This is a genomic window from Shewanella sp. GutDb-MelDb, from assembly GCF_002836075.1.
Taxonomy (GTDB): Bacteria; Pseudomonadota; Gammaproteobacteria; order Enterobacterales; family Shewanellaceae; genus Shewanella.
Genome location: NZ_PJBM01000229.1, coordinates 1 through 57,671, shown reverse-complemented (window position 1 = coordinate 57,671; position 57,671 = coordinate 1). Strand labels below are relative to the sequence as shown.

Below are 57,671 nucleotides of genomic sequence, written 5' to 3'. Positions count from 1 at the left end.
CATTTCAGGATCAATAACTGCACCCACGACAACAGTGGCATTATCTGAAGCATAAGCTTTTACATGGTTACCCACGGTTTCAAACTCTTCAATGCTCATATCCATACCAGCCGTGATATTAACCAGTACGCCACGTGCACCCGCTAGATCGATATCTTCTAGTAATGGGCTTGCGACTGCAGCTTCAGCAGCTTCTTCTGCACGATCTTCACCACTTGCAACGCCTGTACCCATCATGGCGTTACCCATTTCTGACATGACCGTTTTCACATCGGCGAAATCGACGTTAATCAGACCTGGACGAGTAATTAACTCAGCAATACCTTGAACAGCGCCCAGCAGTACATTGTTAGCCGCTGCAAAAGCATCAAGTAAAGAGGTGCCACGACCCAGTACTTTAAGTAGTTTCTCGTTTGGAATAGTGATCAACGAGTCCACATTCTTAGCTAGTTGCTCAATACCCTGTTCAGCGTAGGTCATACGCTTTTTCCCTTCAAATGGGAAAGGTTTGGTGACAACGGCTACCGTTAAGATCCCCTCTTCACGAGCGACCTCAGCAACCACTGGCGCAGCACCTGTACCCGTACCACCACCCATACCCGCTGCAATAAAGATCATGTCAGATCCCTTAATTGCATTACGAATACTTTCTCTGTCTTCTTCAGCTGCTAAACGACCTATTTCAGGGTTAGCGCCAGCGCCTAGCCCCTTAGTCACATCGCGGCCTAGCTGAATAGTGGTGCCTGCAGATGACTTACGTAATGCTTGCGCATCCGTATTAGTCGCTACAAATTCAACACCTTCAATATTGTGCTTAACCATATGCTCGATAGCATTACCGCCACCGCCACCAACACCGATGACCTTAATCACCGCTTCATCTGTATGACTATCCATGATCTCAAACATGGTGTTTTCTCCGTTTGCCTGCGTTGCTAAATTAAAATTCGCCTTTAAACCAACTTTGGACCCGATTCCAAAGACTGGTTACCCCTTGTCGCTCAGGACGCTCGAACTGACGTTCAATTACTCTGCGCGCTCCATAATGAAGCAACCCGACTCCAGTAGAGTAAATAGGCTGATCCACATATTCATATAATCCTTTTACTGGCAACGGTTGTGCCATTCGAACTGGCATACCAAATGTTGCTTCCGCAATATCAACCGCCCCTTCTATCGAAGCGGTTCCGCCAGTGAGCACGATGCCCGCTGCAACTTGATCTTCAAGTCCACAATCTCTCAATTGCTTTAAAATCAATTCAAATAGTTCTTGGTATCTTGGCTCAACCACTTCAGCAAGTGTATGGCGCGACATACTACGTGATGGCCGTCCACCCACTGAAGGGACTTCGATACTGTCTTCGCGACTGACCATAGAGCTACGCGCACTCGCATGTTGCACTTTGATCTGCTCTGCATGCGATAATGGCGTTCTAAAAATTTTGGCGATGTCGTTAGTCACTTGATTACCCGCTACTGGTACCACTGCGCAATGACGCAATGCTCCATTGGTATAAACCGCTATATCTGTGGTACCACCACCGATATCAACCAAACAAACACCCAAATCTTTTTCGTCGTCAGTCAACACTGAGTCTGCTGAAGCGATGGCAGAAAACACTAAGTCATCGACTTTTAGTCCGCAACGTTCAACGCTCTTAGTAATATTCTTTGCCATATCATTCGCACACGTAACGATATGCACTTTGGCTTCCATACGCATGCCTGACATGCCTATAGGGCTCTTAATTCCATCTTGGACATCAATAGCATATTCTTGCGGTAACACGTGCAATATACGTCTTTCCGTCGGGATCTTTACTGAGCGTGCCGTATGAATAACGTTATCGACATCTTCTTGTGTCACTTCTTCATCGTTAATCGATACCATGCCATTTTCGTTCTGGCATTCGATATGCTTGCCTGAAATGCTCAGGTAAACAGAAGAGACTTGGCAATCTGCCATTAATTCCGCTTGATCAAGTGCTCGTTGCACACTGCGTACAATAGAATCGAGATCGTTTACACCGCCTTTATCCATGCCGCGCGACGGATGGTTGCCTAGGCCGACAATACTGATCTCGCCATCAGGCAATACTTCGCCAATGATCACAGCAACTTTCGAAGTCCCTATGTCCAAAGCAACGATCAGATTTCTATCTAGATTCTTAGTCATTAATTAACGGCTCTCTGTTTGTGCATCATCCCAATCTACGGCCAATCCAGTGTCGTAGCGCAAATCCACCACCCCTACTTTTTTATCTTGCGCTGCAAGCTTGGGGTAGACATGAATAAATCGTTGTATCCTTGCCATACTATCTTCACGGCCAAGCTCAAGCTTGATTCCGTTGTTTAATTCTGCATGCCATGCATGCCTTGCACTTAAGCTCAAACTCTGCAAAACAAATCCATTTATGGTTAACAACTCTCCCAGCTGCTGGTAGGTTGTTAACACTGATTTACCTTGATTCTCTGGTCCGGTAAGCGACGGTAAATTAGGTATTCCCTCCTTCACTGGCGCGTCAAATACATCACCATAGGTATTGAGCCAAGCATCGCCGTTCCATTGAGCAACCGGTGTCTGTTCGACTAAATACACTTTTAACTTTGCTGGCCACTCTCGCCTAACCGATGCTCGATAAACCCATGGCAGATCTTCCAATGCTTGTTGCACTGCATTTATGTCTGCAGAGAAAAAACTTCTTTGCATTAAATCTTGTAGCGCCACTTGAATCTCTTCATCTGCGGTATAACGTCGCTCGCCTTTAATCGCAACAGCTTCTATCGGCAACGCATCAGCATCATTCAATACCGCATTGAGTTTAAAGGCCGCAGCTGAAAGCCCGATTAAAACACACAATAAAAACACTAACCCAAAGCATAAATACCAGTCCGCTTTTAACAGCAAAATCCGAACACGTTGGCCTTTATCGCTCCAAGACATCTTCACGCCCTCTTTTGAAGTCGCGAAGACAGAAAACCGGCCATTATATAGACCTTATTCCGATCGTCAAAATTTACAGCGTAACTCACTGAATATCTTTCTAAGTTACCCATTTTTATCTTCAGCATGTTTTGAGTCAAAGCCCAAATTTGACTGTGCCAAATTTCGCGATAACAAGCCAATGTTACCCGCCCCTTGAGTGAGAAGGAGATCACCGTGTTGAAGTAGTTCCGGCAACACGGTTTGCAGCTGCTCGGCACTGGCAACAAAAACAGGTTCGAGCTGACCACGAACGCGGATAGAGCGACATAATGCCCGACTATCCGCTCCCGGTATAGGCGCTTCGCCAGCGGCATAAACATCAAGCAATAACAAGCAATCAACTTGAGACAGTACTTCAACAAAGTCTTCGTAAAGATCGCGAGTGCGGCTGTAACGGTGCGGCTGATAGATCATCACCAATCTTCGTTCAGGCCATCCCTGTCTAGCCGCTTTAATAGTGGCTGCTACCTCACTAGGATGATGACCATAATCATCAACCAGTTTGATCTCACCTTTACGGGTTTCAAAATCTCCAACTTGCTGGAAACGGCGGCCAATCCCTTGGAACTCAGCCAATGCTTTAATGATTGCTTCGTCTTCAATGTCATCTTCACTTGCTACCGCAATTGCCGCTAATGCATTGAGCACATTGTGCTCACCCGGCAGGTTGACAGACAATTGCAGATCTTCAACGCCATTACGCTTAACGGTAAATTGGCTGCTATAACCAGTTTGCGAGAAGTCAGTGGCTTGTACATCAGCCTCTTCGCTAAAACCATAAGTGACTATTTTTCTGCTAAAGCGTGGCAATAACTCACGTACGATAGGGTCATCGATACAAACAACCGCGACACCATAAAAGGGAAGGTTATGAATGAAGTCGACAAATGTCGTCTTTAACTTCTCAATATCGCCGCCATAGGTATCCATATGGTCGGCTTCAATGTTGGTCACTACGCTGACCATAGGTTGCAGGTGTAAAAAGCTCGCGTCGCTTTCATCAGCTTCAGCGATTAAATAACGACTATGACCTAGACGAGCATTAGTGCCCGCACTATTCAACAAGCCACCGATGACAAAAGTTGGATCGCGATCAGCCTCAGCGTATACACTGGCGATTAAACTGGTGGTAGTGGTTTTACCATGGGTTCCAGCTACCGCAACGCCGTGACGATAACGCATCAACTCAGCAAGCATTTCAGCACGCTGTACTACTGGTATGCGCAATTCTTTGGCAGCAATGAGTTCTGGGTTATCTGCACTAATTGCGGTTGAAACCACCACAACGTCCACATCTTTAACTTGACTGGCATCGTGGCCAATATGAATAACTACACCTAACTGTGTTAGCCGCTGTGTGACCGCATTTTCAGCAATGTCCGAGCCACTTAACTTGTATCCTTCGTTAACAAGCACTTCCGCTATGCCACCCATACCCGCACCACCTATTCCAACAAAATAGATATGCTTGACCCTACGCATTTCAGGGATCATGGTTCTTAGCTGCGAATACTTCTCTGCTTTGTTACTCATCTCAACCCTTTTCCGCTAATTTAATACAGACGTCGGCGACTCTTTTTGTTGCATCGAGTACTGCCACATCTCGGGCGCGCTCGCCCATCTTGCATAACTCTTTTCTATCTGAGGCCAGCATCGACAGCTTGGTGATCAATTTACTGCTATCAACCACTGGCTGAGGTAGCAAAAATGCCGCTCCAGCCTCAACTAATACTTGGGCATTCTTAGTTTGGTGATCGTCCACCGCGTGCGGGTAAGGGACGAGCAAACTGGGTAGCCCAACAGCCGCTAATTCTGAAACTGTCAGTGCACCAGAGCGACAAACGACAACATCAGCCCAACGATATGCTGATTCCATATCGTCAATAAACTCAGCCACTTTAACGCTGCCATCTTGTCCTAAATGCTGATATTCACTTTTCACCGACGCCAAATTATTGCGTCCTACTTGATGCCATACTGTCATAGAGTGGGTTTTACTCACTCCCTCAAGGACACTTGGCATCACATCATTAAATATTTTTGCACCTAGGCTACCGCCAACCACTAAGACTTTAAGTGCATCTTCTTCGCATGCAGTATCCCTATTGCCGCCAAGAGCGATTAGCTCTTTACGGATAGGATTACCCACGGTTTCAGCGGTGACATCGGTAAAGGTGTCAGGAAATGCACATAACACTTCATTTGCCACCTTGGATAACAACTTATTGGTCATTCCAGGAATCGCATTTTGCTCATGCAATACCAAAGGAATGCCAGATAGCTTGGCAGCAACACCACCTGGACCACTGGCAAAGCCGCCCATACCCATCACCACATCAGGCTTAAAGTCCTTTATCACTGAGCGAGCCTGCATAACCGAACGCAACACCTTAAAAGGCGCTGCTAACTTACGCAGTAAGCCGTTACCTCTAACACCTTTAATATCAATAAAATCAATATCAAAACCATGTTGAGGGACTAATCTTGCTTCCATTCTATCTGCCGTGCCTAACCAACGCACCTTCCAGCCTTGCTGGCTGAGATATTTAGCCACCGCGAGCGCCGGAAAGACATGGCCGCCAGTGCCACCTGCCATAATTAAAATGCGCTTATCTGATGCTTGGTCAGTCATTAATTTACTCATTATTTTGGACCTCGCCCTTCTACGGCTTGGGTCACGCTTAATCTTCTTTCGTAGTCAATTCGTATCAACATCATTGCCGCTGCAGTCATGACCCATAAACTACTACCGCCATAACTGATAAACGGCAAAGTTAATCCTTTGGTCGGTAACATACCGATGCTCGCACCGACATTCACCACAGTTTGGAAGCAGATCCAGATGCCTATACCGTAGGCAAGGTAACCATCAAATGCTCGCTCAAGCGCAAGGCACATGTTGCCTAACTTTATTGCTCTCAAAGCCACAAATAGCAGTACCGAAAGCACCACTATAATGCCAACAAATCCTAACTCTTCACCGATAACGGCAAAGATAAAATCGGTATGAGCCTCTGGTAAATACTCAAGTTTCTGAATACTGTTTCCTAGTCCCTGACCAAACCAGTCACCTCGGCCGTAGGCCATTAGTGACTGTGTTAACTGATAGCCGCTGCCAAATGGATCTTGCCAAGGGTCTAAAAAAGAGGTGACTCGGCGCATACGGTAAGGTTCTAATGCCACCAACGCTACGAACGCTAACACGCCGGTTAAAATCAACGCGAAAAAGTCCAGTAAACGTGCCCCCGCTAAAAACAACAACCCTACAGTGCCCACAAACAACACCACCACGGTGCCGAGATCTGGCTGCATCAAAATAAGAAATGCATACACGGCAAATACGGCTATCGGTTTATAAAACCCTTTAGCATTTTCTCTAATTTCTTGGTGACGTCTAACCAAGTAGCCCGCCATATATATTGCAAAAACAAACTTGGCGATCTCAGCAACCTGTATCCGAATAGGACCGATAGATAACCATCGAGTTGCGCCGTTTACCGTGGTGCCAACAAAGAGCACTGCAACTAGCATGATGCCAACAATCAGCAGTAGAAACGGGCTAAAGTTTTGCCAATGCCGCATCTCTACTTGTAGGACAACGCCAGCAATCACCATGCACCCCACTAAATAGGCGCTGTGGCGCCAAACAAAGTGAAATGGATTGCCCGTTAAACTCTGCGCTTCAGGCATCGAAGCCGACATCACCATCACAAACCCAAAGCAAATCAATGATAATATTGCAAACAGTAATGCGCGGTCATACAACTGCATTCCTGGCGCAGTTCTATCAGTAAATAAGCTTGATAGCGACCATTTAAAACGGTGACTAAACAGACTTAACTGCTTTTCATCGCTAGGCATTTAACTTGCCAACTTCAGCACGGAAATCATCACCACGCACCATAAAATTAGGGTACATATCTAAGCTCGCACATGCCGGTGACAGGATCACAATATCACCCGCTGTCGACACTTCATTCGCCAAAGCGACCGCTTCGGCCATCGTATTTACGGCCAATGCGCCCTCTTTTAAAGCCGCAATTTTGCCACCATCTTGCCCAAGGGTAATTAAAGTACTCACTTTTCCCAATGCCGTTGCAAGCGCTGAAAAATCAGCGCCTTTACCATCACCGCCAGCGATAAGAATTAATTCACCTAAATGTTCACTTAAACCGTCAATAGCTGCCACCGTGGCTCCGACATTAGTGGCTTTAGAGTCATTAACGTAGGTGACGCCAGCAATATCAGCAACCACTTCACAACGATGTGTGAGTCCATTAAATTGCTGGGCGACTTCAACAAGGTATTGACGTTCAATACCCGCCGCGGTCGCCAAAGCCATTGCTGCGATGAGATTGGCATGGTTATGACTGCCGACTAAGGCTACATCGCTAATGGCCATTATCTGGCTACTGCCATGCACTATTTGTCCCTCGACGACTCCCCAAGCATCCACTTCAGGAGCATCTAACCCAAAACTGTTTTGATTCATTGGGCTGTTCGGCAAGGTGAGCTGATCTTCTCGGTTAAATAACACACTCTTGCTTTGGTCATACAGATTCAACTTAGCTTGTCGATAAGACTCTAGATCACTATAGCGATCCATATGGTCTGCACTAATGTTCAAACAAGTCGCCGCGATACAATTAAGACTATGGGTTGTTTCAAGCTGAAAACTCGACAGTTCAAGCACGTATAGCTCTTTTGGCTCGAGTAGTAAATCCAATACTGGAATACCGATATTACCGCCCATCGCGTATGACCGTCCGGCTGCTGCTGCCATCTCACCCACTAAGGTGGTAACTGTCGATTTACCATTTGAACCTGTGATAGCAATGACACTAGCAGGGCTATTTGCTAACGCTCTAGCAAATAGCTCAATATCACCAATAACCTCAATACCCATATCAAATGCAGCACGAACCTCTGGCGTTTCAACCGAAATACCAGGGCTTATCACTATCTGGGAAGCCTGAACTAAATAACGGCAATCAAATCCGCCAGCAATCAACTCTACGCTAGGATAGGCAGCAGCCAGCTTGTCAGCCCCAGGAGGATTCATTCGACTGTCCATAACCAAGGGCGTTATCCCCTGCTCACACAAGTAGCGCACAACAGATAACCCTGTTGCACCCAACCCTAAAACGATGTGTGAATACTGCTGTGCCATGTTATATGTCCGTATTATCTAAGCTTCAATGTTGCAAGTCCTAGCAAAACTAGGAATAAGGAGATGATCCAAAAACGCACAATAACTCGTGGTTCGGGCCAACCTTTCAACTCATAATGGTGGTGTATAGGTGCCATGCGGAAAATACGCTGGCCCCTTAATTTGTATGATCCCACTTGCAAAATGACCGACACCGTCTCCATCACGAAAACACCGCCCATGATCACCAGTAGGATCTCTTGACGGACTAATACCGCGATTGCACCTAATGCCGCCCCAAGTGCTAAAGACCCAACATCGCCCATAAACACTTGTGCAGGGTAGGTGTTAAACCACAAGAATCCCAAGCCAGCACCCACGATAGCGGTACAGACAATGACCAATTCACCCGCCCCGGGCAGATAAGGTATATGCAAATAATTAGCGAATTGAACATGGCCAGAAAGATAAGCAATCAGTGCAAATGCAGCGGCAACCATCACTGTTGGCATAATAGCCAAACCGTCGAGTCCGTCAGTTAGATTCACCGCATTACTTGAACCGACAATAGTGAAATACACTAGCACGATAAAGAAGCCGCCAAGTTGAGGCATCACATCTTTAAAGAAAGGCACGACTAACTGGGTTTCACCCGCTAGATCAGCCGAAGCATAGAGGTAAACCGCAATAACAATGGCCGCCAGAGACTGCAGAAGGTACTTCCATCTTGCGATCAAGCCTTTAGTGTCTTTACGAACGACTTTGCGATAATCATCAATAAAACCAATGGTGCCAAAGCTTGCTAAAACAAACAGAACAACCCACACATAGCGACTACCCAAATCACCCCAAAGCAATACACTAATGAAGACACCTGCAAGAATAAGTAAGCCACCCATAGTCGGTGTACCACTCTTACTAAAGTGCGACTCTGGACCATCACTGCGTACGACTTGACCAATTTGCAATAACTGCAACCGCTTAATCATCTTTGGTCCCCACCAAAGACTAAACATTAATGCCGTCATCAAGCCAAGAATGGCTCTAAATGTGACATAAGAAAATACGTTAAACCCACTGTAAAATTGGGTTAAATACTCCGCCAGGTAAACCAGCATTAAACAAACTCCCCGCGACCAAAGGCCATTGTTAAAGCTTCAACTACACGTTCCATTCTCGCACTGCGAGAACCTTTGACTAATATGCTGATATCTCCAGGACGTTCATTAATATAAGTTATTAATTTTGCGACCAATTCCTTGATATCTTTATAGTGTGTAGCACCAAAAGCAACACTTGCACCTTCACTTAGCTCGCCAACACAAAACAGTGCATCAACACCTTTTGTTTTAGCTTCTTTACCTAGATCACGGTGCAAAAGGGCGGCATTGTCGCCTAATTCCCCTAAATCGCCCAGCACTAAACACCGATCCCCTTGAATTTTTTGCAGCCAGTCAATCGCAGCACCGACCGAAGCGGGGTTAGCATTATAACTATCATCAATAACAGTTACGCGGCCTAAGCTGGTTGGCAACATTCTACCTTTTACCGGTTTAAGTAAGCTTAACCCTTGGCAGATATTATTTAATGTCAGTCCCAACGCCAAACAGATACTTGTGGCCGCTAAAGCATTAAGCACTTGATGACGTCCTGCCAGCGGCAAAGCCACTGACTTATGTTGATCTGCATAGGAGATATTGAAGTGGTATCGACCCCCTTTATCAGCTTGTAATGCTGTTGCTTTAACCTTGGCGTCGGCATCAATCGCAAACGTCAGTTGCGCTAAATGCTTAGATGCTTCTAACATCACCGTCGCAAACGCATCATCAGCGTTGATAATCGCCGTGCCATCCGCGGCAACATGATTGAATATTTCTGCTTTGGCCTTAGCAACGCCAGCCAAAGAACCAAACCCCTCAAGATGTGCCGAAGCCACGTTATTAACCATCGCAACATTGGGCTTGACTAAGCTCGAGGTATAATCGATTTCACCAGCATGGTTGGCACCTAACTCAAACACACCAAATTGGTCTCCAACCTGCAAGCGTAATAGCGTCAGCGGCACGCCAATCTCATTATTAAAGTTACCCGCGGTATAAAGCACTTGATGCTGCTGAGACAGAATAGTCGCGACCATCTCTTTTACGCTGGTCTTGCCGTTTGAACCGGTCAACGCAACACAAATAGGCGCTAACCGTTGACGAACATACGCGCCAATCTCGCCCATTGCCCGCTGACTGTTTTCCACAATAATTTGCGACACCGCAATCGGCAATAAACGTTCAACCAATACCGCTTTTGCACCCAGTTCTACTGCTGATGCAACAAAATTATGCCCATCAAAATTATCACCTTTCAGTGCAACAAAAAGGGTTTTGTCACATACAACACGACTGTCGCTCGACACCTGTTCAACCGACAGGTCTTCACCGTGCAGTTTACCGCCGAGGTGCTGGGCTATTTCAGTCAGTGATAGCGTTATCATGCATTACCTTCCGCTATCGCTTGCGTAAAAGCTCGTTCGTCGTAATTCAATTTTTCACCATTAACTTCTTGATAGGTTTCATGTCCTTTACCAGCGATTAACACCATGTCACCCGCTTTAGCCATCGCCACAACCTCTCTGATCGCTGTTTTTCGATTGACTTGTGATTGCGCTTTTTGCGGTTCAGTAAATCCGGAAAATACATTCGCGATAATTTCTTCTGGGTTTTCACTGCGAGCATTGTCACTGGTCACCATCACGTGGTCGGCAAACTGTTCAGCACTGCGAGCCATCATCGGACGCTTACCAGCATCACGATCACCGCCACAACCAAACAGACACCATAGCTGCCCTTTACAATGCACTCTTAATGCCTGTAAAGCGTGCTCAATGGCGTCGGGCGTATGTGCATAATCAACCACTAAGGTAACCTTATTGGTCGTCGTAAAACGCTCCATTCGTCCTGCAACGGGGGTCAGCATGGCGGCGGACTTAACAAGGGCAGCCATATCTTCACCAACAAGATATAGCGCGCCTAATGCAGCCACTAAATTAGACAAGTTAAAGTCGCCCAGTAATGGCGACACCAACGTAGCTTCACCTTCAGGCCAAACGAGGATGCATGACACACCGCCATCATGATATTGACAATGCTTGGCGTAGATATCCGCTTTGGTATCACCTTTGATGCTGAAAGCTAATGTTTTAGACGCTGGTGTTTTAGCGGAAGATGTTTGTGCTAACCATGACGCGCCAGTTGCGTCATCACAATTAATCAGCCCTGCGCGTAAAGAGCTAAAATGAAAAAGTCGCTGCTTGGCCGCTCCATAAGCCTCCATCGTGTGATGATAATCAAGATGATCACGACTCAAATTGGTAAATACTGCAACATCAAACGGTACCGCTTCGACGCGGCCCTGCACTAAGCCGTGACTCGACACCTCCATCGCACACGTATCGGCATGGCTAATTTCAAAATCTTGTAACTGCTTAATAAGAGTAATGGCATCCGCTGTGGTATTGCCACTGTCGACTAGCTTGCCCCACAAGCCATTGCCTAACGTCCCCATTACCGCAGCTTGCTTATGTTGAAGTTGCTGTAACTGAGCAATTAACTGGGTGACTGATGTTTTACCATTTGTCCCCGTCACACCGATAATTCGTGGGCGTTGACTCGACATTGGGTAAGCCTGCGCTGCGAGCGCCGACACTTGTCGATTAAGCTGGAAAAAAGCAATTTCCAGCCCCATCTCGGAGGTAATATTGCCATGTTCTTCGGGAGAATCGGTATGCACCAACACTGCCGCTGCGCCCTTGGCAAAAGCGGCCTTAATATACTGTCGTCCATCGACCTGATAACCAGGTACTGCAACAAATAGATCTCCCACTTTTAGCGCACGGCTATCAAGCGTTAAATCATTAAATACGTCTCTTCCGGAATAGTGAAACCAAGGAGCAAGGAGATCTCGAATTAACATTATTCTGCATTCCTAGATAAAGCTGCCAAACGAACTTTCTCGCGGCTAGAAATTGGTTCTACATTTAACATCTGCAGCGCAGCAGACATTACGGATGCAAAGACAGGAGCTGCGATATCACCGCCATAATAGCGGTCGCCTTTAGGCTCATTAACGATAACTGCAATGGCAAGTCTTGGATTATGTACTGGAGCTACTCCAGCAAAAATAGCCACATAATCCTCACCATAGCCTCCGGCAACGGCTTTACGGGCAGTCCCCGTTTTACCTGCAACGGGATAACCTTCAATATGCGCTTTACGTGCCGTGCCGCCTTTCTCCGTTACGCCTACGAGCATCTCCATCACGCTCTGCGCGACTTCAGCGGATATCACTTGAGTACCTTCAGGTTTTTGCTTGAGTTTTAAGATTGAAACAGGATAAAGCACACCTTTACTGCCGAGAGTCGCGTACATTCTGGCGAGCTGTAAAGGGGTCGCCATTAAGCCATAGCCAAATGATAACGTCGCCCGCCCAAACTCTGACCAACGCCTACGGTCATGGATAAGACCCGCGCTTTCGCCTTCGAGGTTAATCCCCGAGTAGTTACCCAAGCCCATTGTTTGCAGAGAACCTAATAACTCTTGTACTGGCATTGATAAGGCTATTTTGCTCATACCAACATTACTGGAGTGAACAAGGATGCCGCTAAGAGAAAGATCACCATAATTACGCCCATCACGCACTATCTTGCCACCGATGCGTATACGACCTGGACTGGTTTTTATAATGTCGTCCTGTTTGATATAGCCTGCATCAAGTGCTGCAGCCACTACAAAAGGTTTAATGGTTGAACCAGGTTCATAGGCATCCGTTAAGGCGCGGTTGCGCATCCGATAGCTCTGTAAGTTCTCTCGAGAATTGGGGTTATAAGATGGCGTGTTGGCCATCGCTAGCACTTCGCCAGTATTCACATCCAGCACCACAATCGATGCTGAGGTGGCTTGATTAACTTCAGTGGCTTTTTTTATCTCTCGATATGCTAATTGTTGAATTCGCTGATCGATACTTAATACAAGATCATTCGGGCTTTCACCCTCTTGCACCATATCCAAACGCTCAACCACGTGGCCATCGCGAGATTTACGCACTTTCTGTTTACTCGGCGTCCCCGTTAACCAATCATTGTAAGTATTTTCAATACCTTCGATACCAAGATCATCAATATTGGTAATACCCACTAACTGTGCCGATATTTCGCTAGTTGGATAATAGCGACGCGATTCGGGCTTAAGATAGATTCCGGGCAGTTTGAGTTTTTTGATATAGTCAGCAACCGCGGGGGTGACTTGGCGTTTCAAATAGGTAAAGCGTTTACGCGGATTAGCTTGTACACGTTTGAGGATCTTATCTTTTGGCTCGTGCAGCACGTCAGCTAATGCCTGCCAGCGGCGCATATCAACGAAGCCATTTTCATCATGCACCACTTTAGGATCGGCATAAACCGCCTTAACGGGTACGCTGACCGCTAACATTTCACCATTACGATCGGTGATCAAGCCACGCTGTACTTCGCGGCTCGTTGTTCTTAACGTACGCATATCACTTTCATGACGCAGCTTTTCCGGCTCAATGATCTGAATATAAGCCGCTCGCCCAATAAGACTGCTAAATAACAAGCAAACAAACGCCACAACAACGTATAAACGCCATTGAATTAACTTTGGTTTCTGTTTGCGCTTTGCTTGTTTATTCATCGCACTCTTACTACTACCTCTTCTTTAGGTAATGGCCGCCTCATATTGAGCTCTTTGGTCGCCATCCGAGTTACCCTGCTATGTTCTGAGCGAGACTGCTCTTCAAGTAGCAGGTTTCGCCATTCAATATCTAATCGGTCTCGCTCTTGTAACAACAGCTCCCACTGACTAATGTATTGCCGACCTTCGTAACTGGTATACACCACAGCAATAGCATTAAGCATCACCAATAGTGCGACCACCATGACCCATTTGTGGTGCCACAAATCGAGCAGTACAATACGGGGCAGATTAAGCTGCGATTTACTCACCGTAGTCTTTACTGTTCGTCAATATCGTAGGGTAAGCGCTCGCCAATACGCAATACTGAACTGCGCGATCTCGCGTTACGTTCAACCTCTTCCACTGACGGTTTAATGGCTTTGCCTATGCCTTTTAACTTACGAGTTTTATTAATTTCTGCTTCGGTGATAGGTAGCCCATGTGGCACACTTGCCCCTTGACTGTGACGGCGAATAAAACGCTTAACCATGCGATCTTCTAATGAGTGGAAGCTAATCACTGATAGGCGACCTTCAGGTGCAAGTACTTTTAATGCCCCTTCAAGCGCTTGATCAATTTGTTCAAGCTCACTATTGATATAAATTCGAATCGCCTGAAACACACGTGTTGCAGGATGCTTATTACGCTCTTTATTTTTAGAAATACGTGCGATAAGGTCAGCTAACGCTTTGGTGCGTAAAAAGGGTTCTTTCTCTCGATCGGCCGCAATACAACGCGCAATATGTCGAGAATTTTTCTCTTCGCCATAGGTCTTAAATACCCATGCCATATCTTCAATTTCAGCGCGGGCAATCCATTGAGCTGCCGTTTGGCCTTGTGAGTTATCCATGCGCATATCAAGGGGACCATCGCGCAAGAAACTAAAACCACGCTCAGCGTCATCTAATTGAGGCGAAGACACACCAAAATCAAGTAATACACCATCGATTTTGCCTTTTAGGCCTAACTCTTCTACATATTCTGCTAACTGTCCAAAGCCACCATGCACAATTTGGAATCGACTATCGTCTTCAAACTGCTGGGCTGCAACAATAGCTTGTGGATCTCTATCGATAGCGATCAAACGACCATTAGGGCCTAACTGCTCTAGCACTTTTCTTGAATGTCCACCGCGGCCGAAGGTACCATCAATGTAGATGCCATCTTCCCGTATATTTAGGCCTGCGACGGTTTCTGTCAGCAAGACGGATAGGTGTTCAAATGATTGCGTCATGTTCATCTTCTATTGGTTAATATCACTCGTTAGAGCGAAAAGTCAGCTAAACGTGAGTTAGCTGCTAAATCTTCATTAAGAATCGCAATGCGACTCTCTTCAATCTGTTGCTGCCAAGCAGCTTCGTCCCACAGCTCAAACTTATTAAGCTGACCGACTAACATCGCCCGCTTTTCTAAATTGGCGTATTGACGTAAGGGGGTCGGCAGTAAAATTCGGCCATTGCCATCAAGCTCACATTCATGGGCATAACCAAGTAGCATGCGTTTGATCGCGCGCTCGGCAGGTTGTGTATCTGATAATTGGGATAATTTAGCGGCAACTTGCTCCCACTCTTGTATTGGATAGACCAGTAAACAAGGTGATTGAATATCGACAGTAATCACTAATTGGCTGTTATGATGGGCATGCAAAGACTCACGGTACCGTTTTGGTATCGCGACCCGTCCTTTAGCATCTAAGCTGATAGCACTCGCCCCAGAAAACACCTTAAGTCATCCTTGTTAAATTATTAAAATCCACAAATTTCCACATTTCCCCACAACAGCTAAGTTTAGGGACAGAATGCAAGAATTGTCAAGGATTCTGCTCTATTTAAAATCCAGTAACCAAGCGGGTTAGCAGCCAGTTTTCATCTAGTTGTAATCGAGTGCACAAATAGGGGATTTTGTGGGAGCTAGGTTATTCAAAATTTCTAATCAGTAGGAAAAACAGACAGTAGAGAGTAATAGAGTGGATCTGAGGTCGTACTTTAAGGATGTTTTTTCCCTACAGCCATTTATTAACGAAGCCTTAATTAGTCTATTTACCGAAGTAAAAGCCACTTTCAGAGAGCTGCAGATAAAATAGGGTTAACAATATTTAACCCATTACCATGCCTTAATCATAAATATCTTACAGTCAAACACAGAATCTGGTTGTCACCGTCAGGGATTCGAGCAGATATCAACGATGGTCAATACGATTAAAGCCCCAATAAGGTGGAGTCTTTGACTTAAACCATCACTCATTTCGAAAAACATCACCAACAGGCTAAATTTTAATCAGTAGCGGTCGATATATAAGGTATCAATAACTTACAAAGAGGGAGCAGTATGATCAGTTTAGACAGTGTTTACGCCATGCTTGCACGACCACCACTGCGTGAGATTAAACAGAAAAATGGTGTAAAGCCAGTAGATAATAGTGCCGCGATTGCAGCGGATAGTCATGAACAACCACAATCACAACTACCGCCAAATATAGAAAGACGTCAGTCTCGAGAGGAAAGACGTAAAAACCCACCCGGTCTTTATCAGCTAGAACCAACGTTAGAAAGACGTAAAAACTATGTCGAAGATAGGCGTGATGACGAAGAACGACACTCTCCAGCTGATAAAGAAGATGACTCGCCCTTTCCTCATATCGACATCAATATCTAACGTGTTCTAGCCACCGCTTCTTTCCAGCCATCATACAGAGTGGCTCTAGCAGCATCATTCAGCTGCGGTTTAAAACGTCGCTCTATGCCCGATTTATGCTTAAGCTCTGCTGTAGAACTCCAAAAACCGACCGCTAATCCCGCTAAGAATGCAGCCCCCATCGCCGTGGTTTCAGTTAACTCTGGACGCAACACTTCTACATTAGTGATATCGGCTTGAAACTGCATTAAAAAGTCGTTGGCAACCGCCCCCCCGTCCACTTTTATCTGCTTAAGCTGCACACCACTGTCTTTACTCATCGCATCAAGCAGATCTCGACTTTGGTAGGCAATGGCTTCAAGTGCTGCACGAATAATATGATTACGATTTGCACCACGTGTCAGCCCAACTAATGCACCTCGAGCGTCAGGATCCCAATACGGTGCACCTAATCCAACAAATGCCGGCACCAGATATACGCCATTGGTGTCATCTACTTTTGAAGCAAAGTACTCCGTATCTTGTGCATCTCGAATAAGACCTAACTCATCACGCAGCCATTGAATGGTCGCGCCCCCCATAAATACCGACCCTTCGAGCGCATAATTGACTTCGCCTTTAGCCCCGACCGCAATGGTTGTTAGTAAACCATGCTTTGACTTCACCGCTTCTGTGCCCGTGTTCATTAATAAAAAGCAGCCAGTACCATAGGTATTTTTTGCCATGCCTTCATCAATGCATAGTTGACCAAACAACGCTGATTGCTGGTCGCCAGCGATCCCTGCAATCGCAATGCTGCCGCCCTCGCCCACAATACGGGTGTGACCATAGATCGCTGACGACGGTTTGACTTCAGGAAGAATGGATCGTGGGATATTAAGTGCATTAAGCAGCTTTTCATCCCACTCTTGGCGATGAATATTGAACAATAACGTACGCGAGGCATTGGTTGGATCAGTGACATGCACTTTACCTTCGGTAAGCTTCCAGACTAACCAAGTATCTATGGTGCCAAATAAAAGCTCGCCTCTTTCAGCCCGCGCTCTTACGCCATCAACATTGTCTAGGATCCATTTTATTTTAGTACCTGAAAAATAAGGATCTAACAGCAAGCCCGTGGTATCTCTAACGTAATCTTCAAGCCCCTGTGCTTTCAATTCATCGCATATCGCTTTGCTTCTTCGGCATTGCCATACAATAGCGTTATAGACTGGTTTACCCGTTATTTTGTCCCAAATAACCGTGGTCTCACGCTGATTAGTGATGCCAATCGCTGCGACGTCCTCACTATGAATATCGGCTCTTGCCAATGCTTCTATTAGCGTTGAGCTTTGAGATGCCCATATCTCCATCGCATCATGCTCAACCCAACCCGGCTTGGGATAAATTTGCCCAAACTCTCGCTGAGAGCTCGCCACCATATTCGCGTTATGATCAAAAACGATGGTTCTAGAACTGGTAGTGCCTTGATCAAGCGCTATGACATATTTCTTTGACACAAAAAACTTCCTTATTGACGTGTATCTTGTAGCAGGCCGATTTCCGGTTGCACAATATGACTATTATCCGCCGACGTTTCACCCTTATAGCTCCTGGTGACCTTCATAACCGTGCTGACATCATTAGCAGAGCCAACCACTTGAGCCGGAGTCACTTTAGCATCGGTAAGTACTACAAATAATCTGCCATTGCCGCACCCAGTTCATTTTTTGATGAGGTCTACGTCAGCATTTCTGTACCAGAGAGACCAATGGCCCTTAGCATGAACCTTTAGACCAAGCACAAAGATAACTATTAGTCTTTTTTACCATGAAACTCATCTAATAATCCAACCCCAATAGAAAGTAAAAAGCCTCGCAATTGCGAGGCTTATAACGTTACAGAACAACACTCGCGTGTTGTAAGTGCCATGCTACTTACAATATTATGAGCTTAGAAGCGGTAACTTGTTTGAATACCGACTAACAAAATATTGCCGCTGGTCGTTCCACTAAAAGTACCACCAAAGTGTGCAGAAGAATCATCTGATGGGATACCAGGACGAGGTTCAACCACTGGAGATTCATCAGCAAAGATGTAAGTCAGGCCAAAGTCCATATCAAAGTTTTCACTAATGCGGTAACCCATACCCGCACTCAACCAGAGACGATCCATTTCTGGAATGGTTAGAGTACGGTTTGCATCAGATACTGCTGACTTGTCATATGCAACACCCGCTCTCATGCTAAGAGTGTCGTTTAACTGATAAGTGGTACCCAGTGCAAAACGGTAGTTGTCTTCCCAGTTTTCTTGCTTCACTAGTTGAGTCGGCTCAGATAGCGATGGAATAATGGCTTCAAGCTTGTCGAATGAACTCCAATCAGTCCAGTTGATGCTGGCATGGATCGCTAGCTTCTCACTGAATTGATGGAATGAAGCAATTTCAGCAGTTGCTGGCAATGACAGCTCCATAGAGCCCGCCATTTTCATGTTAGGATCCATAGGATTAAAGGCTAAACCGCCAGCTTCTCCTTCAAGGTTTTGATCCACAGCAGATCGATAGTTCAGTCCGATACGGTTATCGGCATTGATCTGCCAAGCACCACCAAGCTGCCAGCCCCAAGCAGTATCATCACCTTCCATGTATTTGAGCGTTGTTCCCTTCGGTACTGGCAAATTGCCCATAGGAGTAGGAAGAACGGTGTCAACTGAACTTTTCGCACCAATGCTGCCTTCGCCAATAACAAAGCGCACACCAGCACCAATACTAAATTGATCATTAATGCGGTAAGCCACATTCGGGTTAATTTCGATTGTGGTTACTGATGCTTCATTACCAAATTGAGTACCGCGAAAATCATCATCAAGCTCAGTCGCCATACCAAAGTTGCTGCCTAGCGCAAGACCAACAAACCACTGTTGGTTTATCTGATGAGATACATAGAAGTTTGGAATAACAGCATCGTCAGCGATATCTTTTGCAGAAGTAGGGTTAGTGCCATCGGTATAGGTCACTTCGCCGTTGATATCGATATTCGGCATAACCAAAATGGCGCCCGCCGTCATTTGAGTACCCGTTAAATAAGTCAACATCGCCGGATTACGAAACTGTGCAGCTGCGTTATCAGCCATTGCCGCTTCACCAGCAAACGCACGCCCAAGGCCCGTAGCTGAGTATTCAGCTAGCTGGAATCCAGCAGCTTGAACCTGTGTCACATTCCCCAAAAGTACCGTGCTAACGGCAAGTGTTAATAAACGCTTATTCATTTTTATTCTCTAATTATGTAATTACAACAAGTAGAGTAATCACTCCACTTTAAAGTGGAGCGGATTTTACAAGCACAGAATATCTTTACAAGCGTTTTAATAAAAACAGCATAAAACACCACCAAAAAGCGTTAAGTGCAGTGATAACCCATTACAGATCACAGTTTAAAATTTAAAACAGGATACAAACGCGCAGAAAACGTCGCTAAAGCAGACAAGTCAAAAAATAAAATCACATAAAAAGGCAATAATTACAAATGAATACTAACAACACAAAGAAAAACAAACGTACACTCAAAAAAACAAACTCTAGTAGCATAAATCACTACCTAAAAAGCAATGGATGCAAAAAGCCTTAAGCCAAAACTAAATAAACCCATAATTACAATGCGTTAACTGGTTGGTGGTAACATTTAAAACAAAAGCCATTTAGGTTTAAACCTAAATGGCTTTCTTAAAACGATACGCTGGTACAGATGTACGCTTAATAATCACATCTTCAGGCTTTAGTTAAACTCTCCATGCCGGTAAATTTGCTTCGTACGTTGCAATCGCATCAGATTGAGCTAACGTCAATCCAATCGCATCGAGACCATTTAGCAAGTTGTGTCTGGCAGACTCCGCTATTTGGAAGCTAAACACCGCGCCAGACGGCGACGTCACAGTTAATGCTTGCAGATCAACATGGACCTCGGCGCCTGGTTGCGCTTCAATCTCTGTGATCAATTGAGCAACTTCTGTTTCTGTTAACTGAACGGGCAATAAACCATTGTTGATTGAGTTGCCATAAAAGATATCGGCAAAGCTCGGGGCAATAATGGCTTTTAAACCAAAGTCAGCCAGTGCCCATGGGGCGTGTTCTCGACTAGAACCACAGCCAAAGTTCTCTTGCGAGACTAAGACAGAGGCCCCTTTATAACGGGGTTTATTTAAACTAAAATCAGGATTAGGCTCATTGCCGGCATCATCAAGATAACGCCAGTCATGGAACAGGTGAATGCCAAAACCATCGCGGGTCACCTTAGACAAAAACTGCTTCGGAATAATCTGGTCGGTATCAATGTTTGCGCTATCAATGATAACCGCAAGCCCTGTGTGTGCAATAAATGGTTGCATAACTTAACTCTCTAGTAAGGTTTACGGATATCAACAAAATGACCTGCAATAGCTGCAGCAGCGGCCATAGCGGGACTCACCAAGTGAGTGCGGCTACCTCGCCCTTGTCGACCTTCAAAGTTACGGTTACTCGTCGATGCGCAGCGATCGCCCGCTTCTAACTTATCGTCATTCATCGCTAAGCACATAGAGCACCCCGGTAGACGCCACTCAAAGCCAGCATCCAAAAATATCTTATCTAAGCCTTCCGCTTCTGCTTGCTCTTTCACAAGGCCAGAACCTGGCACCACTATCGCAGTCACGCCTTGGGCAACTTGACGCCCTTTAGCATGTACCGCAGCAGCGCGAAGGTCCTCAATACGAGAGTTAGTACATGAACCGATAAACACCTTATTAATGTCTACATCTGTCATTAAGGTGCCTGCGCTCAAATCAACATATTTAAGGGCTTTCTCGATACTTGAACGAACCGTTGAATTGATGGCATCAATTGGATTAGGCACCAATTGGTCAATCGCCACCACTTGTCCAGGGTTGGTTCCCCAAGTTAACTGTGGAGCAATATCGCCCGCTTCAAGCGTCACCGTCGCATCAAATACTGCATCATCGTCTGTTTTCAATTGCGCCCAAGCCGCAACGGCTTGCTCCCAATTGTCGCCTTTTGGTGCGAATTCACGACCCTTAATGTACGCAGCGGTGGTTGCGTCAGGGGCTATCATGCCCGCTTTGGCGCCCATCTCGATGGCCATGTTACACACGGTCATGCGGCCTTCCATGCTAAGCGCTTCAATGGCTTCGCCACAAAACTCAACCACGTAGCCCGTACCGCCGTCCATGCCAATCTTACCAATAACTGCCAATACGATATCTTTTGCGGTAATGCCATCAGCAACGTGGCCACGCACTTCAATCTTCATGGTCTTGGCTTTTAGCTGACGTAACGTCTGCGTTGCCATCACATGTTCAACTTCCGAGGTACCGATACCAAATGCTAACGCCCCAAAAGCGCCGTGAGTTGCAGTATGTGAATCGCCACATACAATCACAGTGCCCGGTAAGGTAATACCCAGTTCAGGGCCCATTACATGCACAATACCTTGGTTCTTATGATGAATATCATAAAGACGCACACCAAACTCTTTACAGTTGCGCTCCAAGGTTTGCACTTGAGTGCGCGCCATAATACTTAAGGCATCCAAGCTAGCACTGGTCGTTGAGGTGTTATGGTCCATGGTGGCAAAAGTTTTTTCTGGGGCACGCATTTTGCGACCCGCCACTTGCAAACCACTAAATGCTTGAGGCGAGGTCACTTCATGGACGAGATGTCTATCGACATAGATAATCGGTGCTTCACCTTTTGTCGCCACCACAATATGGTCATCCCATACCTTTTCATATAACGTCTTAGCCATTGTTAAACACCTTCTCTTACAAGCTGAGCAATATAATCGCCCATTTGGCGGGTTGATTTTGCATTGTGACGCTCCTCAGCTGGCAGTAATTCACCGGTTAAATAACCGTCACCTAATGCTTTACCTACCGCTAACTCTATCGCCGTTGCGGCTGCTTCTTGCTTTAAGCTATGGCGCAATAACAAAGCTGCAGACAAAATCTGCGCCACTGGATTGGCAATACCTTGACCCGCAATATCTGGCGCACTGCCGCCAGCGGGCTCATACAAACCAAAACCTGAACTGTTCATACTGATAGACGATAGTAAGCCCATAGATCCGGTTAGCATGGCTATCTCGTCAGAGATGATATCGCCAAATAAGTTAGAACAGAGCATCACATCAAACTCATTGGGGCGACGTAATAGTTGCATGGTCGCATTATCAATATAGATATGTTCAAGCTCAACATCTGGATAATCTTTCGCTACCGTTTCAACAACTTCACGCCATAACACTGAACATGCCAGCACATTCGCTTTATCAACGGAGGTGACTTTTTTACGACGACCTTGAGCGGTCTCAAAAGCAATTTTAGCAATACGGGTGATCTCTTTACGGCTATAACGCATGGTATCAAACGCTTCTTCGTTTTCACCTTCGCCCTGACGGCCTTTAGGCTTACCAAAATAGATACCACTGGTGAGTTCTCGCACGCAAAGTATATCAAATCCACGTGATGAAATATCACTGCGCAGCGGTGACATATGCTCAAGCCCAGCATGTAATTTAGCCGGACGCATATTACAGAACAGCTCAAAGTGACCACGCAGCGGCAATAATGCTCCACGCTCTGGTTGATCATTTGGCGCTAAGTGTTCCCACTTAGGACCGCCTACTGAACCAAAAAGAATAGCGTCAGCGGCTTCACAGCCTTTAAGAGTCGCCTCCGGTAACGGGCAACCTTGATTATCAATCGCGGCGCCGCCAACATCGTAGTCAGTATATTCAATAGAAAGAGCAAAGCGTTCCTCAATAGCCGTAAGTACTTTACGGGCTTCTGCCATGACTTCAGGACCAATCCCATCTCCAGCTAACACTGCTATTTGATAACTCATACGACAACTATCTCCTTTAAATTTTTCTTATATTCAAATCGGGTACATCAAACTATTGCTATGTTTAAAGCCTAAACACAGCCGAGTTCTTGCTTATTCTGTTTAATCTTCTGCTTACAATCAGCGACTTTATCGGCTCGCCAAGTAAGGTTCATTACATGAACTAATGCTTTAGCCGAGGCTTCAACAACGTCTGTGGCAAGTCCGACACCGTGGAAGTTCTGCTGACGATAACTGGCGGTAATATCGACCTGACCCAGTGCATTCTGCCCTTCGCCTTTCGCGCCAAGCTGGTAGCTAGTGATGTCTATCTCACAGCCACTTGCACGAGCAACCGCTTTATAAGCTGCATCGACAGGGCCATTACCAATAGCCGCTTCGGTAATCGTTTGACCATTGACTTCAATTTTAACGGTGGCTGTAGCGCTGCCTTCGGTAGAATCTGAATGCACCACTAACTGCTGCAGCTTAAAATGATCATCATCTTCCGCTTGTGCTTCCATAAAGGCGAGCGCTTCAAGATCGTAATCAAATACCTGGCCTTTCTTGTCCGCCAACACTAAGAAATCGTTATATAGCACGTCCATGTCGTAATCTTGCTCGCTATAACCGAGTTCACTCATACGATGCTTAATAACATGTCTTCCAGAGCGTGACGTCATGTTCAGATTGCTACGGTTTAAGCCGATACTTTCTGGTGTCATAATCTCGTAGGTATTTTTCGCTTTTAACATACCATCTTGATGAATACCGGAAGAGTGTGTGAAGGCGTTAGCGCCCACAATGGCTTTGTTTGCCTGCACTGGCATATTACAAAGCTGGCTCACCAAACTCGAAGTACGATGGATCTCTTTGGCATTAATGCCTGTCTCTAGACCCAAGGTGCCTTTACGGGTCGACAAAATCATCGCGATCTCTTCTAACGAACAGTTACCGGCACGCTCACCAATACCGTTGACGGTACACTCAATTTGGCGGGCACCGTGCTGCACTGCAGTTATAGAGTTAGCCACCGACAAACCAAGGTCGTCATGACAATGAACCGAGATAACGGCTTGGTCGATATTAGGTACTCGGTTAAACAAGGTTTGAATAATGCCACCGAATTCACTCGGTACGGTGTAACCGACAGTATCAGGAATGTTTATGGTGCGAGCACCAGCCTTAATGGCCTCTTCAACCATTCTGCAAAGGTTATCAATAGGGGTTCGACCAGCATCTTCACATGAGAATTCAACATCATCGGTAAAGCGGCGCGCATACTTAACAGCAGCCACTGCCATTTCCAATACTTGATCAAAAGAACGCTTAAGCTTACTTTCAACGTGAATGGTTGAGGTTGATATAAAGGTATGGATACGGAACTGATCAGCAACCGATAAGGCTTGTGCGGCTGCATCGATATCTTTTTCTAATGCCCTTGCTAGTGCACAAACACGGCTATTCTTTACCGTTCTAGCAATCGTCTGCACCGACTTAAAATCACCCGGTGATGACACCGGAAAACCAACTTCCATGATATCAACGCCAAGACGTTCTAAGGCCAACGCAATTTGAAGCTTTTCTTTAACCGTTAAACTAGCAGCTAATGCTTGCTCGCCATCACGTAGTGTCGTGTCAAATATAATCACGCGGTTAGACATCTATTATCTCCATTGAACTTCAAACGTTCAGTTATGCTTTCAGGCAATTTAAATACAAAAAACCCCGCGTATTATGCGCGGGGTTTATAAATGCTGGCTTTCTCAAGCGTGTAGCACTATATCCGCCGCGCAGTGACTGCGAGAATGAGAATGAGGAGTCGGAATAGTGTGCTTGTGTGTTTCATCAATGATTATTCATCTTTATTAAATAAATATTCCAGCATGAGTTGCTGACAGAGTTAATTTTTAACGCGACCAGCCATCTGTGTCAAGTCTAAATTGCTCAACTTCAGCATTTAACAAGCCTAACATTGCTTACGCAAATGACAATAGCGACACTTAAAGTCAACAACAAACACTATCTCGAGATATTATTGCTAAGCAGCACCGAAAATAGAGTGATGTCGCAATATTCTCAACTGTTCAGCTTTTTTATGCATATTTTTAGATAAAATGGTTATAATAGCTCCGTTCTGCTAATGGAAAGCGGATTGAAGAGTTACCACTGGAGCTAAAAATGGATTTTAGGATCATCGTTCTTTGTCTGGCATGCTGGGTTTCGCCAGTATATGCGGGCACGTTAGAACAACTTGATCAATTAAATACCCTTGTATTTCAATATCCAAGTCAAGCATTGTCAGAGATTAATACGCTCGAAAGTCACTTTGAGGGGGTAGTAAGATCAGACTCTATATTAATGCGCTTAAGTGCGCTTAAATGTGAATCCTATATTCAACTTGGCGAAAATGCGGCAGCAGTCAATCTCGCACGTTTAAGCGAAGCTAGGGCAAAACAATTAGGACTTGAACAAGCTCGGCCCTACTTTTTAAACTGTATGGCGCAAGCTTATGCAAACTTCGGTGACTATCAACAAGCATTACCGCTGTTATACTCCTCTATTTCATTGTCACGTCAGCTAAAACAGCCTCAAGCGTTGATAGGTGGCCTCTGGCTAAGAAGCCTGCTTAATGCCAATGTTAATCACAACAACGCGGCCATTGAAGATCTACGATTAGCCCTCGATATCTATCCAGACATTACTCAACAAAAACAAAAATGGACTTGGCCGCCTAAAGGCTACCTATACACATCAATGGCCAAACAGTTAGCGGAGATAGGCGAACAAAAAGAGGCAGAGAAAAACTTGAAAAAAGCCTTGAATGAAGAGACAACACAAGGAAAAGTTTTACTTTTTATTGCGCTCGATATGGCAAGATTCGCCCAGCAAAATCAACAACCAAACCTGCGTAATAAGTATACTCAGATAGCAAGAGTCAAGCTCGCCGAGTTAAGCACACCGTTGGAGCTTGCGATTGCTTACAAAACAATTGCACTTATTGATTTTGACAGCGGGAAATACAGTAGCGCAGAACAATTATTAAACCTCAGTTTAAGTACATTTCGTAAGGAAGCTGATGCTATTAACACCATTAGTGTTTTATGGCTAAATGCCCAAGTTAATCTAAAGCGGGATAATGAAGCTGCGGGTTTGACACTAATGGAACAAGCAATATCATTGGCGAAGGACAATGCTCGTTACTCAGATTTAAAGAATTGCTATGCCACTTTGGCGACTTACTTTGCAGAGCAGGGAAAGTTCTCACTCGCGTATCAATATCAGCTTAAACAATTAGAGGCTCTCGAAAATGAAACGCTATCGATTAAGAATATTTGGTTATCTCAGCTAAAGGCAGATTTAAGCCGTAAAGAGCAGATAACCCCGCCAACACACTCCCTTATCACGGCAACAACATCCAATGGGATAATGCTCAGTTCTTTTTTCCCTATCGCGTTAGTGATCGTCAGTTTGGTTATATTCATCACTTGGTACCAAAGAAAACTACCGCAACAAAAACAAACTGAACACCTCGTAGTCAATCTTGACACCAAGATGGATAAGAAGAAATCTCTTGAAGATCTGCTCAATATCAATAAACAGGCTGGCTACCCTTTGTCCTTATTAGTCTTTAATCCCAAGCATATTATTGCTGCTGATGTGCCGATTGTTATAGAACAACTACAAACAAAGTTGCGGGAACAAGATGTGTTATTACAGCAATCTGATCAGCAGATCATCATCATGCTGCCGCATACATCAGAGCAGGGTGCGATGAATGTGATTAAGCAGCTATCGAGTACCATTTCAGTGTGGCAAGAAGAGAGCAAAGTCAATATTGGCCTAGCATCTATGCAACAGTTTGATGATCTGCATTCAATGATAAAGCGAGCCAATATTAACCAACTGAGAAAGCTAAAAACGAACTAAACCAAGCTCATTATCCTTCGGCTAAGTAGTTTTCAATCTCATCTAAAAACTCACCACCAAAACGTTCTAATTTTCGCTCACCAACACCATTAACCGCCAGTAACTCAGCGGGACTGGTGGGTAAAATAGAGGCCATCTCAGCTAAAGTGGCATCGTTAAACACCAAATATGGCGGTACATCTAGCTCCTCGGCCATGGTGCGTCTCAATAACTTAAGCCTGGCAAAGAGTTTACGATCATAATTGATTGGCGCTTTAGGATTATGGCCACGGCGCTTAGTGGTTTGAATGACGATTCTTGGCTCAGCCAGTAATAACTCAACTTCGCCTTTTAATACCGTTCGTGCTGAAGGGTTAAGGGTAACCGAAGAGCCACGAGTGATATCTTGGTTAGCAAGCCCTAGATGGATAAGCTGACGAATGACACTTAACCAATGTTCATGGCTTTTCTCTTTACCTATTCCCCAGGTCGAAAGTTTGTTGTGCCCCCGCTCCATCACAGTGGCCGCTTTAGAACCTCTCAGCACTTCAATCAGGTGGTTCACACCAAAACGTTGCCCGAGTCGATAAATGCACGACAGCACTTTTTGGGCATCTTGAATGCCATTGTATTTTTTCGGTGGGTCCAAACAAATATCACAGTTACCGCATGGCTCTAACGCGCTTTCATCAAAATAGTGCAGCAAGACTTGGCGACGACATGTCTGCGCCTCAGCGAAGGCAGCCATAGTGTTGAGCTTATGAAACTCTACCTGTTGCTGCGGCCCAGGTTCCGATTGATCAATAAGATGCCTAACTCTACCGATGTCGGCAGGGTCAAATAACATCAGCGCTTCGGAGTCGAGACCGTCTCGACCTGCTCGGCCCGTTTCTTGGTAATAAGCTTCAACGCTTTTAGGAATATCGTAGTGCACCACGTAACGCACGTTAGACTTATTGATCCCCATGCCGAAGGCCACGGTTGCCACGACAATATCCAGTTGATCTTTTAGAAAGCGATCTTGCACATTAGCTCGCTCTTCTTGAGTGCGACCAGCATGATACGCTTCAGCCTGATGCCCCTGCAGGCGCAAACGATCAGCCACCTCGTCCACTCGGCGACGACTGCTACAATAAACGATGCCACTGTTACCATTTTGCGCATCAATAAACTGCCGCAACTGATTAGCCGCATTGAGCTTTTCAGCGACGGTATAGCGAATATTAGGTCTATCGAAGCTCGTCAGTAGCGAGAATGGCTTTATCGTCAATCGCTCACAGATATCCACCCGTGTGGCATTATCTGCCGTGGCGGTTAATGCCATGATAGGCACCTGAGGAAATTGCTGCCGTAATCGGCCAAGCGCGCTGCATATTCAGGTCTAAAATCATGGCCCCATTGCGAAATACAATGCGCTTCGTCAATGGCGAATAAAGAGATATTTAGCTCATGGAGCCGGTCGATAAAGCTTGCTTGCAGTAATCGCTCAGGTGAAACATAAAGTAATTTTAGCTCGCCATAACGCATCTGCTGCAAAATCTTTAGGCTCTCTTCCCTAGGTTGAGACGAGTTAAGATAAGCAGCGGCCACGCCAGTCTGAGTCAGGCTGTCGACTTGATCCTTCATTAACGATATCAGTGGTGACACCACTATCGTTAAACCTGAAAGTTGCAATGCCGGCAGCTGATAACACAGGCTTTTACCACCGCCAGTAGGCATGATCACTAAGCAGTCTTGTCCAGCGCAGATCTGTTCAATGACTTCACGCTGACCGTCTCTAAACGTGCGATATCCAAAGACAGACTGAAGGCTTGCTGATAACTGATCGACCGGTTGTTCGATTGCCACCTTATCCATAGTGAACCTGTGTTAAATATAAGGCCGACCATTCTAATGGAGCGAACTGCCGTTGTCTCTCCCCAAACGGTTTATCGATTGAAATTTAAACTTGCAACACAGGCTCCATTAGCGATAGATTAAATGCTCTAACACTAAGCGATTGATCCTAAAAGAAACAAGCAGGGAGCAAAATGAGTAATATTATTCAACAAGAAACATTACGCAGGGTCGCTGAGGTGTTTGACCAACATGTGCCGTTTCACAACTTACTCGGCATGGATATCAAACGTTATGATGTGGAAGGCGTTGAAGTTGTCGTCAAAATGAAGCCCGAATTGATTGGTAATATCCATCAGAAAATATTGCATGGTGGCGTTACGGCAACCGTGCTTGATGTTGTTGGCGGATTAACGGCTTTTTCTGGCCTAGTCGCCAGCCGTGATGACTGGAGTATCGAAGAGTTAGAGAAACGTATTCAAACCTTAAGCACCATCGATCTTAGAATCGATTATTTACGTCCAGGACGTGGCGAGATTTTTACCGGGACTGGTACCGTCATTCGCGCAGGCAATCGAGTGTCAGTTTCCAGAATGGAACTGCATAATGAAAAAGGCGATCATATTGCTTTCGGCACAGGCACTTATATGGTTGGCTAATCGAGACGAACGCATAATAAGCGATAGTGAAACGGCACTCATCGCTTTACGCTAACAAACATGACCGACTCAATACCAAACTCACGATAGCCATTTTTTTAAAAATGCTTATATGTCGCACTCTGCGCTCATGTGGCAGCATTTCTTTCCTCACTGTCACACGGCAGTGTGTAGATAAACACTTCGGCGAACTTGAGTCTGCGCCACTACGAGATTACAATTACGCCCTACTCCCTCTTTTTAGCACATTCTAATGCAAGATATTGAACACCGTAAAGGCATCACATTTGCCATTTGCGCCTACACCCTATGGGGCTTCGCTCCGCTGTACTTTAAATTGCTAACTGATGTGTCTGCAACTGAGATATTGTTGCACCGTGTACTTTGGTCATTTGTTTTTGTAGCGTTATTAATGAGCTTGTTTGGCGGCTTTAGTCGTGTCAGACAACTATTAAAAAAGCCTAAACAATTAGCCGTTCTGTGTATCACCTCATTATTAATCGCCGCTAACTGGCTGCTGTTTATTTGGGCGGTGAATAACGACCATATGCTCGATGCCAGTTTAGGTTACTTTATTAACCCTCTGGTTAATGTATTTTTAGCCATGCTTTTTCTCGGTGAGCGTTTGCGCAAACTGCAGTGGGCTGCGGTTTCTTTAGCCGCCATTGGTGTGTCGGTACAGCTAATTTCGTTTGGATCTATTCCACTAGTATCGCTTGCCTTAGCAGGCTCTTTTGCTTGTTATGGATTGCTGCGTAAGAAAGTCAATGTCGATGCAAAAACGGGCTTACTGGTTGAGACCGCGATTTTGATGCCAATTGCGCTGATTTATCTATTAAGCAATATGGGTGATTCAATGACGCATCTGTTGAACAATGACATGCATCTCAATCTTTTATTGCTCGCAGCCGGTGTAGTGACGACGGTGCCACTATTGTGTTTTTCGGCGGCGGCAGTGCGGATCCCATTCACCATGCTCGGATTTTTTCAGTACATCGGACCCAGCATCATGTTTATTCTTGCAGTAAACTTGTTTAACGAGCCCTTTGATATAGAAAAAGGCATTACCTTTGCCTTTATTTGGGCAGCACTGGCCCTGTTTACTGTCGATATGTTCTATAAGCGAAAGCAAAAAAAGTAGGCTTTAAAAATACTAAAAAAGCGAACCCTTAAGGTTCGCTTTTTACGTAATAGGTTTAGCTATACGAGGCTTATTTGATAGCACTTAACAGCGCATCAGGCTGCGCTATGCTCAGTAGTATTGAGTAGCCTCTTAACGTGGGGATCACCACCACGGTGTCGGTCTCAGTTATCGCCACAAATGCCTTTTGCTGATCTGACAATCTAAACCATCCGAGCTGAAAACCAGGCATGCCCACACCGTTAACGCGAAGATCGGGTTTTAAGCTAAGATCAGCTCCTTGTTGCCAAGCTAACTTGCGGATCTCTAGCTTATTAACATCTTCAATCGGTAGGGTAAAACCATAAAAAGGCACATCAACCGTTACAGAGTCTGTCGTCAGAATGAGCTTGGCATCATTAACGCTATACAGCATCCAACTAAACGCACCTACCATAGGTAGCAGTACCGCTGCTATTACCACCTTGCTGGTTTGCGGCAGTGCCTTATAGTAGATGTAAATGCCCAATCCAATAAAGCCGACCAGTAAGGCAATAAAGCTCCAGTTACCTGTCGAACTGAGTGGCGCAAGATCAAAGCTCTGAGTCATAGGACGTTCTCATTAATACAGTCGCTCTATCCTTGGCCACTAGACGCACTAGGTCAAGATGAACTTGGCGCAAACACTTATAAATCTAATGCTAGGATCTTAGATTTACGTTGATAGTTATACAGCTGCTTCTTTTTCCCTGGTAGCTCATCGACTTCAACAATCGTAAAGCCATGTTCTAAAAACCAATGAATACTGCGAGTCGTTAACGCAAACAACCGTGAGTAACCCCTTACCCTTGCTTGGCTAATAATATTTTGCAGCAACAGACTGCCACGATCAGCATCTCGGTATTCTGGATGCACCACCAAACAGGCGAACTCCCCCGCGTTGTCCTCTTCAAAAGGGTAGAAAGCAGCGCAACCAATCACTAAACTATCGCGCTCAATCAGCATAAACTGCTCTATCTCAACTTCGAGCTGTTCACGCGAACGGCGCACTAAAATCCCTTTTTCCTCCAGCGGTCGGATAAGATCTAAAATGCCACCGATATCCCTGATAGAAGCACGACGCAAGCGCTCTGCACTTTCTGTCACAATTTGCGTTCCGATACCGTCCCGAGAAAACAGCTCTTGTAGCAGCGCACCATCATCTAAATAACTGACAAAATGACAACGACTCACGCCATTACGACATGCATCAATACTGGCTTGTAAAAATGCCTTGGTCCCTAAACAGAGTGGCGCTTGCGCTGGCAAATTATTGAGTATGCTTTGGGCATCAGTCGGCATCAATTCAGCAAGGACGTCTCCATGCTCATCCATAATGCCTTTATGCGCGCTAAAGCCAATCATCTTGTCAGCTTTCAACTTAACCGCAATTTGCGTCGCAACCTCTTCAGCCGTTAAGTTAAAGCTCTCTCCAGTGACTGAGGCTGCTACAGGGCCTAATAAAACGATGCAGCCACTGTCTAACTGCCGTTTGAGTCCGTGAGTGTCAATCCGTCGCACTCTCCCGCTAAGGCTATAATCCACACCATCTTCAACCCCTAATGGCTGCGCAATAACAAAATTGCCACTGACCACATTAATTTGAGCGCCCTGCATGGGAGTATTACTCAAACTCATCGACAGCCGAGCCGTGATATCGAGTTGCAATGCACCAACCACCTGTTTAATCACTTTGAAGGTATCTTCTTCAGTGATCCTCACACCATTGTAATACTCAGGGGTTAGGCTGTGCTGAGCGAGTGCTTCATCGATTTGTGGCCGAGCGCCGTGAACCAGCACAATCTTGATCCCTAAGCTATGCAGCAGTGCGATATCATTAATAATGGCTTTGAACTGCGGCTGCGCAAGCGCTTCGCCGCCAAGCATAACGACAAATGTTTTACCTCTATGCGCATTGACATAGGAAGCTGAGTGACGAAAACCATCGACAAGTTCTGTAGTACGCACGCTAAATCCACCTTATAGTCTAAATAGACAGTCGCAACAATCTGCATCATTGATAAACACTAATGATGATATTGCATTTTAATTCATTTAAACAGCATTTATTTTCACTTATTAATATAAAATAATATTGTTAAGCATGTGAATTTAAATGGTTGAAGCCTATAAAGCTAATGATGGCAGAAATGAATAGTCAGTCGTTGTAGCGAGAGAGGGGATTATCGAGGGTATATACGGATTTTAAGAAAAAAAAAAGCCTCTAAAAATAGAGGCTTTTTAAGATGCTAAAAGTAAGTTACTACTTCATTTTAGCTTCTTTGTAGATAACATGCTGACGAATAACTGGATCAAATTTCTTGATTTCCATTTTTTCAGGCATGTTACGCTTGTTTTTTTCAGTCGTGTAGAAATGACCAGTTTTAGCGCTAGATACTAGCTTGATCTTCTCACGATTACCTTTAGATTTAGCCATGGTTTATTATACCTTCTCGCCGCGGGCACGAAGTTCAGCAACAACAACTTCAATACCTTTCTTATCAATGATACGCATACCCTTAGTAGAGATACGTAGCTTAACGAAACGTTTTTCAATTTCTAACCAGAATCTGTGATTCTGTAGGTTAGGTAAAAAACGACGTCGCGTAGAATTCTTCGCGTGCGAACGGTTGTTACCAACCATTGGTTTCTTGCCAGTTACTTGGCATATTCTTGACATGTCAAACTTCTCCAAAACAATATATATAACGCTCGAGCATTAATGTACCTCGAACACGGCCGTCGCCTGAGGCACACAACAGAGGGCGCATTTTATACAGGATCTAAAATAAAAGATCAAGGGTTAGATTAATCTATCCACCCTCGTTCAGCGAAAGAAACTATCTCTCGATCGCCTACAACCATATGGTCCAACAAGGAAACATCGATAGTTTGTAGGGCTTGTTTCAATCGCTCAGTAATTCGTCTGTCGGCTGTACTTGGCTCTGCAACTCCAGAGGGATGATTGTGACACACGATCACAGCCGCAGCTTTTTTCTCAAGCACCAAGCTCACCACATCTCGCGGATAAACTGACGCAGAATTTATTGTGCCTCTGAATAATTCAACGAATTGAATCACCCGATGTTGACTATCTAACAGTAAGACAGCAAACACTTCGTAGGCACGATCCCCTAATTGTCTCATTAAATAGTCTCGAGTTAAATCAGGATCCGATAAAATTTTGCCTCTTTTTAGCTTTTCTTTCGAAATTCGCTTACCGATCTCTACAGCAGCCTGCAATTGAGCATACTTAACTGGACCAATTCCATCTAAACGGCATACTTCTGCTTGAGACGCTGTCAACAAGCTTCTAAGCCCTCCAAACTCGGTTATCATAATACGAGCTAACTCGACGGCACTTAAGCCCTTAAGGCCAACCCTGAGCAATACTGCAAGTAACTCTGCATCCGATAGTTGCTGTGCACCATTAAGCAGTAGCTTCTCTCTTGGTCCTTCGCCTTGTGGCCAATCTTTAATTCCCACAATAACCTCCTTGTTATTATTTAACATTGAGTATGGTCGAGAATTTGCTAACTTGTTCATCAACTCGTTTAGGATTGTGATATCTTAGGCCGCACATCGACTGCACGGATGGCATTAAAATCCGTCAAAATGATAATGGAAGAGTACGTATGGGTTTGAAAAACAAGAAAGTCCTTTTAGGAATTGGAGGTGGCATTGCTGCCTATAAATCTGCTGATTTAGTTCGCAAACTAAAAGACCGTGGCGCTGACGTTAGAGTCGTCATGAGCCAAAGTGCGCAGCAATTTATCACACCACTCACCCTCCAAGCTTTATCTGGCTATCCGGTTGCCACCGACCTGCTCGACCCCACTGCAGAAGCCTCCATGGGCCATATAGAATTAGCCCGCTGGGCTGACTTAATCATTATTGCCCCCGCCACGGCAAACTTAATTGCGCGCATGAGTATCGGCATGGCCGATGAACTCATCACCACCACATGCCTAGCAACAGAAGCGCCCATAGTGCTTTGCCCTGCGATGAATCAGCAGATGTACCGCAATGCAGCGACGCAAGCCAATTTAAAAACCGTAGCACAACGCGGCTTTACAATATGGGGCCCAGATTCTGGCTCACAAGCCTGTGGCGAAGTGGGCCCAGGCAGAATGTTAGAACCCGTGGCGATTGCAGAACGAGCCGAACAGCTATTAGGGCCAAAATTGTTAGATGGCGTCTCTTTATTACTCACGGCAGGACCCACTCGTGAAGCCATAGATCCGGTAAGGTATATCTCGAATCACAGTTCAGGAAAAATGGGCTTTGCACTTGCTAGCGTGGCTGCTGAGATGGGTGCAACTGTCACACTCGTTGCAGGACCTGTAAACTTAGCCACTCCAGCGAATGTCACCCGTATTGATGTTGGGTCAGCACAAGAGATGCTTGATGCCGTGATCCCAGAAGTAGAAAACCACCAAATTTTTATCGGTTGTGCGGCAGTGGCTGATTATCGAATAGCGGATATTGCAGAGAGTAAAATAAAAAAATCAGCGGAACAGATGCAGCTTGCGCTCGTTCGAAATCCTGATATCTTAGCCACCGTTGCCAGCCATGCTAAACGTCCGTTTACGGTTGGTTTTGCAGCAGAAACAAATGATGTCGAACAATATGCCAAAGGTAAACTGGTGCGTAAGAAACTCGATATGATCGCCGCCAATGATGTGTCTAACAGTAACATTGGTTTTAATAGCGACAATAATGCGCTCAGCGTGTTTTGGCACGGTGGTGCGACACACTTACCCCCTGTTGACAAACAAACGTTAGCCAAGCAATTACTCACCCTAATCGCAGAAAAAGTAAAAAAATAAATGAAAACACCGATTGAATTAAAGATCCTTGACTCACGTATTGGCACGCAGTTTCCGTTGCCTGCATATGCGACTCCAGGTAGCGCAGGAATGGATTTACGCGCTATCACCGACACTGCTCTCACCATACAACCGGGTCAAACCGTCCTTATCCCTACCGGTATTGCAGTGCATGTGGCAGATCCAAGTTTGGCCGCCATCATATTGCCTCGTTCAGGCCTAGGTCATAAGCACGGTATCGTGCTCGGTAACTTAGTGGGGTTAATCGACTCTGATTACCAAGGACCCTTAATGGTTTCTTGCTGGAATCGTGGTAGTGAACCCTTCACTATCGAAATTGGTGACCGTCTTGCGCAGTTAGTGTTTGTTCCCGTCGTACAGGCTGAGTTTAAGCTTGTGGATGAATTTGATAGCTCAGATCGCGGTGCAGGCGGGTTTGGTCATTCAGGTACAAAATAATACATTACCGCGTTAAACGCATCACTACATTTTATAGATAGCACGGAGCAGCGTTTCCTTGCTATCTCGCTCAGTAGTAATCGAGTGAAGGACTGATAAATGGCTGCAAGCCCAAAAATAAACCGTCGCGAACATATTCTTCAATGTTTGGCGACCATGCTAGAAACAAATCCAGGACAACGTATAACCACTGCTAAATTAGCAGCTGAAGTTGGCGTATCAGAGGCAGCCCTCTACCGTCACTTTCCGAGCAAAGCACGTATGTTTGAAGGCCTTATTGAGTTTATCGAGGAGTCACTGCTTTCTCGAATCAATCTCATCATGGATGAAGAAAAAGACACCATGAAACGCTGCCAACAGTTATTGCAACTGCTGCTGGTTTTCGCCGAGCGTAACCCCGGTATTTCGAGAGTGTTAAACGGTGACGCCTTACTCGGTGAACACGAACGTTTACGCAGTCGAATTAGCCAACTTTTTTCTAAAATTGAAACTCATCTTAAACAAATTCTACGCGAGAAAAGCTTACGCGAAGCCCAAGGCTTTAACATCGATGAAGCCGTTCTGGCTAACTTACTGCTTGCGATTGCCGAGGGCAGAATTGCCCAGTTTGTTCGCAGTGAGTTTAAAATAAAGCCTACCAAGCACTTTAATGAACAATGGGCATTTGTTCAGCAGCAGCTGCTGCAGAGCTAGACTTTCTGTGCATAATACGGCTGTGTTCACAGCCGTTATCTCAATTTATCTAAACAACTTAAGATTCAGAAAAGAGAATAAACCACCCTTTACAGGCTGTCTTATTGTTTCTGAAATAACAGCAGATGGTTACAATCGGAGACTCCCTCTCAGGACATCCACTTAGGAATGACAAGATTATCTCCTAGTCCTTAATCAAGCAGATCTCATACCAGTACATTGGCAGTATTTAACTCACAATGTTGATTATTTTAGTTATTGTTCCCATCATACTTTTGTTTTACTCTACCTTTGTAATCCATATGTTACAAATCAATTAACACGATGTTTCCACAAGGAAGTTGTATGAAACTAATCAAAATCATTAGCTTTGCCTGTATAACCCTGCTTAGCAGCAATATATTTGCAAAAACAAACGAAGCTGCGAGGCTATTTAGCCGGGCTGCAGAGTTTTCTCAAGTCAAAATATCCCCAGGCGGAGATTATCTTAGCGCCATCAGTCAAAAAGATGATAAAGCAATGCTACTCATCTTAAATGCCAAAACTAAACAGCCTGTTCATGTTGTTTTTTTCCCTGGTAATGCCCAAGTCGGACGCTATGAGTGGGTCAATGACGAGCGAGTTGTTTTACAAAAAGTATATTTAAAAGGTTGGAGTAACCAACCACAATATTTTGGTGAGTTAATTGCCGTTAACGCCGATGGTTCGGATTCAACTTATCTATTTGGTTACAAGGGCGCTGAACAACAAACGGGCTCAAGAGTAAAGAAGACAAACACTGCCATTCGCGCAACAGCGACCATCTTAGATCCATTACCTGACAATAAGCGTTTCATGCTAGTTCAAGCGCTGCCGTGGGGAGGAGGGGGTAGCAACACAGCAGAAAACACCCAAAAGGTTTATCGCGTAGATGTGTATAAAGGTTCACGTAAGAAAATAGCTTCATCCCCAATCCCTTACGCTAACTTCCTCAATGATCATGAAGGTAATGTCCGTTTTGTCAGTGGCACTAAAGATCATGTCAATTCGACACTTTTCTATCGTGATAATAACGAGTGGGTCGATACCGCTAAACTTAACTTAAATTTGGATGCTATTGCCCCTATCGCATTTAGTAATGAAAAAGACAGCCTTTATGTTACAGCGAGTGAATCTGGTGGGACTAGAGGTGTCTATTTACTAAATATAAAAACGGGCGATAAGCAATTAGTCAGTCGCGATAAAGTCGTTGACCCAAGTAACCTGTGGATAAATAAAACCAGTAAAAAATTATATGCTGTCGAATATGAAAACGGCTACCCAACTTATGAGTTTGTCGACTCTAAAGATCCTTCAGCTGTATACATCAAACAGCTCTTAGCTGCGCTACCGGGCCATCAAATCCACATTGTTAGCCAAACAAATAATGCAAAAAAAATGATTATTAAAGCCTTTAATGATCGTAACCCCGGCCACTACTACCTATTTGATGCTGACGCAATAAAACTAGAGTATCTGGTCTCAAAAAAGAAATGGATAGATCCTGAGAAAATGGCCGAGATCAAACCAATTCATTTTACGAGCAGAGATGGAGTGGAGATCCATGGCTACCTTACTTTGCCAAACGGAGTAGAAGCGAAGGAACTCCCCTTAGTCGTTAATCCTCATGGCGGCCCTCATGGTCCTAGAGATTGGTGGGGATTCGACTCTCAAAGCCAGTTAATTGCTAGCCAAGGGGCAGCCGTGCTTCAGGTGAATTTTCGAGGCTCTGGTGGCTATGGAATAAACTTTGAAAATGCGGGCCATCAAAAATGGGGGACTGAAATTCAGTATGACATTATCGATGCCACAAAGCATGTTATCGAACAAGGTATCGTAGACAAGGAGCGTATCTGTATCGTCGGCGGTAGCTTCGGTGGATATTCAGCTATTCAAAGCGCAACCATTGAACCAGATTTATTTAAGTGTGCCATTGGATTTGCCGGCGTTTATGATCTGCCATTAATGTTTAATGAAGGCGACGTTCAAGGCCGACGAGCAGGCAAGCGCTACCTAAAAGAGGTATTAGGTGAAGATGAAAAACTATTAGAATCTATGTCGCCAACTCATAATGTGGGTAAACTCAAAGCTAACATTATGTTAGTGCATGGTGGCGAAGACGAGAGAGCTCCTATAGAGCAGCTTGAAGCTCTTGAAGAAGCACTAGAAAAACATCATTATCCATATAAAAAATTGCTAATGGATGACGAAGGTCATGGCTTTTATGATGATGAAAATAAGGCAAAATACTACAGTGAAATGCTCAGCTTCTTAAAGACCAACCTTAAGCTGTAATCCCTCAAATAGAAAAACCGACTAAATTAGTCGGTTTTTCTTATCGCAAGCGAGATTTTTGGTGTATATTTGCATCAAATCGCTGTGCCTCCGTGCATCTTAGCGCCAAAGCAAAGCGTTAACGCTCTACTATTACTGTTAAGCGATACCTGTCAAATTGCGAACCGCAACTAAGATCACCAGAGACAGCACCACTACCCATTAAAGTGGAGGACATTATGACATCAAAAGAAGCTATCCTCAGCGAATCAGCACAATTAGTACAAGCTGCGCTACTTGAACGCGGACTTGAAACCCCGATGCTACCCTGCGAATTTAGTCCTGAAGAACGTAAGGATAAAATTGAGCATCATATGCGCGAGATTCTAACATTAATGTCGTTAGATCTACGTGACGACAGCTTGACCGATACGCCACGTCGCATTGCAAAAATGTACGTTGATGAGATATTTTCAGGTCTCGATTACGCCAATTTCCCAAAAATCACCGTGATTGAAAATAAGATGGGCTTCGACGAGATGGTCAAGGTTAATGACATAAGTCTCACCAGTACTTGCGAGCATCACTTAGTCACCATCGATGGCCTAGCACGAGTAGCTTACTTGCCGCGTAAAAACATTATTGGCTTATCCAAGATAAACCGTATAGTGCGCTTCTTTGCGCAGCGGCCACAGGTACAAGAGCGTCTGACGCAACAGGTTTTAGTTGCACTGCAAACCTTACTAGAAACCAAAGACGTCGCCGTTAAAATGGATGCGGTACATTACTGCGTAAAATCACGTGGCGTGATGGATTCAACCAGCTCAACAACCACTACAGCATTAGGCGGTATTTTTAAATCTAACCCTGCCACACGGGCTGAGTTTCTTAGCAACTAGCCCAACTTTAGGTTCTAGGTTCTAGGTTCTAAAATACTGCGCCAGAAACAAAAACGCTGCGTCATAAACGCAGCGTTTTTTAGTTTCTAGATAAGAAAATGAAATAGCCCTATAACGGAACGGACTTCGGCCTCACGGAAAATCAAAGCCGATTCTAAATATTAATTTGTGCTCCTGCTTTTCCGTAAGCGCAGCGCTCTGTAGTCAGAGGCTTTCTACACTTTAAATCCCGTATTGGTCGCGGTAAGCACTCACTGACGCCAGCTCTGTTTCCATACCGGTCTTTTCTGACAGGTAGTTAATCAAGTCTTCAAGTTTAATAATCGACACAATCTCACAACCAAAATCACGCTCAACTTCTTGAATGGCAGATAACTCACCTTTGCCTTTCTCTTGACGATCAAGTGCAATCAACACACCCGCTAACTTAGCATTGTGAGCCGCGATAATTTCCATTGACTCGCGAATGGCTGTGCCAGCAGTAATGACATCATCGACTAACATCACACGGCCTTTAAGCTCGCTACCGACTAGGCTGCCGCCTTCACCATGTTGTTTTTTTTCTTTACGGTTAAAGCAGTAAGGCATATCGATATCGTGGTGATCACACAAAGCAACCGCCGTTGTTGTCGCAATGGGAATGCCTTTATATGCAGGACCAAACAGTAAATCATATTCAATAGCTGAATCAACTAATGCCGTTGCATAAAAACGACCAAGACGCGCTAAATCACGACCGGTATTAAACAAACCAGCATTAAAAAAGTAAGGGCTAGTGCGGCCTGATTTTAACGTAAACTCGCCAAATCTAAGTACCTTGCGCTCAAGGGCAAACTCAATAAACTCACGTTGATAGGCTTTCACAATCTCTCCTTAAAAATGTAGGGCAACTCAAATTATTTTAATCATTTTATTTATTATAAGCGCGGTCAAAAAGCACTTACAAAAAGGACCCCGTAGGGCCCTAGTAACAACAATACGATTTAGCTTAAAGACGCTTTTTGAATATCAACGATCTCTCGGATACCATGCTTAGCTAGTTCTAATAAGCTCAATAGCTCTTCATGACTGAACGGCTCGCCTTCGGCTGTACCTTGGATCTCAATCATTTTACCAGTTTCAGTCATCACAACATTCATGTCGGTTTCAGCTGCGCTATCTTCAATATATTCTAAATCGCAGATAGGCTCGCCTTTATAGATACCAACACTAACAGCAGCAATAAGGAACTTAAGTGGGTTAGTCTTTAAAATGCCTTTACCACGTGCCCAGTTAAGTGCATCAACCAATGCCACACAAGCACCTGTAATAGCAGCTGTACGCGTGCCACCGTCTGCTTGAATAACATCACAATCAATAACAATCGTGTTTTCACCCAGTAGCTTCATATCAACAGCTGCACGTAGTGAACGGCCGATTAAACGCTGGATCTCTTGAGTACGGCCAGACTGTTTACCACGAGCCGCTTCACGGTTCATGCGGCTATGCGTAGAACGCGGCAACATACCATATTCAGCAGTAACCCAACCTTGGCCTTGGCCTTTAAGAAAACGCGGTACACCCTCTTCAAAACTGGCGGTACACAGCACTTTAGTGTCACCAAACTCAACTAAAACCGAACCTTCGGCATGAGCGGTAAACTGACGTGTAATAGTCACTGGACGAGATTGTGCTGGAGTTCTGTCGCTTGGGCGCATAGTGAATTCCTGTATTTGAAAACATTGGGGTAATTTGGCTGCATATTATAGGGACATGTGAGCCAGTATGCTATCTGAAAAATAAAACTCATCTTAAAATCCCGACAGTAAATTAAGGCTAGATCCTGCACCTTCATGCTAATTGAGTATATAATCACAACTCACTTAGACGAACTACACTGGAAATTATTCATGATCCAAAGCATGACAGCCTATGCTCGCATTGAGCACAAAGCAGATTGGGGCACCGCCTCTTGGGAAATCCGTTCCGTTAACCAGCGCTACCTAGAAACCTACTTGCGTTTACCAGAACATTTCCGCAGCTTAGAGCCAGTGCTTAGAGATCGTCTTCGTAAACGTTTAAACCGCGGTAAAATTGAAGTTAACCTGCGTTATGACCTCAATGAAGGTGATAGCAGCGAACTGCAACTCAATAAAGAACTCGCTAAGCAAATTATCAACGCCGCTAATTGGGTAAAAGATGAAGCTAAGCAAGGCGAACTCAATGTCGTTGACGTGCTGCGTTGGCCTGGTGTGATGTCTAGCTCAGAGCAAGATATGGACGCCTTAGGTAAAGATCTATTGGGTGCATTCGACTTAGCTATCGATGAATTTATTGAAGCTCGTGGCCGCGAAGGTGAAGCAATCAATACTATGTTGCAAACTCGTCTCGACCAAATAGTGGAGCAAGTTGCCGTGGTTCGTGGTCATATGCCAACGATTATGCAATGGCAGCGCGATAAGCTTACTAACCGTTTAGCCGAAATCACCGGCGAACTTGATCCAGCCCGTATGGAACAAGAGATGGTATTAATGGCACAAAAAATGGACGTTGCCGAAGAGATGGACCGCCTTGACGCACACGTTACCGAGACACGTCTCATCCTTAAAAAAGGTGGCGCACAAGGCCGTAGACTCGACTTTATGATGCAAGAGTTCAATCGTGAATCAAACACCTTAGCCTCAAAATCTATCAGCGCAGACGTCACTGCTGCTGCAGTAGAGCTTAAAGTGCTTATTGAGCAGATGCGCGAGCAGATCCAAAACGTTGAATAGGGTTTAAACCATATCCCTATCAATTAGAGCCTTGCATATGCAGGGCTTTTTTATTAACTCTATATTCAACATATTGTCTAAGGGACTCTAGCTAGCGAGTCTTAATATTGAAGGCAAAACAGGTATACCGCTCAATGCTATCTAACAAGTCTGATTGAGTCGCTGACACCCAATATCGATTATCGCTTTTAATATTCTAAAGTCACTCAGCTTCTAACCAAGCCGCAACGGCCTGCACTGGTTGATCTCTTTGTTCTATCCACGCCACCCAAGCAAATTGCTCAGCCGTCCATGACTTGGTATCAATACGCTCAATTTCTGCTGTAAATGTACTTTGCTGCCTTCTATTCGATTTAATCACTTGATGACTCAGCACAGTAAAATCATGCTTCAGTTGTTTATTACGATTCTCACCGCGTTTAACCTCCGTTTCCAAGCCTGCCCCCACCAAAGCCAAGTGCAGCTCAATAGGTGCACTATTGCCTGTTTGGTTATCGAAGCTAGCGGTTAGTTGCAGGCCTTCAATAGAAACAGATAATGCTCCGACTTCCGGTTGTACTTTGCTAAAGACATCCCCTAATTTACGATCAAACCAACCCCGCCACTCTTGGCCGTTAATGACAAACTGCGGAGTGTAAACCTGGCCAATGTGCTTGGCGTTAAGATGATCATATTGCCGCTGACTAAAAGTTTTCGCTGCAAAAGAATCTTTCCAACCGATGTAATCCCAGTAAGTGACATGAAAAGCAATGGGGAAGTATTTATGCCAAAGTTCGGTCTGTTTGCTAAATGCAGACAGCCAAGTCTCTGCCGGAGGGCAACTACTGCAGCCTTGTGAGGTGTATAGCTCAATAAAGTATGGGCGGGTCGTCGTGCTTGTCTTATTAAACTGAGTCAACGTTTGCGCGGCCGCAGTGGTCGTAACCAATAACGATCCACATAAGACAGCTACAACAATAGAATTCATTAACATTAGCTAAATCTCCTTGGCTTTCTACAATAGACCTAGCCAAGAAGAAAAAGCATTCACTACTAATTTTAGAGGTACCTATGCAGCCCTACATTACCGTTAATTGTCATTGCCATGATTATTTAGAATTAGCTTGCATGAGAGGCTATCAATTAAAAATTGAGTTACATAATAAAGCGCCACTAACTGCCCAGGCAGTAACCTTAGTCACTAAGGCTGACAAAACGGAATGGCTGATAGTAAAACAAGTCGTTAAGCAAAATAATAGCCTCAACGAAATACGCTTAGATCAAATCATCGCGATAACGCCCATTGATACCGCAGCCGATTTTAAGCGTATTACGATTGCGCCTTAGCCACCTCAACTTGGCTACCGCGAGTCCCTCGATGATAAAGAGCAAGTAGTAGCAGTGCAGCGAGCAGAACGATACACCACGACCATATCGGGTCTACCTTCAAGTTAATTAACTGAAAGCCTAATAACGCACTAAAGGCCGCAATCAACGCAAAAGGAAGCTGGGTAACCACGTGCGCGTGAGGCTCACAGCCCGAGCTGGTAGCACTAATCACACTGGTGTCTGAGATTGGAGAGCAATGGTCTCCAAATACTGATCCGGCCATCACCGCGCTTAATACTGGCAGCATCAAAGTCGAATCAACGGCGACAGCAATCTCGGCTCCGATGGGGATCATAATGGCAAAAGTGCCCCAACTTGATCCTGTGGTAAACGCCATTACAGCGCAGAGGATAAAGGTACCTGCGACTAACATATTGCTTGAGATAAACTGTTCTGCCCAACTGGCTAATAATTTAGCCACGCCTAAATCAGCAATGACGGCGCCAATCATCCAAGTGAATAGCAAAATGGATATTGCAAAACTGATGACCTTCATTCCCGCAAACATGTCCACCACAAGCTCCTGAGCTTTGCGACCAGAGAGCTTCAGCATAAAGACGGCAATAGTCATTGCTAAAATACAAGCATCGCGCATGGCAGCGCCAATATCAGCCGAAGTGATCCACTGGCTAATATCCGCTGATTGCGAATTAGATGCGCCTGACCATAACGTTAAAGCCACCGATGCAATCAATAGGCTTGCCATAGGAATGCCCAATAACCACGGATTACCCGCTTCAACCTCTGCAGACTCTGGTTCCGTTGTTGCGGTATAGGTAAAGCCAATACCAAACCAAGCCACCAATAGCGACAATATAATCACGGTAATCGCGTAAAAGTTGAGCTTTGCTATTTCAATAAAGGATTCTAGCGGCGAGAGAGGCAATAGCGTAATACTCGCCAAAATCGCCATGACATAAGGGCCCCAACTGGAGAAGGGCAACAATGCACACAATGGCGAGGCATTTGAGTCAACAAGATATGCTATTTGCTCTTTACTCATGCTATATCGTTGACTGAGAGGTTGGCATACATGACCCACCGCCAGACAACTAAAGATACCATCAATAAAAACCACCCACCCCAGCACAACAACACCGACCCGCGCCTGACGACCGCTTTTAATTCGGTGATATAGCCAATCAGCAAATGATTTTACCGCGCCGCCTCGGGCAAGCAGCTGTGTCATCATACCCAGTAACACCATCGCGGCCAGCACGTTAAGGTGCCAAGCTTGCCACTGCCCATCAGCATAAAATTGCATCCAAGCTTTTGACGATAAATATACGGTTGTATTAACAGGGTTAAACGCGCTGATAATAAGTGCACCTGAGATAATACCAACGCCTAAAGCCACAAGTGTACGTTGTAAAACTAAGGCTAATACTAAGGTTAAAACCAACGGAGTCAGCATTAAGATATTGCCTAACATGGCTGCAATTCCTGTAGAAATAAAGAGATGGGTACTAACGAGTTAGTCACAAGTACAAAAAAAAGCCACTCTCACAACTTTTATCGTAAGATTTTGCTTCATTTAGCATAATTAACTATTCACTAAGACCCCGTCGCTGCTAGAATCGGAGCTATCATCATGCTACCAAAGGGACTCCCATGAGCCTTGAACTATTGTCAAAATTGGAAACAAAAATCCAAGCAGCACTTGAAACTATTGAGCTACTAAGAATGGAGCTTGAAGAAGAGAAACAGTCGAGCACAAGTTTGACAGAACAAAACCAACTGTTACAACAAGAATTGAACTCTTGGAACGAAAAAGTAACAGGTTTAGTTGGTCTGCTTAACGAAGAGGTTAGCTAACCTTTCTTAGGTGAGTTTACGTAATCGTTATTTTTGCAGTTGTGTCGCTAAGTAAGTTCACATAGCGACACCTGCGAAAATGATTACTACGAATACAGCTGGTGCGGCCAATCAAGGTCAGCCCTCGCCTTCTTTGCTGCTTCGTATGGAACTGCGAGCATCTGCTTTAACGTTCTAAGTCCGCTACTCGCAATAAAACCATGTTGCTTTTTTACCGATTAACAATGCATAAAGCCGTTGTTATGCCGTTTGCATGTCACTATTTTGTGTTTCAATTAAGCCATTGAGTTCCAATATAGCTTGTTTAACTTTAGGTAAACTTTTCCTTGGTAATAAAAATCGTCCTTTATCAAATTCAATTCGACCCAAATCTTTTACCCAGATCACTCCAGTTAAAAAGATGCGCGCATGTTTAACGATTAGCTTTGGTGCATAGACAGGAAAAACTCTCACTAGACCTCCCCACAACGTTGTTTATTGTTATCTGTAGTTGCTTCGACAGGTGTTTTACCATGAGAGTTTCATTAAATCGAAAATTAATTTGTAAAGAATTGAATCAAATTTAAACAACTTATAAATTCTCATCCCAATCAAGCACCTAAATAGCATCGTCATCAAATTGTCGCTTGCCAATTTTTTGACACCCTGTTAACGTTTAGGGGTTACTCAGGGTAACGTTGAGCTTTTTAGCTCCGTAGCCGTGCTTCTTGCGACCAAGAAGCACGGTTTTTTTATGCCCGTAATACGAGGTTAAATATATCCCCACGAGCAGACACAAAAAAAGGAGCGCTAGGGCTCCTTAATATTTTCGAGGTCGTATTTACTTCATTGTGGTCAGGTAGTACGCGATATCAAGTAGTTCGTCGTATGATTTGATTGCACCTGTTTCAACACGGTACTTACCATTGACAACCAGTGCGGGTACACCAGATATTTTTGCATTCTCAGTCGCACGCTTCATGTTCGACATTTGAGCACTCACCATGAATGAGTTTGCAGCAGCATCGAAGGCTTTACCGTCAACACCATTAGCCACAAAAATCGCTTTTACATCATCACGGTTAGTAAAATGCTGTTTCTTGTCATGAATGGCTGAAAAAATTGCAGTTTCCATTTTCTCATCAACTTTTAACTGATGCGCCACAGCAAAAGCACGAGACATTTCCACGCCCATGTTGCCATTGATAAAATCAACATGGTTTTGCTTAAAGACAACACCTTCAGGCAAGCCAGCTTTAATTTTTGGCACTTCTGACTTGGCAAAGTTATAGCAATGTGGACAATAAAAAGAGAAAAACTCGGTAATTTCAGGCTTTGCCGTTGCAGGCCCTTGATTAATGACAGTGTAATGTACGCCTTCTTTGTAATCTGCAGCCATTGCAGCCATAGGCGCAACTAATAATGCAAATGCGACCAATAATGCTTTTTTCATGTGGATTCCTTGGTGATGCTAAATGCATCTTTAATAATTTTCACAATAACATAATGCCCTTTCGAGTCGACCTCAAGCGCATAAGTTCATTTTTCTGTTACAAAATGCGAGTTTTAATATAATTTAATATTGTGGCATTAAGCTCAGTGGTGGCTCATCAAGTGCGGCAAGTTGCTCTTTAAAAGCTAAAATTTGTTGTTCCCAGTATTTTCCTTCAGCAAACCATGGAAAATTCATTGGAAATGCAGGGTCTGCCCAACGACGACTTAACCACGCATTGTAATGCAACATTCTCATCGCTCTTAAAGGCTCAATAAGTTGTAGCTCTCGAGTATCGAACTCACAGAACTCTTCGTAGGACTCTAACAACACTTCTAGCTGTAAAGTCTGTTGCTGCCTATCACCTGCAAGCATCATCCAAAGATCTTGTACTGCGGGCCCCATTTTCGCATCATCTAAGTCAACAAAGCCTGGACCATCAGGCGTCCACAATATATTGCTTGGGTGTAGATCACCATGAAGTCGAATATTGCGGTACTTTTGTGGCTGCCACATCGCGCTAGATTTCTCTAAGATTTGCTCAACCACGGTAAAGTAAGGTAATGCTAAGCTTTTGGGAATATGACCCGACTCTTTTAGCCACTTAAGGGAATCATCACCCAGCAGCTGCGGCGACATAGTATCGCGATAGACAAAGTCTGCCTGTTTCGAGAACTGGTGAATGCGACCGATAAAACGGCCAACAGACTCTAACTGTTCAAGGTTATCAACTTCAAATGCTCGCCCACCAATAGAGGGAAATAGCGCAAACCTAAATCCTTTATACTCATGTAAAGATCGACCATCAACAATTACGGGAGTGGCAATAGGCACTTCTTGCTCCACCAGCGCAGCAGAAAAGTCATGCTCCTCTTGGATCTGTTGATCTGACCATCGCTCAGGCCGGTAGAACTTCACCACATAGCGCTGACCGCTATCACAACGGAATTGATAGACGCGGTTTTCGTAACTATTGAGTGCCAGTAAGCCCGTTTCAGGATATATGCCTAACGTTTCAATGGCGGTCAAAATAAGATCCGGCGTCAACGCTTGGTAATGAAATGCTGAATCTTCATCTACGGCGGCTATCGCTGTCTTAATCGGCTCTATTCTATTCATCTATAAATGCTCTAGCTAAAGGTGACTCGGTGTAACTCAGGCTAATGTTATGCTTGCGCCACAATGTAAGACTGCATCAATTCGGCTAGATAGACCAGCACATCGAACTCGTCTTCTCTCTCAGTTGAAAGCCAACATATGTCGCCATAAAATTCATAATGAAGTTGTAGGTGGGTTCCTTCAAACTCCAATAACCATTGATGCCTATCTGCTCCCCATTGTCTCTCTACGACCCTGCAATCAATCGCCGCTGCAAAAGGTTCAGCAAATTGGGCAAACAGCTCAAAATCAATATCTGCTTGTACCGACAAGCTCAAAGTTTGACGATCTAACGTAATAGCATTTAGTTTCATCTAGCTAACTCTCGCGGCTCTTTCGTATGGGGTGTACTTGTCGAACGTTATCGAATTCCATTTACTCGGCAGACGATATCTGGCTTTGACAAACCAATGTTTTACCATCGGCAACACACAAATGGCCACACACATAATCGGCATTTTTATCGTCACTCAGGCGCAGTAAACCTTTGCCTTTGGCATGACATTGATCAACCGACGCATAGTAACCACTTATAAACTCTGCAGACTGCTCGACACTCGGCTTTGCTGCCGCGCTAGGATAATAGAGCAATGTCCACTCTGGAGAGTCAGTGCATGCTGTTAAACCAAAAGATAAAAATGAAATGAAGCACACTAAACGCAATTTCATGCTGAAGATCCTTTAAATAAAAAAAGGCGAACAAATGTTCGCCTTTATCGTAAGCAATTTAGCTTATTCTACACCGCTTCGTCAGCGATTGATGAACTTTACTGACATCGCTTTATTTATTTGCTTTGGCTTTAGCCTTGTCAATCCGAGTAACACGGCCCTCAAAGCCGGTCACTGTACCATCACTAACATCATGTTTAATCGCTGTTTTACATATCGCGATAGCCGCATCAAACTCACCATTGTCGTTGAGCAAGGTCGACATGTGCATTAGGCCAATCCCTTTGACTTCAGCATCTGGATTATCTGTCTTAGTTTCAGCAGCATAAACGGTAAACAGTGCTGTATATCGCTTAGATAAGTTTGCACCATACGTTACATATTCAGCTTGTTTACGTTGCTTATAACACTCCGCAACAGTCGAAGACATTGCAATATATTTTGCCGCGGTATCTGTGGCAGCGTCAGTATCGGCTATAGCCTGAGTTAACTTAGCATTTGCCCAAGCAACATCAACCTCTGCGGCTTTTGGCTCTGGCTCTGGCTCTGGCTCTGGCTCTGGCTCTGGCTCTGGCTCTGGCTCTGGCTCTGGCTCTGGCTCTGGCTCTGGCTCTGGCTCTGGCTCTGGCTCTGGCTCTGGCTCTGGCATGATTTGAACAACCTCCCCTTCAATATCAAGCTTTTTATCAATACTCGCCCCTTCATCAGACGAGCTCGACAATTCAGCCGGCGCATCTGGAGTCACGTCTTTAACTTCGGGCTCAACGGCTTCGTTTTCAGCTCGTTCATCCTGAGCTTCTTTTTCATTTTCTTCATTTGCTAATCGCTGAGTACGCTTATAGAGATAAACGCCTATTATAACGAGCAAAATAATGGCAATTACTTTCATTGTGTTCCACCAGTGGTTGGCCAGAGACTCATATGTGAGTCTTGTTATGCATTTTAAAACGCGTAAAAATAGAACGTTATTATTAATGCATTCTCTTTCATACAATCAAGTATTTATATCTCTTTTTTAACCGGGTATCAAAATTAATGCACTATATTGGCCAAAATAGCTCAAAAGACAGCTTTATGAGCAAAAGCTCAGCCTATTTTTACAAAACAGCTATCGATAAACCTAATCGCGCTTAAAGCGCTATTTTGTGCGCACCTTCAAATTTTCAAGCATCCGTTTTGTTTGTCGCGCTCTAGACTTTTATGATGTCAATAACCCAGTAACTGACTAAGGTATACCATGGCTTTCGAACAACTTTTAAGTGGCAAATTGCTTAGCGAGTTTAGAACCATCGTTGCTATGGTCGAAATCTATTGCAAAGCACACCATGAAGGCGGTAATGCTGGCTTATGCCAAGACTGCCAAGATTTTACTGAGTATGCTCATACCCGATTAGATAGATGCCCTTACGGACAAGATAAGCCGACATGCAACAAATGCCCGGTGCATTGTTATAAACCCCATATGAAGGCCAAAGCCAGAGAGATAATGGTCTATGCTGGCCCTAGAATGTTACTGCCACATCCGATTATGGCAATAAGGCACCTGTTATCTGAACGTAAAGACGCACCGGTAAAACCCCCTGTAGAATGTTCAAATCGGCACCATAGAATCAAAGTTAACATTAAAGATTAATGCCTTTTTAAGGCAAGCGCTAAAGTAAAGCTCCTCAAGATATCTACAGCCCCATATTCATCTAATTTTAAAGAGATACAATAATAGCGCGCACGATAACTTTAAATAGTATCGTGCGCTTTCTTGTTGGATCAGAATTTCACTACTAGACTTTTGCAAAGTAAACGGACTTATTTGAACAACGGCGCATTGTAGATGCCGCTCGTTAGGAACGTTCAGCATGGAGACTGCCACTTTGACGAAAGAGATCCTCCTCGTAGAAGACAACAAAGTCATGCTGTTGATGATGTCGCAAATGTTGGCTTCTCGTGGCTATCAAGTCGTTACCGCTAAGCATGGTTTAGATGCACTCACTCAACTAGACTCGCATCCCAATATTCAATTAGTGCTCAGTGACTGGATGATGCCCCAGCTCAACGGCATTGAACTCTGCTATCACCTTAAGTCCCCCCAATATTGCCGCTACATATTCTTCGTACTGCTCTCTGGCCGCGATGATAAAGACTCCATTGTTGAAGGTATCAACGCGGGGGCCAATGATTTTGTAGCAAAAGATACCAATATCAATGAACTAGATGCGAGACTCAAGGCAGGGTTCAGAACATTAGAGCTGCACAACCAACTCGTTGCCAAGAACATTGAGCTCGACCGAGCCTACGCAACCATTAAACAAGATTTAGAGTCTGCCAATGATCTCATTCAACGTATGCTGCCTGAGCAAACCCATTTTAAAGGTGCTGACATTAACTACACCCATATTCCCAGCGCACAGATTGGCGGCGATATGCTTGGCTGTATGCAGTTAGATGAAGAGCATATTGCTGTCTACTTATTTGACGTCGCGGGTCACGGCGTCACCTCAGCCTTAATGTCTTTCTCGATTCAGCAAAGTATCAGCTCTAATTCAGGCACCGCCTCGAATGTAAAATGCAAAAAAGACACCGAGCCCTTTTATAGCCTTATCGAGCCAAGCGAAGTCATTTCACACCTAAATCAAAGCTATATAAGCCAGGATCAAAACAACCTTTATTTCACGATGGTGTACGCCGTGCTGAATACTAAAAACGGGTTACTTTCTTACTCTTTTGCCGGACACCCACCGATGATCTGGCTACAGAAATCAAAGAGTCACTGTGAATTTATAGAACAAGACAGCTTTGTTGCAGGCATGTTCGACTTTGCAGACTACCACACAGACCAAGTGCAACTTCAGCCCGGTGATAGAGTTTTCCTCTATTCCGATGGGATAACAGAAGCAGAAGATCAACAGAAAAACCAATACTCTGAAGCGGGGTTAAAACAGCTCGTTCTAACACTAAGTAATGAGCCTAGCGGCACACAGACTGACACCATTGTCACCAGAGTCAGTGCTTGGAGTGGCGCAATGCAGTTTGATGATGACATAAGCCTGCTTGCCCTTGAATGGCAAGGCGAATAAAGAGGAAATATTATGCAATTTGATATTATTGAGAAAGGTCAATACACCATAATTCAAGTGAACGAAGGCAGATTTGATGCAAAACTGGCTCCCGCATTCAGAGAGCAGATAGCGCTAATCAAAGGTAATATCCGCGAGCAGTTAGTCCTTGATTTAGGTCAAGTTCGCTTTATGGATAGCAGTGGCCTAGGCGCTGTAATGGGTGCTTATAAAATGCTCAGCAACATCAAAATTAGTATTGTGAATCCACAAAAAACGGTAATCGATCTTCTCAAGCTAACCCGTATGGATAAGCTCATTCTAAGCCATCCAACCATTGAAGATGCGCTGGCTTCAACCGCTTAAAGAGGTAGATGTTATGAAAGGAATGATTCTCGCCGCAGGAAAAGGCACTCGTATTAAGCCAATATCTTACACAATTCCAAAGCCAATGCTCCCTATACTCGGCAAATCAGTAATGGAGTCTATGAACCAATTATCCGCTAAGAATGGAATAGACAAAATAAATATCAACATCAGCCACTTAGTCGGAATTATTGAAAACTATTTTGGAGGCACCCACCATTTCAACGTGCAGCTTTCCTATCCATATGAAGCAACTGAAGTTAGCTGTAAATTTGTCAGCCAAGCGTTAGGCTCTGCTGGGGATATGCGAAAAGTACAAGATCCACGGAGGTGTTGTGACAGACAAATATGAGCAAGTGGTTAGCTTTCAAGAAAAACCACTAGAGTCAGAAGCTCTTTCTAACAAGATTAATACCGGCATCTATATCTTCGAGCCTGCCATTTTTGATTTTATTCCTAAAGACATAGAATTCGACATTGGCAGCGACCGGTTCCCTCTACTTGTAGAAAGAAAGGCACATTTTTATGCCGTTAATATGGACTTTCAGTGGCTAGATGTCGGTAAAGTCAAAGATGTTTCGGAAATATTTTAAACGGCAAAGTAAAGGGCTATCCCATTCTGGGGACACAGCTGGCCCCTAAAGCTAATCCCGTGCCGCTACAGCAAGTTAAATAAGGTTAGTTTATGGACGTGAACACAAGGAAGTTTCACAAAGAATATCTCAGTAGTTTAGAGGCTTCTAGAGAAGTCGCTGATGACATAGTGCCTTACTGGAATAGCCTAGGGCTTGATGAGTCAATAGTCGGTCAAATGGAGCTTTGCCTGGTTGAAGTCGTTAACAATGTTTTTGAGCACGCCTATGGCAATAATGAGGGTCACAAGTTTGAAGCGACTTCGTATCTGACCAATACCAAAGATCTTATCGTTGAGATCTCTGACTTTGGTCAATCCATACCTCATGGTGTTCTTGAAGAGTTACTCAAAACGGACTTTATTGAGCCCCTAGCAGATGATCCCAAAACTTGGCAGCAAAGCCGAAGAGGACTGAAGATCATTCTAGAACTGTCAGATAAGTTAGAATATTTTTCGTACCAAAATCGCAATACCTTAAAGCTACAACGTAGCGCAAGCTAACCCAATACCTAACCACTTTTCAGTCGACAAGGCCCGACTTAATGCTGCCGGAAGATGGAAATGTGCCTTATCGTACCGATAAAAATAAGTGCACCAGCCACAATTAATGAATGCATCAATGATCCGATGGATGACAGGCATATTTGGCCGCGACTCAACCTCAGCTTAAAGAGACCACTAGCGTCTCCAACACGTCTTCACAAGAGAGGACTAAGCCAACGAATCGGCTTCGCATTATTAACCAAACACAAGAATTGAAAGTAGAGTCATTGCAAAAACCACAGATTGAACCCATTCCGCTGACGAAAGAAATAGCACCTTGCTGTTTTACCAATCTATTACTACATTTTAATAAGCTTGATGTTAGTGCTGTATCAGCACTCAAGCGCTCAGGAAGAGTTAATCAATGAAAGGATTCATTATGAGAATACACAAAGAAGATCTCGAACAAATTTGCCGCGCCGCGAGCAACCAATTTGACTTAACTGAATCCTCCCACCAAATTAGCCTACTCGAGCTGGCCGACTCTCTATTGGATCTAAAATACACCTCTCCAGCGCAACTTGTCGCATTAGCACAAAAAGAAGATTGCCCACTGGCATTTAAGTTAGCCGTTAAGCTGGTGCAGTCGCGCAAATACTTACGACAGATAAACACTCCTATCTCGATTGGTATCGTCTTTGCCATGTGGGGGGAACATCATCGTCTACTAGAAAAAAGTGCCACTAATATCAATGGTGAAAACTCATTGCTGACTAAGGTGACCCAACTGATGTGGGCGTGTAAAGGCACCAAAGTGGACTGGCATTTATACCCCGTTGATGATGGCTGTCCTCACGGCAGTTTCGATATTGCTAACCGTATTGCCAATCGCAGTACCCAGCCAGAGAAAATATCCGTACTCAACCTCAAAGATGGAATAAGTAACAACCATGGCCCTTTAGCCACACTCAATGATGTTGATGATTCTAGAAAAGGCGGCGCTATCACTTATGGTTGTATGCAAGCCCTCTCTGATGGTGTTGATGCGGTTATTTATACCGATGCTGATAACTCTGTCCATATGGGGCAACTCGGGCTAATACTGGCGCCTTTTGTGGCAAATAACTCTCAAGTTGTGCTCGGAAATCGTAAAGATCCCCGATCTATTGTGGTCAAACAAGAACAACGCTGGGGGATCGGTATTAAAACCCTCAGACACATGCAAAGAATGGTTGGTTCACCCATTTTTTCCAAAGGTATTCACGACACTCAAGCCGCTTACAAGCTCTTCAGCCGTGAGGCACTGCAGCATATTTTAATGAAACCCAGCGTATTTGACTTCTCATTCGACACTGATTGGATTCTAGCCGCGATGCAACACCAACAAAGCATTGCCACCGTTCCTTTCGTCAGTATTGACTCCGCCGCCGAATCAGCCTCTATCATCCAAGGGCCAATGAGTACTTGGTTAATTTTATTAAAAGGTTTAGTCAAAGCGCTTCGAGCAAGAGGTGCTGATTACAACAAAGAGATGGCTCAGTTAATTGATAACGAGGTACAAACGACTGAAGATTTAGAGCGCATTATTGATTTACTTCCAGATGAGCTCGTAAATGCAAAAGATGATGAATTAGGTGATGTTCAACTTATGAGCCCTAAAGCATTAGCGTCTTGGCTAGCTAAGGTTAAAGCTAAGCAACTCATTACCACCGCTTAACTGCGCCTGTATGCCAATATTTGACTCACTGACACCTCATATCAAACACCCGGTTTCAGTCAACAGATAAAAGCAAAGGATGTAACAATGATAGAGGTTAATGAATTAAGAGCGCTATGTGGCGACGATGACTCCATGGTGAAAATGCTACTCACCATTTACTTAGAAGAATATGGCGAGAGTGATAGCATACTCAAGAATCGTTTCTCCAGTGACGATGTCGACGGCTTGTTTCAAATATCCCATGAGCTTAAAGGTATGTTTAGTAATTTATGTGCCAAAGAAGCAATGACATTAGCTCAAGTAATCGAATCCAGCTCTCAAGCAGGATCACTTCCAGACCAAACCGCAATCAACGATTTATGTGGAAAAATAAAAGAGATTAACCAGCAAATTGAAAGGATATTGCAATAGGTCCTACATTGCGACGACTCATATTGAAGAAAGAGCATACTCCATATCGCAGTGTGCTCTTTCGCTATATTGAGCACTGTTAACGGTCAATAGAATCACAGAGAGTCCCAAGCCTTATATTGAGTGCGAGTTATTCCTAATAATGCTTATCAAGTATTATTTAAAACAGTTTCTGACGATCAATCCTCTTTTGCTCTGCACCCTTGAGCTCTACCACTGAGTCTTTTAATAGCATCAGCGTATATAAGATTTACGAACTATTATCCATAATCAAAACACAAAATTAACCGTGAGACTCAGTAAGTCGACATCATCTTTTTCAGCATATACCAGTGGTGAAGTGACAAACTGTGCTCGATTACCCGGTTCGTGTGAAAAGATAGATTGCATCTCAAGATTCAGTGAAAGGGTCGAAGTGGCATCGTAACGAAGTCCTAAAGTCACTCCTTGACTTTCTCTAAGCTCGTGACTCTCGGCATATACTAAGTAAGGTGTAAAATCATCGAGTGCATAACCGACACTGGCATACCAATTAATTTGCAGCTCGTCATATTCTAACTCCGCCATCCACTGCCAAGCATCCAAACTGTACTCCGCTCCCACAGTGTAAACATTAAGTTTATCGGTGGTTGGGGAAGGTCGTTGAATATACTGTGATTGCATAAATCCTGTATGAATTCGATAATTAAAACCAATTAAATCAATGTACAAACCCGTGATATAGTCGGTATCGAACTGTAATAAAGTGCCTCCCAACTCCACCTCATTAAGTCGCTCAAACCCATAGTAAGGCGAGATAGTGAGCGATATTTCATCCGATATTTCATATTGCCAAGCCAAAGAAATACCGTCGTAGGAGGTAAAGCCCAAAATAGCATCGTAAACCTCTTCTGGCGGTCGCGCCCATGTATAAGCCTGGCCAACATAATAAAATTCAGAGACGAGAAATAACGGTAAACGCAGTCGTCCTGCCCGCACTTCAAAATCAGCAAACTCATAGCCTAAATATGCCCACTCCAGTTCTGGATCGCTCCAGTCATCTTGGGTACGTTTAACCACTTGAGCTGATGCGTTAACCCCCTCAAAAATATCAATATCAAGTTGTAAGCCAAACAAGGTATCGCAGTCATAACAAATTTCATCGCTAATCTCGCGGCTAATAAATAACGGGGTTTTATTGTCTGTTTTGCTGATCGACGTCGAACCAAAACCACTCAGCAAAATGTTATCTGTAAGATCTATTCCCGCTTCTGCATTTGCTGTAATGCCTAAGCTCAATAATAAAATGCTGTTCTGACGGTTTAATAACATGGCTACTCTCCTTGTGGCACGGTAATTAAGATATTCACTTCATCCGGAACCGACTCAACCGGCGCATACGCGATACCATTGGGGTTTTCATTTAGCCACTTTAGGATCTGTTTTATATCATCACTATCGAGCTCTTCGGGTGGTGAACCTTTGCCAGAGAAAGCTAATCCAGCCCAATAGCCATTCATCTGTGACACAGATTTACCCAGCAACATGCTGTAGAACTCTTCGCGATGCATAGAGGTTTCGGGTAGATCAACCAACACAATTTTGAGACTGCCGCCGACTTTTTTAGACTTACCTCGATATAACATTCTGGCTTTGCTTTTACTCAAGGGAGGTAAATCATTATTGAGGCTAAAAATTG

57 protein-coding genes and 1 pseudogene (1 of these 58 running past the window's edge) are annotated in these 57,671 nt (G+C 44.4%); 20 read left to right on the top strand and 38 right to left on the bottom strand.

What is annotated here, in order from left to right:
- The 14 genes from ftsZ to mraZ all read right to left on the bottom strand — a co-directional run.
- Positions 1–909, bottom strand: partial view of a cell division protein FtsZ gene (ftsZ, locus tag CXF82_RS13220; protein ID WP_101089385.1) — the 5' portion only. Its footprint begins 264 nt before the window's first position; only the first 909 of its 1,173 coding nucleotides appear in the window; the start codon lies at positions 907–909; its stop codon lies beyond the left edge, outside the window.
- A gap of 31 nt (positions 910–940) precedes the next feature.
- Positions 941–2,176 carry a cell division protein FtsA gene (ftsA, locus tag CXF82_RS13215; RefSeq protein ID WP_101089384.1) on the bottom strand — a complete coding sequence of 412 codons (1,236 nt, stop codon included), beginning with the start codon at positions 2,174–2,176 and terminating at the stop codon, positions 941–943.
- 3 nt (positions 2,177–2,179) lie between these two features.
- Entirely contained in the window at positions 2,180–2,944 is a 765-nt protein-coding gene (locus CXF82_RS13210; protein WP_102038616.1) for a cell division protein FtsQ/DivIB, read from the bottom strand.
- Between the two features lie 105 nt (positions 2,945–3,049).
- Positions 3,050–4,519 carry a UDP-N-acetylmuramate--L-alanine ligase gene (gene murC / locus CXF82_RS13205; RefSeq protein ID WP_101089382.1) on the bottom strand — a complete coding sequence of 490 codons (1,470 nt, stop codon included), beginning with the start codon at positions 4,517–4,519 and terminating at the stop codon, positions 3,050–3,052.
- Position 4,520: 1 nt separating this feature from the next.
- Positions 4,521–5,618, bottom strand: a complete 1,098-nt coding sequence (murG, locus tag CXF82_RS13200) for an undecaprenyldiphospho-muramoylpentapeptide beta-N-acetylglucosaminyltransferase (protein ID WP_101089381.1) — start codon at positions 5,616–5,618, stop codon at positions 4,521–4,523.
- 11 nt (positions 5,619–5,629) lie between these two features.
- Positions 5,630–6,847, bottom strand: coding sequence for a cell division protein FtsW (gene ftsW / locus CXF82_RS13195; RefSeq protein WP_101089380.1), 1,218 nt, complete (start codon positions 6,845–6,847; stop codon positions 5,630–5,632).
- The gene (murD, locus tag CXF82_RS13190; RefSeq protein ID WP_102038615.1) at positions 6,840–8,156 is read right to left on the bottom strand and encodes a UDP-N-acetylmuramoyl-L-alanine--D-glutamate ligase; all 1,317 of its coding nucleotides are present in this window, start codon (positions 8,154–8,156) and stop codon (positions 6,840–6,842) included. Before murD ends, ftsW begins: the two co-directional genes overlap by 8 nt.
- A gap of 14 nt (positions 8,157–8,170) precedes the next feature.
- Positions 8,171–9,253, bottom strand: a complete 1,083-nt coding sequence (gene mraY / locus CXF82_RS13185) for a phospho-N-acetylmuramoyl-pentapeptide-transferase (protein ID WP_102038614.1) — start codon at positions 9,251–9,253, stop codon at positions 8,171–8,173.
- Positions 9,253–10,620, bottom strand: coding sequence for a UDP-N-acetylmuramoyl-tripeptide--D-alanyl-D-alanine ligase (murF, locus tag CXF82_RS13180; RefSeq protein ID WP_102038613.1), 1,368 nt, complete (start codon positions 10,618–10,620; stop codon positions 9,253–9,255). Before murF ends, mraY begins: the two co-directional genes overlap by 1 nt.
- A complete protein-coding gene (gene murE, locus CXF82_RS13175; RefSeq protein WP_257982786.1) occupies positions 10,617–12,098 on the bottom strand; it encodes a UDP-N-acetylmuramoyl-L-alanyl-D-glutamate--2,6-diaminopimelate ligase in 1,482 nt (493 codons plus the stop codon). The genes murF and murE overlap by 4 nt, the downstream gene beginning before the upstream one ends.
- Positions 12,098–13,834, bottom strand: coding sequence for a peptidoglycan D,D-transpeptidase FtsI family protein (locus CXF82_RS13170; RefSeq protein WP_101089375.1), 1,737 nt, complete (start codon positions 13,832–13,834; stop codon positions 12,098–12,100). Before CXF82_RS13170 ends, murE begins: the two co-directional genes overlap by 1 nt.
- Positions 13,831–14,145: a cell division protein FtsL gene (gene ftsL / locus CXF82_RS13165; RefSeq protein ID WP_101089374.1), complete on the bottom strand. Its 315-nt coding sequence runs from the start codon at positions 14,143–14,145 to the stop codon at positions 13,831–13,833. The genes CXF82_RS13170 and ftsL overlap by 4 nt, the downstream gene beginning before the upstream one ends.
- 8 nt (positions 14,146–14,153) lie before the next feature.
- Complete coding sequence (gene rsmH, locus CXF82_RS13160; protein ID WP_102038611.1) at positions 14,154–15,110, bottom strand: 16S rRNA (cytosine(1402)-N(4))-methyltransferase RsmH; 957 nt, start codon at positions 15,108–15,110, stop codon at positions 14,154–14,156.
- A gap of 29 nt (positions 15,111–15,139) precedes the next feature.
- The gene (gene mraZ / locus CXF82_RS13155) at positions 15,140–15,598 is read right to left on the bottom strand and encodes a division/cell wall cluster transcriptional repressor MraZ (RefSeq protein WP_101089372.1); all 459 of its coding nucleotides are present in this window, start codon (positions 15,596–15,598) and stop codon (positions 15,140–15,142) included.
- Positions 15,599–16,204: 606 nt separating this feature from the next.
- On the opposite strand from mraZ, the gene CXF82_RS13150 reads away from it, so the two are divergent.
- Positions 16,205–16,531, top strand: coding sequence for a hypothetical protein (locus CXF82_RS13150; protein WP_102044330.1), 327 nt, complete (start codon positions 16,205–16,207; stop codon positions 16,529–16,531).
- Here the strand turns inward: CXF82_RS13150 and glpK are convergent.
- From glpK to leuA, 6 genes are all read right to left on the bottom strand, one after another.
- Positions 16,528–18,009, bottom strand: a complete 1,482-nt coding sequence (glpK, locus tag CXF82_RS13145; RefSeq protein ID WP_101089370.1) for a glycerol kinase GlpK — start codon at positions 18,007–18,009, stop codon at positions 16,528–16,530. The genes CXF82_RS13150 and glpK overlap by 4 nt on opposite strands.
- Before the next feature lie 433 nt (positions 18,010–18,442).
- Positions 18,443–19,756, bottom strand: coding sequence for an outer membrane protein transport protein (locus CXF82_RS13140; RefSeq protein WP_102044329.1), 1,314 nt, complete (start codon positions 19,754–19,756; stop codon positions 18,443–18,445).
- 510 nt (positions 19,757–20,266) lie between these two features.
- Entirely contained in the window at positions 20,267–20,872 is a 606-nt protein-coding gene (leuD, locus tag CXF82_RS13135) for a 3-isopropylmalate dehydratase small subunit (RefSeq protein WP_101089368.1), read from the bottom strand.
- 11 nt (positions 20,873–20,883) lie between these two features.
- Positions 20,884–22,284: a 3-isopropylmalate dehydratase large subunit gene (leuC, locus tag CXF82_RS13130; protein WP_101089367.1), complete on the bottom strand. Its 1,401-nt coding sequence runs from the start codon at positions 22,282–22,284 to the stop codon at positions 20,884–20,886.
- Between the two features lie 2 nt (positions 22,285–22,286).
- Entirely contained in the window at positions 22,287–23,381 is a 1,095-nt protein-coding gene (leuB, locus tag CXF82_RS13125; protein WP_101089366.1) for a 3-isopropylmalate dehydrogenase, read from the bottom strand.
- 71 nt (positions 23,382–23,452) lie between these two features.
- On the bottom strand, positions 23,453–25,024 hold the full coding sequence (leuA, locus tag CXF82_RS13120; RefSeq protein ID WP_101089365.1) for a 2-isopropylmalate synthase: 1,572 nt from the start codon (positions 25,022–25,024) through the stop codon (positions 23,453–23,455).
- 517 nt (positions 25,025–25,541) lie between these two features.
- Between leuA and CXF82_RS13115 the strand changes: the two genes are divergently transcribed.
- A complete protein-coding gene (locus tag CXF82_RS13115) occupies positions 25,542–27,290 on the top strand; it encodes a histidine kinase (RefSeq protein WP_101089364.1) in 1,749 nt (582 codons plus the stop codon).
- A 10-nt stretch (positions 27,291–27,300) separates the two neighbouring features.
- Here the strand turns inward: CXF82_RS13115 and recQ are convergent.
- Positions 27,301–29,126, bottom strand: a pseudogene (recQ, locus tag CXF82_RS13110) (DNA helicase RecQ).
- A gap of 173 nt (positions 29,127–29,299) precedes the next feature.
- On the opposite strand from recQ, the gene CXF82_RS13105 reads away from it, so the two are divergent.
- Together CXF82_RS13105 and rarD are read left to right on the top strand one after the other, a co-directional pair.
- Entirely contained in the window at positions 29,300–29,764 is a 465-nt protein-coding gene (locus tag CXF82_RS13105; RefSeq protein ID WP_101089362.1) for a thioesterase family protein, read from the top strand.
- Positions 29,765–30,017: 253 nt separating this feature from the next.
- Positions 30,018–30,905, top strand: coding sequence for an EamA family transporter RarD (rarD, locus tag CXF82_RS13100; RefSeq protein ID WP_101089361.1), 888 nt, complete (start codon positions 30,018–30,020; stop codon positions 30,903–30,905).
- 70 nt (positions 30,906–30,975) lie between these two features.
- Here rarD and CXF82_RS13095 read toward each other — a convergent pair whose 3' ends face one another.
- The 5 genes from CXF82_RS13095 to radC all read right to left on the bottom strand — a co-directional run bounded on the left by CXF82_RS13095 (position 30,976) and on the right by radC (position 34,409).
- A complete protein-coding gene (locus CXF82_RS13095; RefSeq protein ID WP_101089360.1) occupies positions 30,976–31,494 on the bottom strand; it encodes a PH domain-containing protein in 519 nt (172 codons plus the stop codon).
- Between the two features lie 77 nt (positions 31,495–31,571).
- Positions 31,572–32,891 (bottom strand): amino-acid N-acetyltransferase, encoded by a 1,320-nt coding sequence (argA, locus tag CXF82_RS13090; RefSeq protein ID WP_101089359.1) that lies wholly within the window; start codon positions 32,889–32,891, stop codon positions 31,572–31,574.
- A gap of 295 nt (positions 32,892–33,186) precedes the next feature.
- On the bottom strand, positions 33,187–33,360 hold the full coding sequence (gene rpmG, locus CXF82_RS13085) for a 50S ribosomal protein L33 (RefSeq protein WP_101089358.1): 174 nt from the start codon (positions 33,358–33,360) through the stop codon (positions 33,187–33,189).
- Positions 33,361–33,366: 6 nt separating this feature from the next.
- Entirely contained in the window at positions 33,367–33,603 is a 237-nt protein-coding gene (gene rpmB / locus CXF82_RS13080) for a 50S ribosomal protein L28 (protein WP_101089357.1), read from the bottom strand.
- A 128-nt stretch (positions 33,604–33,731) separates the two neighbouring features.
- Positions 33,732–34,409 (bottom strand): RadC family protein, encoded by a 678-nt coding sequence (gene radC, locus CXF82_RS13075; RefSeq protein WP_101089356.1) that lies wholly within the window; start codon positions 34,407–34,409, stop codon positions 33,732–33,734.
- A gap of 149 nt (positions 34,410–34,558) precedes the next feature.
- Between radC and coaBC the strand changes: the two genes are divergently transcribed.
- The 5 genes from coaBC (at position 34,559) to folE (ending at position 40,095) form a co-directional block, all read left to right on the top strand.
- Positions 34,559–35,752: a bifunctional phosphopantothenoylcysteine decarboxylase/phosphopantothenate--cysteine ligase CoaBC gene (coaBC, locus tag CXF82_RS13070; RefSeq protein WP_102044328.1), complete on the top strand. Its 1,194-nt coding sequence runs from the start codon at positions 34,559–34,561 to the stop codon at positions 35,750–35,752.
- Positions 35,753–36,211 carry a dUTP diphosphatase gene (gene dut, locus CXF82_RS13065; RefSeq protein ID WP_101089354.1) on the top strand — a complete coding sequence of 153 codons (459 nt, stop codon included), beginning with the start codon at positions 35,753–35,755 and terminating at the stop codon, positions 36,209–36,211.
- 99 nt (positions 36,212–36,310) lie between these two features.
- Positions 36,311–36,904, top strand: coding sequence for a nucleoid occlusion factor SlmA (gene slmA / locus CXF82_RS13060; protein WP_101089353.1), 594 nt, complete (start codon positions 36,311–36,313; stop codon positions 36,902–36,904).
- A gap of 345 nt (positions 36,905–37,249) precedes the next feature.
- A complete protein-coding gene (locus tag CXF82_RS13055) occupies positions 37,250–39,217 on the top strand; it encodes an alpha/beta hydrolase family protein (RefSeq protein ID WP_102044327.1) in 1,968 nt (655 codons plus the stop codon).
- Between the two features lie 218 nt (positions 39,218–39,435).
- Positions 39,436–40,095 carry a GTP cyclohydrolase I FolE gene (gene folE / locus CXF82_RS13050; protein WP_101089351.1) on the top strand — a complete coding sequence of 220 codons (660 nt, stop codon included), beginning with the start codon at positions 39,436–39,438 and terminating at the stop codon, positions 40,093–40,095.
- Positions 40,096–40,317: 222 nt separating this feature from the next.
- Here the strand turns inward: folE and pyrE are convergent, their stop codons facing one another.
- Positions 40,318–40,959: an orotate phosphoribosyltransferase gene (gene pyrE / locus CXF82_RS13045; RefSeq protein ID WP_101089350.1), complete on the bottom strand. Its 642-nt coding sequence runs from the start codon at positions 40,957–40,959 to the stop codon at positions 40,318–40,320.
- A 119-nt stretch (positions 40,960–41,078) separates the two neighbouring features.
- Complete coding sequence (gene rph, locus CXF82_RS13040) at positions 41,079–41,792, bottom strand: ribonuclease PH (protein ID WP_101089349.1); 714 nt, start codon at positions 41,790–41,792, stop codon at positions 41,079–41,081.
- Between the two features lie 192 nt (positions 41,793–41,984).
- Between rph and CXF82_RS13035 the strand changes: the two genes are divergently transcribed.
- Entirely contained in the window at positions 41,985–42,848 is an 864-nt protein-coding gene (locus CXF82_RS13035; protein WP_101089348.1) for a YicC/YloC family endoribonuclease, read from the top strand.
- A 202-nt stretch (positions 42,849–43,050) separates the two neighbouring features.
- Here CXF82_RS13035 and CXF82_RS13030 read toward each other — a convergent pair whose 3' ends face one another.
- The gene (locus tag CXF82_RS13030; RefSeq protein ID WP_102044326.1) at positions 43,051–43,821 is read right to left on the bottom strand and encodes a DUF1223 domain-containing protein; all 771 of its coding nucleotides are present in this window, start codon (positions 43,819–43,821) and stop codon (positions 43,051–43,053) included.
- A 77-nt stretch (positions 43,822–43,898) separates the two neighbouring features.
- Here CXF82_RS13030 and CXF82_RS13025 point away from each other — a divergent pair, with 77 nt between their 5' ends.
- Positions 43,899–44,174, top strand: a complete 276-nt coding sequence (locus CXF82_RS13025) for a Rho-binding antiterminator (RefSeq protein ID WP_101089346.1) — start codon at positions 43,899–43,901, stop codon at positions 44,172–44,174.
- On the opposite strand, the gene CXF82_RS13020 is transcribed toward CXF82_RS13025, so the two are convergent.
- Positions 44,158–45,648 (bottom strand): Na+/H+ antiporter NhaC family protein, encoded by a 1,491-nt coding sequence (locus tag CXF82_RS13020; protein WP_102044325.1) that lies wholly within the window; start codon positions 45,646–45,648, stop codon positions 44,158–44,160. The genes CXF82_RS13025 and CXF82_RS13020 overlap by 17 nt on opposite strands.
- 179 nt (positions 45,649–45,827) lie before the next feature.
- Between CXF82_RS13020 and CXF82_RS13015 the strand changes: the two genes are divergently transcribed.
- The gene (locus tag CXF82_RS13015) at positions 45,828–46,031 is read left to right on the top strand and encodes a cell division protein ZapB (RefSeq protein ID WP_101089344.1); all 204 of its coding nucleotides are present in this window, start codon (positions 45,828–45,830) and stop codon (positions 46,029–46,031) included.
- Between the two features lie 240 nt (positions 46,032–46,271).
- Here the strand turns inward: CXF82_RS13015 and CXF82_RS13010 are convergent, their stop codons facing one another.
- The 6 genes from CXF82_RS13010 to CXF82_RS22335 form a co-directional block, all read right to left on the bottom strand.
- Positions 46,272–46,484 (bottom strand): DUF1107 domain-containing protein, encoded by a 213-nt coding sequence (locus CXF82_RS13010; protein ID WP_101089343.1) that lies wholly within the window; start codon positions 46,482–46,484, stop codon positions 46,272–46,274.
- A gap of 367 nt (positions 46,485–46,851) precedes the next feature.
- On the bottom strand, positions 46,852–47,463 hold the full coding sequence (locus CXF82_RS13005) for a thiol:disulfide interchange protein DsbA/DsbL (protein WP_101089342.1): 612 nt from the start codon (positions 47,461–47,463) through the stop codon (positions 46,852–46,854).
- A 123-nt stretch (positions 47,464–47,586) separates the two neighbouring features.
- Complete coding sequence (locus CXF82_RS13000) at positions 47,587–48,621, bottom strand: serine/threonine protein kinase (RefSeq protein ID WP_101089341.1); 1,035 nt, start codon at positions 48,619–48,621, stop codon at positions 47,587–47,589.
- Between the two features lie 47 nt (positions 48,622–48,668).
- Positions 48,669–48,974, bottom strand: coding sequence for a DUF3630 family protein (locus tag CXF82_RS12995; RefSeq protein WP_101089340.1), 306 nt, complete (start codon positions 48,972–48,974; stop codon positions 48,669–48,671).
- 61 nt (positions 48,975–49,035) lie between these two features.
- Complete coding sequence (locus CXF82_RS12990; RefSeq protein ID WP_102038603.1) at positions 49,036–49,329, bottom strand: hypothetical protein; 294 nt, start codon at positions 49,327–49,329, stop codon at positions 49,036–49,038.
- A gap of 112 nt (positions 49,330–49,441) precedes the next feature.
- Positions 49,442–50,218 (bottom strand): hypothetical protein, encoded by a 777-nt coding sequence (locus tag CXF82_RS22335; protein WP_102044324.1) that lies wholly within the window; start codon positions 50,216–50,218, stop codon positions 49,442–49,444.
- Positions 50,219–50,566: 348 nt separating this feature from the next.
- Here CXF82_RS22335 and CXF82_RS12980 point away from each other — a divergent pair, with 348 nt between their 5' ends.
- The 8 genes from CXF82_RS12980 to CXF82_RS12945 all read left to right on the top strand — a co-directional run bounded on the left by CXF82_RS12980 (position 50,567) and on the right by CXF82_RS12945 (position 55,993).
- On the top strand, positions 50,567–50,962 hold the full coding sequence (locus CXF82_RS12980) for a nitrous oxide-stimulated promoter family protein (RefSeq protein WP_101093386.1): 396 nt from the start codon (positions 50,567–50,569) through the stop codon (positions 50,960–50,962).
- Between the two features lie 220 nt (positions 50,963–51,182).
- The gene (locus CXF82_RS12975; protein ID WP_257982785.1) at positions 51,183–52,400 is read left to right on the top strand and encodes a SpoIIE family protein phosphatase; all 1,218 of its coding nucleotides are present in this window, start codon (positions 51,183–51,185) and stop codon (positions 52,398–52,400) included.
- Between the two features lie 12 nt (positions 52,401–52,412).
- Positions 52,413–52,745 (top strand): STAS domain-containing protein, encoded by a 333-nt coding sequence (locus tag CXF82_RS12970; protein ID WP_101093387.1) that lies wholly within the window; start codon positions 52,413–52,415, stop codon positions 52,743–52,745.
- A 13-nt stretch (positions 52,746–52,758) separates the two neighbouring features.
- Positions 52,759–53,097 carry a nucleotidyltransferase family protein gene (locus tag CXF82_RS22615; protein ID WP_257982784.1) on the top strand — a complete coding sequence of 113 codons (339 nt, stop codon included), beginning with the start codon at positions 52,759–52,761 and terminating at the stop codon, positions 53,095–53,097.
- Entirely contained in the window at positions 53,081–53,338 is a 258-nt protein-coding gene (locus CXF82_RS22610; RefSeq protein WP_257982783.1) for an NDP-sugar synthase, read from the top strand. Before CXF82_RS22615 ends, CXF82_RS22610 begins: the two co-directional genes overlap by 17 nt.
- Positions 53,339–53,430: 92 nt before the next feature.
- Complete coding sequence (locus tag CXF82_RS12960; protein WP_257982782.1) at positions 53,431–53,880, top strand: ATP-binding protein; 450 nt, start codon at positions 53,431–53,433, stop codon at positions 53,878–53,880.
- Between the two features lie 421 nt (positions 53,881–54,301).
- Positions 54,302–55,579 carry a glycosyltransferase gene (locus tag CXF82_RS12950; protein WP_257982781.1) on the top strand — a complete coding sequence of 426 codons (1,278 nt, stop codon included), beginning with the start codon at positions 54,302–54,304 and terminating at the stop codon, positions 55,577–55,579.
- An 87-nt stretch (positions 55,580–55,666) separates the two neighbouring features.
- On the top strand, positions 55,667–55,993 hold the full coding sequence (locus CXF82_RS12945) for an Hpt domain-containing protein (RefSeq protein ID WP_101093390.1): 327 nt from the start codon (positions 55,667–55,669) through the stop codon (positions 55,991–55,993).
- A 270-nt stretch (positions 55,994–56,263) separates the two neighbouring features.
- Here CXF82_RS12945 and CXF82_RS12940 read toward each other — a convergent pair whose 3' ends face one another.
- Positions 56,264–57,304, bottom strand: coding sequence for a hypothetical protein (locus CXF82_RS12940; protein ID WP_102044321.1), 1,041 nt, complete (start codon positions 57,302–57,304; stop codon positions 56,264–56,266).
- 2 nt (positions 57,305–57,306) lie between these two features.
- The coding region (locus tag CXF82_RS12935; RefSeq protein ID WP_102044320.1) for a hypothetical protein at positions 57,307–57,671 on the bottom strand (365 nt) is incomplete at its 5' end.

Coding starts and splice junctions, on each gene's coding strand:
- CXF82_RS12975 (WP_257982785.1), top strand. CDS start 51,183: ATGGAGACTGCCACTTTGACGAAAGAGATCCTCCTCGTAGAAGACAAC.
- CXF82_RS13005 (WP_101089342.1), bottom strand. CDS start 47,463: ATGAAAAAAGCATTATTGGTCGCATTTGCATTATTAGTTGCGCCTATG.
- murE (WP_257982786.1), bottom strand. CDS start 12,098: ATGTTAATTCGAGATCTCCTTGCTCCTTGGTTTCACTATTCCGGAAGA.
- ftsW (WP_101089380.1), bottom strand. CDS start 6,847: ATGCCTAGCGATGAAAAGCAGTTAAGTCTGTTTAGTCACCGTTTTAAA.
- rpmB (WP_101089357.1), bottom strand. CDS start 33,603: ATGTCAAGAATATGCCAAGTAACTGGCAAGAAACCAATGGTTGGTAAC.
- CXF82_RS13055 (WP_102044327.1), top strand. CDS start 37,250: ATGAAACTAATCAAAATCATTAGCTTTGCCTGTATAACCCTGCTTAGC.
- CXF82_RS12995 (WP_101089340.1), bottom strand. CDS start 48,974: ATGAAACTAAATGCTATTACGTTAGATCGTCAAACTTTGAGCTTGTCG.
- CXF82_RS12940 (WP_102044321.1), bottom strand. CDS start 57,304: ATGTTATTAAACCGTCAGAACAGCATTTTATTATTGAGCTTAGGCATT.
- rph (WP_101089349.1), bottom strand. CDS start 41,792: ATGCGCCCAAGCGACAGAACTCCAGCACAATCTCGTCCAGTGACTATT.
- CXF82_RS13035 (WP_101089348.1), top strand. CDS start 41,985: ATGATCCAAAGCATGACAGCCTATGCTCGCATTGAGCACAAAGCAGAT.
- CXF82_RS12945 (WP_101093390.1), top strand. CDS start 55,667: ATGATAGAGGTTAATGAATTAAGAGCGCTATGTGGCGACGATGACTCC.
- CXF82_RS13150 (WP_102044330.1), top strand. CDS start 16,205: ATGATCAGTTTAGACAGTGTTTACGCCATGCTTGCACGACCACCACTG.
- CXF82_RS13115 (WP_101089364.1), top strand. CDS start 25,542: ATGGATTTTAGGATCATCGTTCTTTGTCTGGCATGCTGGGTTTCGCCA.
- coaBC (WP_102044328.1), top strand. CDS start 34,559: ATGGGTTTGAAAAACAAGAAAGTCCTTTTAGGAATTGGAGGTGGCATT.
- leuA (WP_101089365.1), bottom strand. CDS start 25,024: ATGTCTAACCGCGTGATTATATTTGACACGACACTACGTGATGGCGAG.
- CXF82_RS13030 (WP_102044326.1), bottom strand. CDS start 43,821: ATGTTAATGAATTCTATTGTTGTAGCTGTCTTATGTGGATCGTTATTG.
- CXF82_RS12950 (WP_257982781.1), top strand. CDS start 54,302: ATGAGAATACACAAAGAAGATCTCGAACAAATTTGCCGCGCCGCGAGC.
- rsmH (WP_102038611.1), bottom strand. CDS start 15,110: ATGACGCAATCATTTGAACACCTATCCGTCTTGCTGACAGAAACCGTC.
- CXF82_RS13105 (WP_101089362.1), top strand. CDS start 29,300: ATGAGTAATATTATTCAACAAGAAACATTACGCAGGGTCGCTGAGGTG.
- ftsA (WP_101089384.1), bottom strand. CDS start 2,176: ATGACTAAGAATCTAGATAGAAATCTGATCGTTGCTTTGGACATAGGG.
- murF (WP_102038613.1), bottom strand. CDS start 10,620: ATGATAACGCTATCACTGACTGAAATAGCCCAGCACCTCGGCGGTAAA.
- CXF82_RS12980 (WP_101093386.1), top strand. CDS start 50,567: ATGGCTTTCGAACAACTTTTAAGTGGCAAATTGCTTAGCGAGTTTAGA.
- CXF82_RS13170 (WP_101089375.1), bottom strand. CDS start 13,834: ATGAATAAACAAGCAAAGCGCAAACAGAAACCAAAGTTAATTCAATGG.
- leuC (WP_101089367.1), bottom strand. CDS start 22,284: ATGGCTAAGACGTTATATGAAAAGGTATGGGATGACCATATTGTGGTG.
- leuD (WP_101089368.1), bottom strand. CDS start 20,872: ATGCAACCATTTATTGCACACACAGGGCTTGCGGTTATCATTGATAGC.
- murG (WP_101089381.1), bottom strand. CDS start 5,618: ATGACTGACCAAGCATCAGATAAGCGCATTTTAATTATGGCAGGTGGC.
- folE (WP_101089351.1), top strand. CDS start 39,436: ATGACATCAAAAGAAGCTATCCTCAGCGAATCAGCACAATTAGTACAA.
- rpmG (WP_101089358.1), bottom strand. CDS start 33,360: ATGGCTAAATCTAAAGGTAATCGTGAGAAGATCAAGCTAGTATCTAGC.
- mraY (WP_102038614.1), bottom strand. CDS start 9,253: ATGCTGGTTTACCTGGCGGAGTATTTAACCCAATTTTACAGTGGGTTT.
- CXF82_RS13015 (WP_101089344.1), top strand. CDS start 45,828: ATGAGCCTTGAACTATTGTCAAAATTGGAAACAAAAATCCAAGCAGCA.
- CXF82_RS12970 (WP_101093387.1), top strand. CDS start 52,413: ATGCAATTTGATATTATTGAGAAAGGTCAATACACCATAATTCAAGTG.
- CXF82_RS13140 (WP_102044329.1), bottom strand. CDS start 19,756: ATGAATAAGCGTTTATTAACACTTGCCGTTAGCACGGTACTTTTGGGG.
- CXF82_RS22615 (WP_257982784.1), top strand. CDS start 52,759: ATGAAAGGAATGATTCTCGCCGCAGGAAAAGGCACTCGTATTAAGCCA.
- CXF82_RS22335 (WP_102044324.1), bottom strand. CDS start 50,218: ATGAAAGTAATTGCCATTATTTTGCTCGTTATAATAGGCGTTTATCTC.
- CXF82_RS13095 (WP_101089360.1), bottom strand. CDS start 31,494: ATGACTCAGAGCTTTGATCTTGCGCCACTCAGTTCGACAGGTAACTGG.
- slmA (WP_101089353.1), top strand. CDS start 36,311: ATGGCTGCAAGCCCAAAAATAAACCGTCGCGAACATATTCTTCAATGT.
- murD (WP_102038615.1), bottom strand. CDS start 8,156: ATGGCACAGCAGTATTCACACATCGTTTTAGGGTTGGGTGCAACAGGG.
- dut (WP_101089354.1), top strand. CDS start 35,753: ATGAAAACACCGATTGAATTAAAGATCCTTGACTCACGTATTGGCACG.
- rarD (WP_101089361.1), top strand. CDS start 30,018: ATGCAAGATATTGAACACCGTAAAGGCATCACATTTGCCATTTGCGCC.
- CXF82_RS13210 (WP_102038616.1), bottom strand. CDS start 2,944: ATGTCTTGGAGCGATAAAGGCCAACGTGTTCGGATTTTGCTGTTAAAA.
- CXF82_RS12990 (WP_102038603.1), bottom strand. CDS start 49,329: ATGAAATTGCGTTTAGTGTGCTTCATTTCATTTTTATCTTTTGGTTTA.
- CXF82_RS13025 (WP_101089346.1), top strand. CDS start 43,899: ATGCAGCCCTACATTACCGTTAATTGTCATTGCCATGATTATTTAGAA.
- murC (WP_101089382.1), bottom strand. CDS start 4,519: ATGAGTAACAAAGCAGAGAAGTATTCGCAGCTAAGAACCATGATCCCT.
- CXF82_RS13020 (WP_102044325.1), bottom strand. CDS start 45,648: ATGTTAGGCAATATCTTAATGCTGACTCCGTTGGTTTTAACCTTAGTA.
- CXF82_RS12960 (WP_257982782.1), top strand. CDS start 53,431: ATGGACGTGAACACAAGGAAGTTTCACAAAGAATATCTCAGTAGTTTA.
- leuB (WP_101089366.1), bottom strand. CDS start 23,381: ATGAGTTATCAAATAGCAGTGTTAGCTGGAGATGGGATTGGTCCTGAA.
- CXF82_RS13000 (WP_101089341.1), bottom strand. CDS start 48,621: ATGAATAGAATAGAGCCGATTAAGACAGCGATAGCCGCCGTAGATGAA.